The sequence below is a fragment of the Halobacillus sp. HZG1 genome (assembly GCF_035818575.1).
GTDB classification, from domain to species: Bacteria; Bacillota; Bacilli; order Bacillales; family Halobacillaceae; genus Halobacillus; species Halobacillus litoralis.
The window spans coordinates 1-45532 of record NZ_JAYLVQ010000065.1 but is presented as its reverse complement, the minus strand read 5'-3'; the positions used below and the strand labels follow the sequence as shown (position 1 = coordinate 45532).

The following is a 45532-nucleotide window of genomic DNA, read 5'->3' as shown; positions in this document are numbered from 1 at the left end:
CTTCCCACCTAGGCAGGCATAATGGGCTTTGTATCAAGCAATTACTCTTTCTAGACGTCCATTGGATAGAGTGCATATTATCCATTTCCTATAAACATATATGCTGATTTTCTAAGTAGTGGTTTCGAGAATCTTCCTTGGTAAGTGGGCGGAGGGGAATGGCGAGACTCCTGCGGGAAAAGAGTGCTAGGTGAGACCCCGGAAGGCGTCAGCCTGAGGAGGCTCATCGCGCTCCCGCGGAAAGCGAGTTATTCCCCGCAGCCCCCATCCACTCAAAGAACATCTCGAAACTGAGTCTTCAAGAAACCTGCCATATACTTTAATAACCATTAATCACCATCAGTTTACCAGATGACGATGAAAAAGCCGTGCAGATGATATCTGCACGGCTTTATATCTTTTATTAACCGATGGAACCTTCCATTTCAAATTTAATGAGACGGTTCATTTCTACAGCATACTCCATTGGGAGCTCTTTAGTGAACGGCTCAATGAAGCCCATGACGATCATTTCTGTAGCTTCTTCTTCAGAAAGACCACGACTCATCAAGTAGAACAACTGCTCTTCGGAGACTTTAGAAACTTTCGCTTCGTGCTCTAGAGAGATGTTCTCGTTCATGATTTCGTTATAAGGAATCGTATCGGATGTGGACTCATTATCCATGATAAGCGTATCACACTCAACATTGGAACGAGCACCTTCAGCTTTACGTCCGAATTGAACAATTCCGCGATACGTTACTTTACCACCATGTTTAGAGATGGATTTAGAAACGATCGTAGAAGATGTGTTTGGCGCCAGGTGGTGCATTTTAGCACCGGCATCCTGGTGCTGCCCTTTACCAGCGAGAGCGATGGAAAGTGTCATACCACGCGCTCCTTCACCTTTAAGAAGAACAGCAGGATACTTCATCGTCAGTTTGGAACCTAGGTTTCCATCAACCCATTCCATCGTAGCGTTTGACTCGGCAACCGCACGCTTCGTTACAAGGTTATACACGTTGTTCGCCCAGTTTTGGATCGTTGTATAACGGCAATAAGCGTTATCTTTAACGAAGATTTCTACAACGGCACTGTGCAGAGAGCTGGAAGAATAGGTTGGTGCTGTACAGCCTTCTACGTAGTGAACAGAAGATCCTTCGTCAGCAATGATCAACGTACGCTCAAATTGACCCATATTCTCAGAGTTAATACGGAAGTATGCTTGCAAAGGCGTTTCTACTTTCGTATCTTTCGGTACGTAGATGAAGGAACCTCCGGACCAAACTGCAGAGTTCAACGCTGCGAATTTGTTATCAGACGGTGGAATAACTTTACCGAAATACTCTTTGAAAAGATCTTCATTCTCTTTAAGCGCAGAGTCCGTATCCTTGAAAATAACACCCAAATCTTCAAGGTCTTTTTCCATATTGTGATAAACGACCTCGGACTCATACTGAGCGGATACACCTGCAAGGTACTTCTGCTCGGCTTCCGGAATTCCAAGACGGTCGAATGTGTTTTTAATTTCTTCAGGGACTTCATCCCATGAACGCTCTGAACGTTCAGATGGCTTCACATAATAAGTGATATCATCGAAATTAAGCTCAGATAGATCGCCGCCCCACTGAGGCATCGGCATTTTATAGAATTGTTCCAAAGATTTCAAACGGAAATCCAGCATCCATTTCGGTTCTTCTTTATAGTTGGAGATTTGTTCAACGACTTCTTTCGTCAAACCTTTTTGCGTACGGAAAATCGAAACATCTTTTTCGTGGAAACCGTATTGATACTCTCCCACTTCTGGCGCTTTTTTAGCCATGTTATATACCTCCTTTTGGTATAGAAAAGCTTAGTCTTCCTTCTCTGCATCTACACCCTTTTCCATTGCTTTCCAAGCGAGCGTCGCACATTTAATACGCGCAGGGAACTTGGAAACTCCCTGCAGGGCTTCAATATCTCCAAGGTCTAGATTTTCCTCGTCAATATCTTTTCCCTGCATCAAGTCAGAAAAGAGCTCAGACATCTTAAGTGCTTCGTCAACTGGCTTTCCTTTGATTGCCTGTGTCATCATGGAGGCCGAGGATAGACTGATGGAACAGCCTTCACCATCGAACTTTGCATCCTTCACAATGCCATCGTCGACCAGCAATTGCAGCTGAATGCGGTCCCCGCATGTAGGATTGTTCATATCTACAGTCATAGGGTTTCCTTCGATGGAACCACGGTTGCGCGGATTTTTATAATGGTCCATGATGACTTGACGATAAAGTGTATCCAGGTTATTAAAAGACATCGCCAAAATACTCCTTTGTTGTTTTTAATCCTGCAACAAGTTTATCAATATCTTCTTCAGTATTATACAAGTAAAAGCTGGCTCTTGCCGTCGCTGAAACTTCCAGCCAACGCATCAATGGCTGAGCACAATGGTGTCCTGCACGCACAGCGATTCCCTCAGCGTCTAAAACCGTCGCAAGATCGTGAGGATGGACATCCGAAAGGTTGAAAGTAACAAGCCCCGCCCGGTGCTCTGGACCATAAATGGTCATGCCATCGACTTTATTCATTTCCTTTATTGCGTAGGAAGCAAGTTTTTCTTCATGCTCTTTGATTTCATCCAAACCGATATCTGTGAGGAAATCAATGGCTGCACCTAAGCCGACCGCTCCACCGATGATGGGGGTACCGCCTTCAAACTTCCAGGGCAGTTCTTTCCACGTCGAATCATAAAGGTTAACGAAATCAATCATTTCCCCACCAAACTCGACAGGCTCCATTTTTTCAAGAAGCGCCTTTTTACCGTACAGGACTCCGATTCCAGTCGGGCCACACATCTTATGCCCTGAAAACGCATAAAAATCAGCATCCAAATCCTGGACATCAATCTTCATGTGAGGAGCACTTTGAGCACCATCAACAAGCATAACAGCTCCTTGTTTATGAGCTATTTGTGCAATTTCTTTCACCGGATTGATCGTCCCAAGCACATTAGAAACATGCATAACAGCAACAATCTTGGTTTTCGATGTGACTGTCTTTTGCACATCTTCTAAAAGAATCGTGCCATCAGACTGCAATGGAATATACTTCAGAGTAGCTCCTGTTTCCTTAACAATCTGCTGCCATGGAATAATGTTACTGTGGTGTTCCATTGGAGTGATGACGACTTCATCACCTTCACTCAAATTAGCACGGCCGTAGCTTGCCGCAACGGTATTAATAGCCGTTGTTGTCCCACGCGTGAAGATGACTTCCTGGGTACTGGACGCATTAATAAAGCGTCTTACTTTCTCCCGTGCGCCTTCATACTCGTCTGTTGCTTTCGTACCAAGCGTGTGTACACCTCTATGGACATTAGAGTTGTATCCTCGATAGTATTCATCAAGCTTTTCAATCACCTTAATCGGCTTTTGAGATGTCGCTGATGAATCCAAATACACGAGCGGATGTCCATTTACTTCCTGATGCAGAATAGGAAATTCGTCGCGTACCGCTTTTACATCCATTAATATACTTTCCTTTCAATCACTTGCTGCAACTGTCGTTTTACAGCTTCAACAGGCAATTGATTTACTACAGGAGCTAAGAATCCATGGATGATTAAACGCTCAGCTTCAAACTTGGAAATTCCACGGCTCATCAGGTAATACAATTGGATCGGATCTACACGTCCAACGGAAGCAGCGTGTCCCGCTGTTACGTCATCTTCATCAATGAGAAGGATCGGGTTCGCGTCACCGCGTGCGTCGCTGCTCAGCATAAGAACTCGTGATTCCTGTTCGGCATTAGACTTGCTTGCGCCATGTTCAATTTTACCGATTCCGTTGAAAATAGCAGATGCTTTATCCTTCATCACCCCGTGTTGAAGAATGTAACCGTCGGAGCCTTTTCCGAAGTGAGTGATGTTAGCTGTAAAGTTCTGCTTCTGTTTTCCACGTCCAATAGCAACTGTTTTCGCATTGGAGTGTGAATTATCACCAATCAAGTGTGTGATGTTTTCAGAAACCGTGTCGCCTTCGTTCATTTGTCCAAGAGCCCACTCAATGACGGAATCACGGTATGCAACTCCACGGCGATTGGCATAAACAGTTGTGCCTGCTTCAAAGTTGTCCACTGCACCGAAAGATACTTTTGCTCCATCTTTAGCGATGACTTCTGTCACGATGTTCGCGGAAGTTTTCTCTTCTTTATTGTGAGAAATATAGTTCTCTACGTATGTCACAGAACTATTCTCTTCAGCTACTACTAAGATGTGGTTGATCAAGGAAGCTTTTGGATCTTCCTGCCAGAAAATCGCTTGAATCGGATCCTCTATCTGAACGTTTTTTGGAACGTAAAGGAAAATCCCTCCGTTCATGAGAGCGGCGTGAAGAGCAGTCAAACGATGCTCATCCATATGAACCGCATCGTTCATGTAATACTTTTCTACCAATTCACTGTGCTCTCTTAGAGCCGTCCCGATATCTGTGAAAATGACACCTTGATCTTTCAGTTTCTGATCAATCGTTCCGTATGCCACTGTATGGTTACGCTGAATGACCAGGTTTTGCTGTTCTTTTTCTTCATCTAAGAAATCTTTGATTTCACCTGGAAGTTCATCAAGAGAATCAATGCGATCACCGGTTACATGGTGGTCGAACTCTGTGAAGTTCCATTTGGAAATATTCGTTTTATCTGGTTTCGGAAGTGGTAAAGATTCCGATTTCTCCAGGGCGCTAAGACGAAGGTTCTTCATCCATTCAGGCTCGTTCTGCCCTTGGGAGAATTGTGAGATGTACTCTTTGTCATATGGTAGTGAGACTTCTACTGTCATGATTACCCTCCTATCTTAATTACGCGTTAACGGTTTCGTCTTCGATGCCAAGTTCCTGTTTAATCCAGTCATAACCTTCCTCTTCCAGACGCTGGGAAAGTTCTGGCCCACCGGATTTGACAACACGTCCTTGCATCATAACGTGTACTTTATCAGGAGTGATGTAGTTCAATAGACGCTGGTAGTGAGTAATGATCAAGCAGCCGAAAGCGTCGTTGCGCATTTCGTTGATTCCTTTAGCAACTACTTTCAGGGCATCAATATCAAGTCCTGAATCAATTTCATCCAAAATGGCAATTGCCGGTTGGATCATCATCAATTGTAGGATTTCATTACGTTTTTTCTCACCGCCGGAGAAACCTTCATTAAGGTAACGCTGAGCCATGTTTTTATCCATATCAAGTGTGTCCATCTTCGCGTCCATCTCTTTAATAAATTTCATAAGAGAGATTTCGTCGCCTTCTTCACGGTGAGCGTTAACGGAAGAACGAAGGAAATCAGAATTTGTCACACCACTGATTTCACTAGGATATTGCATTGCAAGGAATAGACCTGCTTGAGCTCGCTCGTCCACTTCCATTTCAAGAACGTTTTCGCCGTCAAGCAATACTTCACCTTTTGTCACTTCATATTTAGGGTGACCCATGATTGCGGAAGCCAGCGTGGATTTACCGGTTCCGTTCGGTCCCATAACAGCGTGGAATTCCCCACCGTTGATTGTTAAATTAACACCTTTAAGGATTTCCTGACCTTCAATTTCTACGTGAAGATCTTTGATTTCTAAAGTTGATCCTGCCATAAATGAATACCTCCAGTATCTATTTTTATCGAATGTCCAAGTTAATCGGAAACAAAGAACTATTCTCAATTTATTCTCATTATAATCTTATATCATTTAGTGCTTGTTATCAACTTTTTCCCATTAGCTGAAAACGTGGAAACGGACATATAACAAACAAATTTCTACAATTTTCATGTGTATTATAACATGAAAAAATCAGGTGGCTAAACACACCTGATTTTTTCATCTACTGTCATGAATTATCTATGCAATTGACGGTCGACTTGGGCAATCATTTTCTGACTCTCTTCGAATTCACGTTGGCGTTTCTCTTCTACTTTCAAGCGTGTATCCAACTTCCTGCTGTACTCCGCATAACTCATGTTATGAGACTGGTGCATGGCTTTCTCCATATCAGCAGTGTAATTCAAATTCAGATCGTCATTGATAACGAATCAATCCTTTCAGATTATTTACACAATTTAAAGTACCACAAATAATATACCCAAACAAAGCCCTTTGAAACTCTAAAATACATCAAATCAAACTCTTTTCTCCAATGTAAGCGTTTACTCCGGGCGAGTATTTAGAATACATCCGATTTTCTCGAATTTTCTAATAAGTGGATCAATTGACCGTTGACGTCAAGTCCATGTATGCATCCTGTACAAGGGTTACAGCCTGGCTCAAAGCTGCTCCTCCTCCAAATGCCGCAGCCACACCACAAGCTTCTAATATTTCCTTCTCTGTTGCTCCCTGATCGACACAGCCCTTCGTGTGGTAAATCATGCAATACTCATCCTGTGCAACGATGCTGATTCCTAATGCCATCAATTGCTTATCTTTTTTAGATAATTCCCCTTCTTTAAAGCATTCTTGTGTAAATTCATCGAACTTATGAGAAACTTCCGGCATGTGCTCTCTGAAGGCTCCCATTCCTTCTTTATAATCATGTAAATACGTTTGCGTCCACGTCATATTTTGTTCCTGCATACGAAAACCTCCCAATAAAAATAAGTGACTGCGGTTAGTATAAACCGCAGCCACCCATTTTATCCGTTATTCAGCATCACTTGATACCGGCACAACAGCACCGTCATATTCTTCTTTTATGAAGTTTACGATCTCATCAGAACGAAGAACTTCTACAAGGGTATTCAATGCTTCATTGTCTTTATCTTCACTATTAGCAGCAACAACGTTTACATATGGAGAGTCAGATTCCTCGAGAATAATTGAATCTTCACTTGGAGACAAGTCAGCTTCAATCGCATAATTTGTATTAATAGCTACAAGCACGTTTTCTTCACGTTGATAAACCTGGGGAAGGTTTGCTGCATCTACACCTGTATCAAATTCGATGTTTTTAGGGTTTTCTACAATATCCTGTACCGTAGCTTCTACTTTTTCAACACTTTCATCCAATTTGATCAGCCCCTCTTTTTCTAAGAGAGAAAGAACTCGTCCGTGAGTGGATACGGAACGACTCATGACTAGCGTCGTGCCCTCTTCCACATCTTCCAGGTTTTCATACTTTTGAGAATAAACTCCGATCGGCTCAATGTGGATACCACCGAGGTTTACAAAGTCATATCCTTTCTCTTCTTCTTGAGTCTCCATATAAGGAATCGTTTGGAAATAGTTTGCATCGATTCGACCTTCATCTAAGTCTTGGTTCGGTAAAATATAATCCTGATATTCTTCAATCTCTAATGTGATTCCTTTTTCTTCGAGCATAGGTTTTGCTTTTTCAAGAACTTCAGCGTGAGGAACACTAGTGGCTCCTACCTTAATCTCTTTGGCATCACCTTCACCTTCAGATCCTGATGAAGTTTCCTCCTCATTCGATGACCCGCAAGCTGCGAGCACTAGGATAAACAATACAGCGATTAAACTCGTCCAGATTTTTTTCATTTTTCATTCTCTCCCTTTTCTTTATTTTATCTTTATCTTTTATCCAATTTCCGTGAGATCGCATCTCCGATGAATTGGAATATAAACACAATCAAAATAATTAAAATGGTACAGATAAATACAACATCAAAATTACTTCTTTGGAAGCCGTAGAAATAAGCGAAGTCGCCAAGTCCACCTGATCCAATTGCACCTGCTACTGCAGTGTATCCAATCAATGCGATCGCTGTTACGGTAATCCCTGATATCAGAGCTGGCATCGATTCCGGAAGCAATACTTTGAAAATGATGGTCGAATACTTAGCTCCCATAGATTTTGCGGCTTCCACGACACCTTTATCGACTTCTTTCAAAGCAATTTCCACTAAACGGGCATAGAATGGAGCTCCACCAATAATTAGTGCAGGTAGCGCTGCTTGAGGCCCTCGAATAGTTCCAATCAGAAAATCAGTAAACGGGAACAACAATAAAATGAGAATGATAAAAGGAATCGCTCTAAATATGTTAACGATAGAAGCAGTGATCCAATTCAATGTTTTGTTTGCCCAGAGACCCCCAGGGCCGGTCAAATAAAGAAGTAGTCCCAATAGCAAACCTAAAACAAACGTACCTGCGACAGAAACCAGAGTCATGTAGAGGGTTTCATTTGTAGCTGTAATCATGTCTTCCATTCTTACGTTCGGGAACCATTCATTAAACATGTGGATTCACCTCCACTTCTACAGATGTTGATCCAATATAATCAATGGCACGCTCGACTTCTTTTTGATTTCCATCAAACTGTACAAACATTGTTCCATACGCACCCTTTTGCGTCTGGGTGATTTTCCCATGCAGAATGTTGACATCTACTTCAAACTTCCTGGATAAATCGCTGATGAGTGCTTGATTTGTACTATCTCCGACAAAATGAAGACGGATAATTTCTCCAGATCGGTAATTATCTTTGATCAACTGCAGGGAGGTCTCTTTTTCCGGATCTCCCATCACTTGATCCACAAACTTCTTCGTTACCGGTTTTTTAGGATGGAGAAAGACATCCAACACTTCCCCTTGCTCCACAATCTTCCCTTCTTCCATAACCGCCACCTGATGACAAATTTTGCGTATTACATGCATTTCATGTGTAATCAGAACGATTGTAAGGCCGAGTTTTTCATTAATATCCACAAGGAGATCAAGAATCGAATCAGTGGTCTCTGGGTCCAAGGCGGATGTAGCTTCATCACACAAAAGAACTTTAGGGTTGTTTGCAAGTGCTCTGGCTATCCCCACCCTCTGCTTTTGTCCGCCACTCAATTGAGATGGATAAGAACCTCCACGTCCTTTCAATCCCACCAAATCAATCAATTCATCGACTCGTTTCTGCCTCTCAGCTTTAGGGATACCGGCAATTTCCAATGGAAAAGCGATATTATCATGAACGGTTCGCGACCAAAGCAAGTTGAAATGTTGGAAGATCATTCCAATTTCTTGTCTTGCCAACCTTAATTTTCCTTTACTCAAAGAAGTGAGTTCCTGATCATCGACAAGAATGCTTCCTTCTGTGGGGTCTTCCAACCGGTTCAGTAAACGAATAAATGTACTTTTACCGGCACCGCTATAGCCGATCACCCCATAAATTTCCCCTTTGTTAATGTTAAGACTTAAGTCATCCACAGCTCGTACATCCTGATCTTTCGTGTGGAATATCTTTGATAGTCCTTTAATTGTAATCATGATGATTTCCCTCCACTTCCAAAAAAACGCCGCTCTGTTATGAGAACAGAGCGGCGTTTTTAATCATACCTAAAAATCTGTTCTCTCATCTGTCAAAGTTTTTTACTTTGCAGGAATTGGCACCTGAGCAAAATAGTTCTGCCGGTTGCCGGGCATCATCGGGCCAGTCCCTCCGCCACTCTGGATAAGAGATTTTAGTCTATTAAATTATTATTACTTTAACTCGTTTAAGTAGCACAAAGAGGATTGTAGCACCGTACGAATTTTGTGTCAACTCCAAAACAGATTGTTCAGAAAATAAAGTCGATCAATTATAAACCAAAACAGCAAATATTCACGCGATTTACACAATAAAAAAATCCCTTCTTTAAATAGAAGAGATTGATCGCGTTTACATTTCTCATCTATCAAAGTCAAAGACTTCGCAGGATTTAGCACCGTGCAGTCTACCTGCCGGTTGCCGGGCATCGTCGGGCCAGTCCCTCCGCCACTCTGGATAAGTGAAGATGTCGATATGAAATTAATAATTATGTTAGCATGGGACATAGATTAGCGTCAATCCATAACTTCGCCAGATACAAAGGAGAATGACATTGAGTGAACAAGCCCCTTTATTTGAACTGCCTTATATTAACGATCAATCTTCAATCTATAAACTGGAAGACGAACTAGGGAAAGTTATTGTCTTGACCTTCTGGGCCTCCTGGTGTCCAGATTGCGGGAAAGATTTACCTATGAAAGAACAACTGTTCAAAACGATGGATCATGAAAAAGTAGCGATGCTGACGATCAATGTTTCTGGAAGAGAACGGAAGATAGAGGAAGGTCTCGAATTCACCGAAAAGTTTTTAACGCAGCCTACTCTTTCTGACGAAGGACGTTACGTTTATGACATGTACAATTGTGATGGCGTTCCTTCCACCATCATCATCGATCAACAAGGTAATATCCATGCGAATTTTGGTGATCAGTCCTCCTTCTTAGATATTGTAAGCAAACTAGGAGAAATTGTATGATATTCAAGACTAGAAAAAACAGGGAAGACTCTGGAGAGTCTTCCCTGTTTTTTATTATAGAATAACTTCCAAACCATATTTAATAAGAGAAGTTTTCAATTCTACAGTAGTGGTCATTTCCTGGGAAATACATACACTATTCAACAAAACCAACGACTTTCTCATACATATAGGAGACAGATTGAAAAGCATATATCTTTTCCTCTACCTCCCCATCCCTCGTCACTAGCAGACACGGGACACTTTTAATCTTATAATACTGCATCCATTCAGGGTGCAGAGAAGCATTCATTTCCTTAAAAACTCCCCGATCAAAGACCGCTTCAAGTGTTGTAAGCATTTGACGTGCTAAATGACACGTTGCGCAAAAAGGGCTGTGAACGAAGGTGAGGGTCGTTTGTGGAGCATCAAAGTGCTTCTTTACTTCTGGTGATGTTTTTATTTCCTCCACAGCCATCCTCCTATATTAAATAAATCGATTTTACGTTGAAATGTCTACTAAGTAAGGCTCTTGCTAATTCAGCTTCCGGCGTAGCTGCTACTTCTCTGAAAGCCTTATCTATATAGATATGTTCGGCGTGAGGAAGCTCTTCCGTCAATTGTTTTCTTAATTTGTAGCCAGAGTCATCTTCGTCCACGAGAATATACACGGTCCGATCATCTAAATTGTGATCAAAAATCATTTCTTCCATCCGCTCGATTCCTAAAGTCCCATGGGTGCAGATGATTTCAATATCTTCATCAAGGACCTTGTTCAACTTCTTTTTATCCGTGATTCCTTCAACAATGACGATTCGTTCTCCATCCATCTTCATCACCTACTATATAGAAACAGACCATGCCTCTCAGGCATGGTCTGAACATGATTAAGATCAAACGTGATCATGTCAGACAAGGATTCTTAAAGCCCTGCCTGTCCAATGCACTATCCTTAGTCTTCATCAATCATTGCTTCATATTCTTCCGCAGTCATCAAATCATTGACCTTGGAGTTGTCACTTGGTTCAACAACAACCATCCAGGCTTTATCGTAAGGAGATTCATTAACAAATTCCGGACTGTCTTCCAAGTCTTCATTAACTTCGACAACCTTACCACTAAGAGGAGCATAAAGTTCAGAAACTGTCTTCACAGACTCTACACTGCCAAACGGCTCATCTGCTTCCAGCTCATCCCCGACTTCTGGAAGTTCTACGAATACGATATCTCCAAGTTCTGATTGCGCGAATTCAGTAATACCGACTCTAACTTTTTCCCCTTCTTCTTTCACCCATTCATGTTCTTCAGAATAACGCAGGTCTTTAGGTACGCTCATGTCAATTACCTCCAAAATAATAATTATAGTTCAACAACTAATATAAACATAAAAGCTATAGGCTTCTATTCCCAATAATGTGCTCACTGAGCCCAAACATTTTCAAACTCATCCTGCTTAAACCCTATGGTTGTTTTTTCACCATCAGTTAGGATGGGCCGCTTTATAAGCATTCCATCAGATGCCAACCACTCAATCATCTGTGCTTCATCTGCTTCTTTTAGCTTTTCCTTCATATTCAGTTCTCTATACTTTTTCCCACTAGTGTTAAAGAATTTCTTTGCAGGTTTGTCACTAGTAGAAATAAAGCTCTTCAACTGCTCTTCTGAAGGGGGATGATTGACAATATGTACAGATTCGTAGTCAATCCCTTCCTCATCCAACCACTTTTTAGCTTTTTTACATGTACCGCAATTTGGGTACCAATAGAAGGTTAAAGACATCTTCACACCCTCCTTCATTCTTGTTGTCTAATATTTTATCACAACGAAGGCGAAGATTTCATTTATTTCTAAGATTGTCTTCATATTCATCTCATGCTCTTCCATAATCCTCCCTTTAGTTGAAGACTCAGTTTCGAGGTGTTTGTGTGAGTTTAGGGCTCCGGGAAAAGGTTCGTCTTGCTCCATCGTCCAGACACTCGCGTCATAAGCAGAACAGCAAAGGAATGAAAAGCACATTCCTTTGCTGTTCTGCTTATGACAGTCGTGTCTACCAGGACGATTCCGCATTTGAACACTTTCCATGGGGCGGGCGGTGAGCCTCCTCAGGCTAAGCCTTCCGGGGTCTCACCTGTCCCACACGTCCCATAGGAGTCTCACCGCGCTCCCGCGGAAAGCGAGATATTCCCCTCCGCCCCCATACACTCAACATAAGTCTCGAAACTGAGTCCTCCACAATCCTGCCATATTGTTTAAGATGAATAGAGCAAAACGAAGGCCTGCACCTTCGCGTTTCGAAAGTGCAGGCCCTGTGTGACATTCAACCTTATTTTTTAAACCGTGTACTTTTCAGCTTCAATCAATGCTTTTGCAATCTCACGCTTCTTAGGAATAACATTTGTAGGTGTATGACGTGTCAGTTTACGCATAGCACCTAGCATCATTCTTAAAGAATCCCCGGATTCCGCTGCAATCAATGTTTCTTTCGCATGTCCTTCGATTCGATTGAAGGCTTCCTGCACATACACTTGTGTATAGAGGAGTTTCTGTTTGTTCTTCTCTTCACCTGATTTATTGATTGCTTTCTCCGTACGAAGAACGGCAGATTCCATGTTATAAATCTCGCCTACTATATCCGCGATATTTACAAGAAGTTCTTGCTCATTTTCCAGTTTCTCTCCGTATTTCTGTGCGGCAAGACCAGCAGCAAGGAGACCAATCTTCTTCGCATTTTTCAATAAATATTTCTCTTGTTCCAGAACTTCCACACCCGGTTCTTCCGGCATCATCATCATAATTTCTTCTTGAAGGGCTTGTGCTTGCTGAAGGAGAGGCAACTCGCCTTTCATTGCTTTCTTCAACAGTGTACCTGGGACGATCATACGATTGATTTCGTTCGTACCTTCAAAGATTCTGTTGATTCGGGAATCACGGTACATTCTTTCTACTTCGTATTCAGCCATAAAACCGTATCCACCATGTATTTGTACAGCTTCGTCCACAGCAAAGTCCAGAAGTTCTGTTCCAAACACTTTGTTCAATGAACATTCAATTGCATATTCTGCAATGACTTTAGCAACGGCAGCGCCATCTTTCAGCTCTTCGTCAGACAATTTACCCATGCTTTGTTCGAATAAACCTACCGTACGATACACGGAGCTCTCATTTGCATAGGTGTTGGCTGCTACAGAACCGATCTTTTCCTGAATTAATGGAAAGCTTGCGATCGGAGTCTTGAACTGTTTGCGGTCCTTGGCATACTTGACCGAAAGCTCAATTGCTCGCTTAGAACCACCTACTCCGCCAATCGCCAGTTTGTAGCGACCGACATTTAGAATGTTGAATGCAATGACATGCCCGCGCCCAACTTCTCCAAGAACATTCTCCACAGGGACTTCCGCATCTTCTAATATCAATGTACGAGTGGAAGAACTCTTAATTCCCATCTTTTTCTCTTCTGGACCTGTAGATACGCCTGGATAGTCACGATCCACTATAAACGCCGTGAACTTATCTCCATCGATCTTGGCGTATACGACGAACACATCAGCGAAGGCAGAGTTCGTAATCCACTGCTTTTCTCCATTTAATACATAATGAGTACCAGCATCATTTAACTTTGCTGTCGTTTTTGCTCCAAGAGCATCGGATCCTGAACCTGGCTCTGTTAAAGCATACGCAGCAATTTTCTCCCCTGTAGCAAGCAATGGAAGGTATTTTTGTTTCTGTTCTTCATTACCGAAGAAAACAATCGGTAGAGAGCCTATGCCCACGTGAGCACCATGGGTAACGGAAAAGCCTCCAGCACGGGAAAACTTTTCAGTAATCAATGAAGAGCTGATCTTATCTAACTGAAGTCCACCGTACTCTTCAGGTACATCAGCACCTAACAATCCCAACTCTCCCGCTTGCTTCAAAAGGGCTACGGAATGTTCAAATTCGTGGTTTTCAAGGTTGTCAATTTTTGGAACAACCTCACCAAGAACAAAATCTTCCGCTGTTTTAGCAATCATTAAATGTTCATCTGTAAAATCTTCCGGTGTAATCACATCTTCTGCTGCCAAATCTTCGACAATGAATCCTCCGCCTTTAATCATCTCTTTCAAATCGCTCATCTTTCTGTTCCTCCCCGAGTTAAATTAATTCAAATACTCCAGCGGCTCCCATACCGCCACCAATACACATAGTCACAACACCGAATTGCTCATTTCGTCGTTTCATTTCATGGATCAAACTTAATGTAAGCTTTGTTCCTGTACATCCCAGCGGGTGACCCAAAGCGATCGCCCCACCGTTTACGTTTACTTTATCTTCATCTAATCCAAGTTCACGAATGACGCGAAGGGATTGAGATGCAAAGGCCTCATTCAATTCAAAGAGACCAATGTCGGATAAAGAAAGACCAGCCATCCGCAGAGCCTTCGGTACAGCTTCAATCGGTCCAACTCCCATGATCTCAGGCTCGACTCCGGCTACTGCGAAGGAGCGGAATTTGACTAGAGGTGTAAGACCCTCAGCTTCTGCTTTTTCGCGGTCCATAACCATAACAGCTGCTGCACCGTCACTCATCTGTGAAGAGTTTCCCGCTGTTACAGAACCTGTTGTTGAGAACGCAGGCTTCAACTTGCCAAGTACATCTTGTGTAGTACCTGCGCGAACTCCTTCATCCATAGAGAAGAAGCTTTTTCTTACTTTTACTTTATTGTCTTCTCCAAGCTCACGGTTCGTCACTTCAACTGGAACGATTTCATCCTCAAATTTCCCTTCCTGAATCGCTCTCGCTGCACGTTCATGACTCTGTACCGCAAATGCATCCTGATCTGCTCTTGATATTTCAAAACGATTCGCCACTTCTTCAGCGGTATGCCCCATAGACATATAATACTCAGGAGCATTCTCGACCAATTGAATATTCGGCTTAATCACGTGACCTCCCATAGGGATGAGGCTCATAGACTCCGCACCACCTGCAATGGCTGTGTCACTGTGACCAAGCATGATTTTTTCTGCGGCATAAGCGATACTCTGCAAACCAGAGGAACAATATCGGTTAACTGTAATCGCTGGCACTTTATGATGAAGTCCGGCAAGGCCTGCGATATTCCTCGCCATGTTCATTCCTTGTTCTGCTTCAGGCATCGCACATCCAATGATGACATCATCGATGTTGCCCTCATAATTGTTGGCTCTTTTCAATGTTTCCCTAATTGTCAAAGCGGCCAGATCATCGGGACGCGTATGTGCAAGTGACCCTTTCTTCGCCCGACCGACTGGTGTACGAGCTCCTGATACGATAACTGCTTCTTTCACGGCTCTTCCCCCTCTTTTTATTAACTTAATTACGTAGCGGCTTGCCTTTCATAAGCATGTGCTGCATACGAGCTTGAGACTTCGGCTCCCCTACAAGACTTAAAAAGGCTTCACGTTCCAGATCTAATAGATACTGCTCATCTACGAGCGTTCCCTCTTTCAACTTTCCGCCTGATAGAACAAAAGCTAGTTTTTCTGCAATTTTAAGATCATGTTCACTGGCATATCCACTTAGCGCTAGTGATTTGGCACCTAGAAGCATTGTGGCATAGCCCTGCTCACCAACTACCGGTATTTTCGTACGTTTAGGTGCCTGGTAGCCTGACCTCGCCAGCCCGAGCACTTTTTGTTTCGCATCATGGAGGAGATGGTCGCCGTTGACACTAATGGCATCCTGCTGGTCTAAGAAACCATTCTCTTTCGCTTCCTCTCCTGAAGTAGAGACTTTAGCCATAGCTATTTTTTCAAACACACTGTTGGCAACCTTCTGCAGATCAAAATCAATGCCATTAGGTATGTTTCTTAAGTGCTTCATATAGAGTTCTTTATTTCCACCACCACCAGGAATTAGACCGACACCAGCTTCCACGAGACCCATATAGGTTTCCTGTGAAGCCTGGATAGCATCAGCAGGCAGACAAACTTCCGCTCCCCCGCCAAGAGTCATTCCAAATGGCGCTGCAACAACAGGCTTATCTGAATATTTCATTTTCATCATACTGTCCTGGAAACTCTTTACGACCATTTCGATTTCAAAGAAGTTGTAATCCTGAGCTTCCATGAGAATCATTCCAAGGTTGGCACCAACACAGAAGTTTTTAGCCTGGTTGCCGATGACAAGGCCTTCGAAGTTCTCATCTACATGATCAACCGCAAAATTGATCATCTGAATAATATCAAGTCCAATGGCATTGCTTCTAGAATGAAACTCCAAACCAGCGACCCCATCGCCAAGATCAATTAAACTGGCACCAGCATTTTTCTTTATGACTTCACGCTCTTCTTTCAGGCGTTTAAGGTTGATGACTTTTTCATTAAAGGACTGCTGTTTGTATTCTCCTTCATGATAGAAGTAAACGTTTCCATTTTTCTTCTTATAAAATGTTTCGATTCCATCATCCAGTATCTTCTCTACCCACGTTGGAATCGTCTCTCCTTCTTTCTTCATACGCTCCACAGATGCTTTCAGGCCGATACTGTCCCACATTTCAAATGGACCAAGTTCCCAGCCGAATCCCCAGCGCATAGCTTCATCAATAGACGGTACATCATCAGCAATTTCACCATACAATTCTGCTGAATAGAGAAGGACTGGTTTTACCACGGACCACACTAAGTCGCCAGCACGGTCACCTTCTGCATGTACGAGCGTTTTCAATTTTCGCTGTGGGCCTTTTTCCTGTTTCGCCATTTCAGTGGCTTTGGTCTTCAACTTGCCACGTTTTTCGTATTCAAGGGTTTCAGGGTTAAGCTGCAGGATTTCACTTCCCTTTTCACCTTTCTGCTTAAGGAAGAAACCTTGCCCACTCTTCGATCCCAGCCAACCTTTATCAAGCATTTCTTTCATGAAGGAAGGAATTTCGAAAGCTTTTTTCTCTTTTCCTTCTACTTGGTCGTACACATTGTTGGCTACATGGATGAACGTATCTAAACCAACAACATCAAGCGTGCGGAAGGTTGCGCTTTTTGGCCTTCCTATCATCGGTCCGGTGACTGAATCCACTTCACCGACGGAGTATCCTTTTTCAAGCATTTGCTGAACGGTCACTAATAGACCGTACGTTCCAATTCGGTTAGCAATGAAGTTAGGCGTGTCTTTCGCTTCAACAACACCCTTGCCAAGAACATCTTCTCCAAACTCTTTCATGAATTGAAGCACATCTGGACTTGTATGCTTCGTAGGAATCACTTCTAATAACTTCAAATAACGTGGCGGGTTGAAGAAGTGTGTACCTAGGAAATGAGATTTAAAATCCTCACTGCAATCTTCGGACATGGCTTCAATTGAAATTCCAGAAGTATTGGAACTGACAAACGAGCCTTTCTTACGGTGACGGTCTACGTCAGCTAATACTATTTTCTTGATATCAAGATTCTCCACGACTACTTCAATGACCCAGTCGACTTCTGATAAACGTTCCATATCATCTGTGAAGTTTCCGACTTCAATTAGATTAAGATTTTGTTTACTTGTTAGTGGTGAAGGTTTTTGTTTAAGCAGTGCTTTTTTATTTTCAGCAGCAATCCGGTTTCTCACGGCTGGATCTTCCAGCGTAAGCCCCTTTTTTGCCTCTGCATCAGTTAGTTCGCGAGGGGCGATATCCATCATCAATGTAGGAATACCTACATTCGCTAAATGGGCGGCGATTCCTGCGCCCATTACTCCAGATCCAAGGACGGCTGCCCGCTTGATTTTGTGATTCATTACATTTCCCCCTATCTCATTTGAATGAATGCTCATTCATTTTAAAGCCAAAAAAATAAGTACGGCTAATTCGTATCTATGTATAATATAAAATATTTTCAGACATTTCGCAATCCTTTTCTCCATAATTCTGTAAAATCTTCTCTTGAAATTCATTTGTTCCTGTATTTTATGCACAACCTCATAAAAGGATGCCCGCAAATATGCGGGCATCGAATTACTTTCCAAATACACCTTTTAGTACAAAGGCGACGTTCGCCGGTCTCTCAGCGAGCCTTCTCATAAAATACCCATACCAGTCATTTCCATAAGGAACATACACTCGCATTTTATACCCTTCTTTTACTAACTCTTCCTGTCTTTCCACTCTGATTCCATAGAGCATTTGAAATTCAAATTGTTCTTTTGAGATATCCTTTTCTTCTACAAGCGATTTCGTGTATTCGATCATTCGATCATCATGACTGGCCACAGCTGTGTAGTTCCCGTTCAGCAAATGAATCCGGATGATCTTCTTCAAATTCTCATCTACGTCTTTCTTCTCGGGAAAAGCGACTTTCGGTGACTCTTTATAAGCGCCTTTAACTAGTCGTAGATTCGGATGGTATTTGTCGAGTTCTTTTATATCATCAACGGTTCGGTATAAATATGACTGTAATACGGTTCCTATATGCTCATAATCCTCTCGCAGCTTTTTGAAGATTTCAAGTGTCTTTTCACATCTTTCATAATCCTCCATGTCTATGGTAACAAACACATCTTTTTCTTCAGCGACATCCAGAATCCTGCGCATATTCTCCATCACAAGGTCTTCCGATATATCAAGACCCATAGAAGTTAATTTTAAAGAAAGCTGTGAATCCAACTGATGGTCGGCAATCGCCTCGATTGCTTTTATACAGCCTTCCGCTGCTTCTCGTGCTTCGGATTCACTATCAATAAATTCCCCTAGATGGTCAATGGTTACAGCCATCCCCTTCTCGTTCAATTCTTTGATTGTTTTAACCGCATCCGGTACAGTTTCTCCCGCTACAAACTTCCCTGCCCCAAAGCGAAGTCCATATCTCTTTGCCAACTTGGTAAAAAAGCGGTTTTTTGATAAAAAAAGAAAAAAGTTTCTGAGTATACGTTCCATTCTCCAACCCCCTAAACCTTGTTCCCGTTCACAAAAATACATTCTGATTTTTCTGTCATGTAATCGTTAACATACTACTATTTTATCATTTATTAGATGGAATGGGTAAAAATTATATTTCCTTCGACAAACCCCCGCCTTTTTCCACAAGTTATGACTACTATTGGCTACTGAAATGATTTTTCTTATAGAAATGGCGATGAAGGTCATAATAAAAAATGAAAAAAGAAGGAGGAAACGTGATGCAACAACAAAATCAATCCATGCAGCAGTCCCAGCCCATGTCTCAAGTACCTAATATCGTGAGTACAAAAGATCAGCTTTATCTAGCTGACATGCTGTCCTGGAATTTGAATGCCTGTAAAAAAGCTCATTTCTTTGCACAAAATTGTCAAACACCAGAAATACAGGCCGCTTTAGAAGAGGCTGGCCAAATGCACCAGCGCCATTATGATAAGCTGCTTAATCATTTGAATTCTCAATCCCAAACAACCAACTGAGGAGGTATATCATGAATCAGACTCAAAAGATACAGAACCCTGAAACAAATGTTCCTAAAACTCCACAAATGAATGAGAGAGATTTTGTTAATGATCAGCTGACAACTGAAAAGTATATGACCGCTTCTTATAACATCGCCTTAAACGAAGCTAGCAATCAAAACCTTTATCAGGATCTTGCTACGATTTTCAAGGAAACCCAGGACTGCCAACGCAACTTATACAATCTCATGTTTAAAAATGGGTGGTATGCACTTGAACAGGCAGAGAAGCAGAAAATCGATCAGACGTATCAACAATTCACAGGTTATAAGACCCAATTGCCTTACAATGTCCAATAATTTTTAACGATCACAGAGCTAAAAAAGAAGCCCGTTTCCGGGCTTCTTTTTGTTTATCCTACAGGTTCATACCCTTGAGCCTCTACGGCTTCTTTCATCATTTTCTTACTTACAAAAGCTTCATCGTACGTGATGTTTACATTCCCGCTGTCCAGATCAACTTCTACACCATGTACCCCTTCCAATTCTTGAAGAGCGCCCTTTACGGATTGCTCGCAGTGATTACACGTCATTCCATTTACTTCTAATGTCATTTCCATAGTTTCACAACCTTTCTCAAACTTAGCTCTTGGTTAACTATTCCACAAAAGATTCATTCTTTAACGTTTTTTTATGAAAGAATGATCTTTGCACATTTAAAAACCCGCTTCCTATATATAGGAGCGGGTCATTCTAGTCATTGCAATATTTTTTTAAAGCCTGATGCAGAGAGTTCATAAACGTAATTTCTGATGAAAAATGAATCAACTGGATACGTTTCACCTGCTCCGGGCGAACCCCGGTGATAATGACTTCAGAACCCATATAACATAAAGAAGTCATTAAGTTTTTCAATAATTGAGCTCCATCCCCGTCGATTTGGCCTACTGCCGTAAAATCAAAAAGAATTCTCTCAATATCCCCGTGTTGGGTAGCTTGCAGCAATGGCTCTTCAACTGTGTACATTTTATCAGCTGTAATATGGCCAAAGAGCGGAATTAATGCGGTTTCTTCTGTTAAGCGGATAAACGGAGCGGAAAGTCGGTTTCCATGCTGGATCGCATCTTCCAATTTCTCTTTTTCTTCAAGCAGCTGAAAGTTAGTATCGTTCAAACGGGACCGCAATTGATCCATGGTTTTAGTCACTTTTGATAGCTGTTCATCTTTTGGAATGATCAACACTTCTGCATACAAATCATTTTTCCACTTCACATGCATATCGCATGTGATTGGATTCTGCCCTTCACCTGAAGGTTTAATTGCGATTTCTATTGAGAGTTTATGAACATCAGGGGTGACCCATTTTTTAATCTTAGACAGGCTCCCTTCATCCATAACATCTAAAAGGTTGTCCACTTCGCCGAACATCTCAACAGCTTCATCCGATATGGATTCAACTTTAAAATTTTTATTGATTATGACGTGTGGCAAAGGAAAGCTGCGTTCAACTCGTTTCATTGATCGTTTCTTCCCTTCCTTCATTGAACCAACGTTTCAGATGATCCAGATCCTTAACCACCATCACTTGTTCAGATTCAAATTCTTTCAAGTCGTATTTTTTTACTATTCTGCCGCCAATCATAATCAGCGGATTCCATTCTAATTGAGAAAAACGTTCCAACAACCTCTTGATTGTTTTTAAGCGATAAGGCAATGCCGCTGATATCCCGATGACATCAGGCCGGTACTTTTCTATTTGAGTGAAAGAGTGGTCCAAAGGGAGGTCCGGCCCCAAATAACGCACTCTCCACCCATGGTCTTTAAACGTATCTGCCACCATTTTCAAACCTATATAATGCTGTTCTTCTTCTACACCGAATAACATAGCTTTGAAGTTCTTTTGGTGTCTTCTACTTACAGGACCACTTTCCGAGTCAATTTTCGAGAGCACGAAGTCGCAAATGGCTGTAGCCAGATGTTCGTCCGCAACGGATATTTCATTTCTCTCCCACAGTTCTCCAACATAATACATGGCGGGAGTAATAATATCTTCATACAAATAAGCCCTCGGATGCTTTTCTAATAAAGTTTTTATATAATCTTCTGCCCCTTGTTCATCTCCTTGAAGGAAATAATGAGCTAAAATTTCGTGTTGCACGTCCAAAGTATTCACCTCTTTGAAAGTGTATGCAAATGTTGTAAAGCCTCGTCCAAATATTTGATATAACACTGTTTTTCGTCCTCGTCCACAACTTCCATGTTTTTAAGAAGGCGCACGAGCCGTTCATAATTATCAATAATCAGTGAAGTAGGTACTTCCCTTGATGTAAGCACCGTATTCAGCCATTTCGTGTAATCCATAAAAAAATCGACACTATCCATCTCATAGGCCGCTTGTAAATGATCTAAATGATGGAAGTTATCTTCTTCGGTTCGATCTCTTCCGTTCTGACCGAATTTTTCCCAAAGGTATGGGTAAGCCTCATAAATTTCATCTGCTACTAATTGAACTAAGCGACTCTGCTCAGACTTATTCACGTGGCGACCACCTCATATTTAGATACCTTCGGCACGATCCCTTGAAGTTCCTGATCCGGATATTGCTTCTCTAATTCATGGATTTTCTTGAACTGCTCACTGCGAGCCCATTTGAGATAAGCTTCTTTAGATTCCCATTCCAAGTGCACCGTCAGTTCACCAGGTTTCCTGTCGTTCTGCAGCAGTTGAAAGGAAATAAAACCATCCGCCTGGTCTACAAGACGGGATCGTTTTCTATATATATCAATTAAATCATCTGCTTTATGATCTGGTACCTTCACCATAGAATCTACGACGAACATGTGTCATTCCCCAATCTGATTTATTTTCATTAAATAATATTTTATCATACCTATTTCTTATATGTATAATGTTAAGATTCTCCTTGGATATGAAGAGAGAAAAGGGGAGGTACACCATAAGAGACCCTGTCTCATAAGAAAGTTCTAAGCAGTGAAGCCCGAGACATAAAAAAGGTGCCGGTCTGAAACCAGCACCCTTTCTCATGCTATTGTACAACTTCTTCAAGAACATGCATCTCTTCATGGTCTAGAAGGTTTTTGTTAATCATTTCTTCCGCTTCTTTATTCATATGGTCCTGCAGGTCTTTCAGCTCCTCTTTATCACCCACAAGATAGAAGCGCTCCCAACCGTAATCTTTAGCTAGTTTATCAATCTTAGGAGCTACACTCTTGTACCAACGATAACGGTTGGCTTCGAAACGCTCTTGGAATTGATCTCTCTTGGAAGTTTTGGCTCCACCAGATCCCATGGAAGGCTGAGCACGGTGTGGACCTTGGTGCTGTCTCCAATCTTCCGTATCCAGATCAAGTTCAAACAATTGTGTATCATTCAACGACCCAAGTTGTGCATCAATCAATTTGATTTGGTTTTTCTGGGTTAGAACGATTCCTGTTTTAGGAAACTTGTTCTGCATCTCTTTCAGTTGATCCAGAACAGGGGTTTCTTCCCAGTAAAATTCTGTTTTTACAGGCATTTGGAAACGTTCAGCAAACCATACCGTTTCATCACCGGTAGCGAATAAAACAACACTTTTAGCAAAGTTTTGTTCATTTTCTTCTATGAATTGCTCAACTTTTTCTTTTACTGCCCAATAGTTTCTCTTTTCGTCAGAATCTCCATCCTTCTGAAGATAGGATTCAAAATTATTCAAACCGTTTTTCAAATGGATCTTCCATTCTCCCCCTTGTTGATCAGGGTCGGAAGGGTCGGTGTTTAGATACATCGTAAATACTTTTTGTGGTTTTTCTAAATGTACTGCCTCTAGTTTCTTTATTTCTTTGTTTAAGTCCATAAAACAGCGACTCCTTTCAAGAATTGTAAATCGAATCTATACTGTATGTTTCCTGAAAAAGAAGTGCTTAAACTCATTTCCTTTAGGTCATTGCTTTTTCTCAATGATTTTTTGTCTTAGTTCTTTCAACTCAAGCTCAAATTGCTCTTTTTCATCGGCCGTTAACGTTTGACCGCCATACCGCACTTTTTGATAAAGAACCGTAGACTCTATCGCAAGTCCAATTCTATGAAACCAGTCCTCCAGGGATTCGTTTGAATATCTGCCATATCCATTCCGTTCAGCAAAATGTTCAAATATGCGAAACTGCTTTCTTACCCATCCTTCTGTGCGGGATCTATGAAAAGGAAAGGAAGAGAATGTTTTCTTTTTATCTCCTTCCTTATGCGCATAATACTGATAGTTGAGAGCATCAGAGCTCGTTTCCATATCCATTGCCGCCCTTTTTCGTAAAAAGAAAAAGATGACAATGGCTATAAGAAGGGCAACGACAATCAGGACAATGGATCCTGTTTCAATAGCACCAGCTACTTTTTGAATCGTTTCTTGGTTGCTATCATTCATTCGCTGGAGGTCTTCCTGCCTTTCTTGAGAAGAAGTCTCGATTTCCGGCAGAGAACCTTCCTCCCTAGGCTCTATCTTGGAAACATCAAGACCTATTTTGGCAAGGAGTGTCAAAACCCCGTTGACCCCTACAAGAAAGGTGTAAGAGATTCCACTCCAAAGCACTCCCATCCATGATCGTAGAAAGGGTAAAAGAAGCAGTACAACGGAGGTAGATGAAATCAATGAAAGGAATAGGACAAAGAGACTTTTCCCCGCTCCTTTTCTCTCCGTTTTTTCTACGTTGTAATAGTGGGAAAAAGCATATCCTACCCACGTGACAACATATAAGGTAATCAACGCGTAGACAAGGTCCCAGGACCGGAAGAAAAAAATCATAATAAAAGTAAGAATCGACGTGTACAAAATTAATGAGAGTTCATGATTCAAATCAGGATCAGTTTCGTGGCGGTAATATCTCCAAGCTAGAAATGATCCGACAATGAAACCTAGTAATAAACTTGCTCCCCCCAAATAAGCAATGGCTACCATTGCAGTTATACTAATCAGATAAGGGGAAAAGCCTGCCGACCACTTTCTAATAAGAAAAAACAGAACGATGCTAACAATCACATAGATGCAATAAAGAATATAGGAGAGAGTTACAGGCGTCCACTGAATCAAAGGAAAAAGTAGCACGAAGAAAAGCATGGCTTCGCCAAAAGTCTGATATACAAAAATGATATTCCTTTTACCTTCTACCATATTCAAGCCCCCCTTCCTTGTAATGCAGGGCGTAAATAGGCCGTCGATCCATGCATCTGTACTTGAAGTACTACGGTGCCTTTAGATTTCCAGTCTTTTAACTGATCTATGGCTCCATCTGGCATTTCTCCCACTATGAGAACAACTTTACTACTTAAGCCACGCGGCCCGAACCAATGGAACAATTGGTCCATGGGCAGGAGCCGTTGTTCTTTATCAATCCGTGCCAACATTTCCAGGGATTGACGTAAATGAACGTTACCCTCCCCTTTTTCTTGATAAAAATAAGGATGCCTTTGAGGTTTGCGCATGTTAATGAACATTTCATAGGGGTAACCTCGCTCTGTAGCTGTATAGCACAAGTAGCACGCGTAGGATAATAATGACTCAAGGCGGGTAGACAAGTGTTCATTGCCCAGTCTCGTTTGTTCCACTACGTTGACGATGATCGTCCAACTCGCATCCACCTGACGCTCCAACACTTTCGTCTTCAAAGTTTGTGTTTTCGCACTCGCTTTCCAGTGAATTTTATGAAAGGCATCTCCTTGTTCATAATCACGTGTTCCAACAGGGGTAAGGACATCTTCATAGGGAGAAAAATTGGCACGTTGTTCCCCAATAGAAGGATGAATATATTCGTTGACACCGCGGACAACTTCCGGTGTTGGATAAACGATAAACTCGGTGCGATGCGTTTTTTTATACCACATTTTGATAGGAGTGAAATTCAGTAAGTGGGGAAATCGGAACGATATATTCGTTGCCTTAGTGACCCCGCGTGTTTCAGCTCTCACCGGAATCTGAATGATGGACTCTCCACCACTCATTAAGGAAAAAGGTAATTTATAAGAATAGGAATGATTCAATTCATTCATCTTTCCCCCTCTACTACTTACCATTTTTCCTGTTTCAAAGGACAACGTTCCATTTAACATAGGAATCTTTGAATAATTGTTTACTTGGATCTCCCATTCCGCCTCATCTCCCGGAAACAACCGAACGGAATGTTTAACGTTTTGCAGCTCAAAATTCGAACCACTGTAACGATCGAAGATCTTACTCCCAAGTATAAATATAATGAGAAGCCCTGTAGGGAAATAAAAAATCGGCTGATTGATAATGAAGCCGACCAATCCGGTGAGGATTACCGCTGCCCAAACACCATCATAAAATCTTCTTCCCAACCCTAGTCGTTTTTCCCAATCAATCACTGGACCGAACCTTCTTCTACCGGAACAGGAACCTCCTGGATCACTTCCCGGATCACCTGGCTTTTAGTTTTCCGGATAGCCCCCTCCATGGAGAGAACAACACGATGTTCTAATACATAAGGGGCCAGGAATTTCACATCTTCGGGGCGGACAAAATGATTCCCTAACAGTAACGCCCGGGCCTGACTCGCTCTCATGAAAGCGAGAGCTCCCCTCGTACTGACCCCTAAATCTATATTCTCATTTTCACGGGTCAAACGTACGAGATCCAAAAGGTAATTCAGAGTATCTTCAGCAATAGAGATATCTTTTGCTTGTTCACGTAGTTGTAATATATCTCTTAAACTGATTTGCGGCGTGAGTGTTTCGAACGGTTCATCTTTTTGATAGGTTCTTAATATGTTTTTTTCTTCTTGCTGCGCCGGGTATCCCATATCAATTTTGAACAAGAATCGATCCAATTGGGCCTCTGGAAGAGGAAAAGTCCCATGGTTTCCTTCCACAGGGTTCTGAGTGGCAATAACAAAAAGTGGTGGAGCAATTTTCAACGTTTCTCCATCCACCGTCGTCTGCTTTTCCTCCATGACCTCAAGCAAACTGGACTGAGTCTTCGGAGTCGCTCGGTTAATCTCATCTGCGAGTAGAACATTCGTCATTACCGGACCTTCCCGCAGTTCGAATTCTTGTGTTTTAGGATTGAAAAATTGGATGCCTGTGACATCACTCGGGAGGACATCCGGCGTGAATTGGATCCTTGAAAATCGCCCATCCATCACTTTAGCGAAACTTTTAGCTAACTTCGTTTTCCCAGATCCAGGTACACTTTCGAGAAGTGCGTGTCCATCTGCAATAATAGAGACAAACAATAGTTCCAGAACCTCATCTTTACCGAGGATCACCCGGCCTATCGTTTCCTTCGCTTTTCTTATTTTCTCTATACTCATTATGTAAAGGGCTCCTTTGTACTAAAACTTCAGTTACCCATTATACCAAATTGAATTAGATAATTCTTTCAATTCAGATGATTCCCTTTTCCTCTGTCTTTTCCAACTCGAGGATTGTGTTGCGAGGCTGATTCATGAGTCGCTGATCAATCTGGGTAGCTAAAAAAGCCCCACTCTTAGAGGAGCGGGGCTTTGGTGTATTATTCTTTTGTCCATTCATCGATAACGTCCTGGTGCTCATCAATCCACTTCTGCGCACCTTCCTGGGCATCGCCAGCTTCATTGATGCTGGCCATGAGACTGCCCAGTTCATCATCATTCAACATAAAGTTGTCAAACCACTTGACCACTTGAGGCTGATCCTCTTCCAACCCTTTACGGGCAGCATAAGAGATATTTTCGGAATCCCCATAAACGTTTTTAGGATCTTCCAGGAACTTCAGGTCCATTTCAGAGAATACCCAATGTGGCTTCCATAGAGTCGCAACGATTGGTTCTTCACTCTCAAGAGAACCCTTCAACTCTGTGATCATCGTCGGCTCTGAAGATGCTGCCAGCGTATAATCCAAATCATATTCGTTAATCGCATCTTCTGTTAAAGACATAATACTTGCGCCTGCATCAATCCCTACGATCTGTTTGTCAGGAAATGCATCGGAACCTTTCAAATCTTCAATGGAATTAACATCTTCCATATAACTGGGTACAGCCAGGCCTAATTTTGTACCTTCATACCATGTTTCGCGCCAGTCGATATCTTCTTTATATTTTTCGTAAAACGCCTTGTCTGTGTTCGGGAGCCAGATTTCCATACCGATATCAAGATCTCCACTGGATAAGGCTTCATAAAGGAAACCTTTTTCTACTTGCTCCAGCTCTACAGTGTATCCTTTCTCTTCAAGTACAAGTTTCCACATATTCGATACGGCAACGTTCTCCGCCCAATTGTTCATACCAATTCTTACTGTTCCTTTTTCTTCAGATGTTTCAGCATTTTCTCCTTCGTCACCATTCGATGCCTCTTCACCGGATTCTCCGCCACAAGCAGCTAATGTCAACAGAATTACAAGAAATACAGCTGGTAACCATTTACGCCATTGTTTCAACCAAATGACCTCCTCTAAGTATTTATACATTCAACTATGTGATTCCTGTTTTAAGCACAACTCAGAATTATACCATGTAGTAATTTTAGTTCAAACATTTTAAACTGTACAAAATGTATTTATGCATGAATATTCCACACCAGGTCATCCAAATTATGGATGACCTGGTGTGGCTATTTTTACCTGGCTATTTTTACCAATTATTGTTTTTTGTGAGCTCGGCGGTCTGCAGCTTCTGCTCTTTCTTGAGCGATTTTATCTTCACGATCCGCTAATTCTTCAGAGAACTCTACATCAATGTTCTTCTGATTTTTAGGAGTTTGAGGTAACTTACGCTTTTGTTTCCCTTTGTTCTTACGGTGTTCGTCTCTACCCATGTCATTCCCCTCCTTTTTAGTTGGAACAATGATAGTATTTTTCGAATCGCTAAAAATATTCTCAAGATAAAACCATAGCATCCGAGTATTCGGGTCAAAAAATATTTTTATGGGGGTCACCACACTTTTTACACAAAAAGAACCCAAAGTCCCCAGATTTGTTAAGGAATCGTAAATCATGAACCATTCGTTGGAATCTCACTTTTTTTGGAAACTCTTACAAAATCTCTTTCAACCGCTTCCAATGGCTCTAAAAGAAGGCGAATGGTTCTTACGGCTCATGGGAACGATACCAGTTTTCCTATATTGCCAGTTTTTCACTCTCGGTATACAGTTGATTTGCGCAACCGGTTGACGCGAATATATTCATACGAGGTGAATAACGAAAATGAACAAACCATCCAGAACAATTTCCCGCTTAGTTGCTACAACGGCTCTTGCCGCTACGGTATTGGCAGCACAAGCACCCAACGTACTAGCGGTAACACAACCCCACCCTGATCAAGAGCTGAGCCAGGAAGCTGTTGAAAAACAACTTCAAATAGAAGGTGTGGAACAGCTTGATAATGGAGTGAAGCTCGATTTATCCTCTGATCAAACTGCTTTTATCCGTCTATTTTCCGAGGATATGGCGAAAGTTTCGATATTAAAAGAAGGCGAAGAAGAGTACTTCTCTGAAGCCATCAGTAAAAAAGAATGGGACACTCCTTCCTTTGATGTCACGGATGAAAAAGGAGAAATTACTCTCACCACTGATGAAATTACAATTAAAGTCAAAAAAGAACCTTTTGGAGTCAAATTCCTTGATAAAGAAGGCAACGTAATTAACGAAGATTACATGCAAAACGGTTCTGGTTATGACGGAGAAAAGCCTTACGTTTATAAGAAGACGACAGAAGATGAAGCTTTTTATGGATTTGGCGAACAATCCGGACTGGAAGTGAACCAGCGTGGTGAGAGCATTGGAATGTTCAATACGGACGCTTATGCATATGAAACAGACACAAAATACTTATACACTTCCATTCCTTTCTTCATCGGTTTGAAAGATGAAAAAGCATACGGAATGTTCTTCGATAACACGAACCGCTCTTATTTCGAAATGGCCAGTGAAAGTGACGATTATTATTACTTCTACGCTGATGACGGCACATTAAACTACTACTTCATGTACGGTCCTGAGATTGAAGATGTCCTCGATCGATACACAGAATTGACCGGTAAAATGGACAAACCGGCCAAGTGGACACTTGGTCTGCACCAGTCCAAGTGGGAATATTCTGCTGAAGATATCGAGCGTGTAGCTGAAACGTATCGTGAAAAAGAGATTCCTGTGGACACGATGCATTTCGATATCGACTATATGGATGAATACCGTGTCTTTACTTGGTCTGATAAGTTCGGTGACGAAGCGCTTCACCAAAAACTAGACGATATGAACTTCAAAAAAATCACAATCAACGATCCTGCCGTCAAAAAAGATCCTGGTTACTTCATGTACGATGAAGGTACAGCCAACGACTACTGGGCAAAGAACCCTGATGGAACAAACTTTGTAGGAGAAGTTTGGCCTGGAGACTCTATGTTCCCTGACTTCTCTAAAGAAGAAGTGCGTGACTGGTGGGCCAGCAAGCACGACATTCTCTTTGATAAAGGAATCGACGGGGTATGGAACGATATGAACGAGCCAGCTGTCTTCGATGGTCCTTATCACACAATGCCGTTGGATGTAACATTTGGTGAAGGAGAAAACCAAAGAACGCACGAAGAATATCATAACCTATATGGACATGACGAAGCAGAAGCGACATACAATGCTTTCGAAATGTACAAGCCGAACGAGCGTCCATTTGTATTGACACGTGATATGTACGCAGGTTCTCAACGTTATGCTGCTCTTTGGACAGGGGATAATGTAAGTGAATGGGATCACTTAGCCATGTCTCTACCTATGAATATGAACGTCGGACTGTCTGGTGTTCCATTCGTAGGAAACGACATCGGTGGGTTCGCAGGTCGTCCAGATGCCGAAATGTTTGCACGCTGGATGGAAGTAGGAGCATTCCTGCCATTCTCACGGGTCCACTATGATAGTGATAAGAAAGCAGACGGAAAGAAACAAGCTCAAGAACCTTGGGCTTTCGGGCAAGAAGTGGAAGACATCAGCAGAAAATACATTGAAATGCGCTATCAACTTATGCCCTACTTATACAACGCATTCATCGATGCGGCTGAAGAAGGAACACCTGTCCAGCAACCGCTTGTCTACCAATTCCAGGAAGATGAGAACACCTATGACGTAAGTGATCAGTTCATGTTTGGTAAAGAGATGATGCTCGCACCTGTTGTTAAGCAGGGACAAACGGAACGTGACGTGTACTTACCTGAAGGAGAAACATGGGTGGACTATTGGACGGGTAAAGAGTTTGACGGAGGTCAGACCATCACAACAGAAGCACAACTGGATCACCTTCCGATTTATGTCAAGAAAGATTCTATGATCCCTACACGTGAAGTTCAGCAATATACCGGTGAAAAACCACTAGAAAACCTTGTCCTAGACACGTACTTGGATGAGAAAGCCACTTATTCTTTCTATGAAGATGATGGAGCAACCTTAGACTACAAAGATGGCGAGTACAATGTGACGGACCTGGAAGTAAAACGTAAAGGGAAGCACATTGAATTTAAGAAAAAAGAAAAAGCTACAGGCTATGATACGGACTTAGTATCTTATACACTGAAACTTAATGGTGAAGAAGCACCTGCGCGTGTACGTGCTTCTAAAGCGAAGTACCAGAAGGTCAACTCTGTAGAGGAAGTAAAAGCGACTCAAGAATCCTTCTTCTATGACAATGAAGAACAAGCTCTTTATGTGAATGTACCAGCCGATGAAAAGCATAAAGTGAAAATATTCTTCAATGGTAAAAAGAAGTAAGCAGTCAAGTTTGACTCGTATAAAATGGGCATCTAAGCCTATTCTTTTCATTAGATGATTACACATGCTAAAGCAATATCTTTCAAACCTATTTAATAAATCAACATGGCTAGCAGATGATCTGCTAGCCATTTGTTATAAGGCTGAGCTATTTATGAGAACAAAAATACTGATGACACTATTATTCCTAATGGTCGTTCTCCTCTTCGTCTATCAATCGTTTGATTCCATAGAGGAAAGCACGGAAATTGAACACCTTTCAAAAGACCAGGCGAAGTATCAACCCGACGATGTTGTACACCTCAAAGCTCAACTAAACCATGACTCTTCCACTACTTTTGTTGTGAACTATTACTACAAAGGAACAAAGATTGATCAAATGAAGGTGACACCTGATGCGTCGGTTATGGAGTGGAATTGGAAACCTCCTGAAACCGACCATCAAGGCTATTTAGTCGAAGTTCACTCAAGTTTTAAAGATAAAGAAAGAAAAACGATAGCCGTGGACGTCTCTTCTTCCTGGACGGCTTTTCCTAGATATGGGTTCCTATCTGTTTTTTCGAATATCGAAGAGGATCAGCAACAAGAAGTGATAGATAACTTAGCTCGTTTTCATATCAATGCCATTCAATTCTATGATTGGCACGATGAGCATCACCAACCGTTGAAATTAGTAAATGGAAAACCTTTGGATAGCTGGGCCAACATAGCCAACGAGCCCGTAGGATTGGAAACAGTAAAACAGTATATTGATTTAGCTCATCAAAATGGCATGAAGGCGATCGCTTACAATCTTTTAAATGGAACTCTATCAGGAGCGGAGCACGATGGTGTTCATCCGGAGTGGTATGTGTATAAAGACAAAAACACAACAGAAGTAGATCGCCATCCCCTTCCGGAAAGTTGGAAGAGCGACATCTTCTTAACCGACCCGGGAAATCCAGCATGGCAGGCCTACATTTTCGATAAACATCAGATCGTGTATGATGCTCTTTCTTTTGATGGATGGCATATTGATCAATTAGGGGACCGTGGGGATGTCTTCAAAAATTCAGGAGACCCTCTGTTCATGAAAGAAAGTTATCAATATTTCCTGGAAGCTGTGAAAGAGAGGTTTCCCGATTATGCATTCATTATGAATGCGGTCAATCAATACGGCCAAGAAGAGATTTCCAATGCCGGAGCTCCATTTTTGTACACGGAAGTATGGGACCCCATCACAACCTACGAGCAATTAAAAAACATCCTCATTGAGAACGAACAAAATTGGAATAAAAACACTGTATTGGCTGCGTACATGAACTATGACCTTGCCGATCAAGAAGGCGTGTTTAACCTTCCGGGCATCCTGCTCACAGATGCATTAATATTCGCTCATGGTGGTGCCCATATAGAACTTGGGGAACATATGCTGTCCAAAGAGTATTTTCCAAACAACCATTTGAAGATGACAAAAAAATTAAAAGAGCATCTCGTTCATTACTATGATTTCATGGTCGGGTATCAAAACCTTTTACGAGGAGATGAGCTTTCTCCCTCGAAGCCAGAGATTTCTTCACATAAAGTAAACATCTCCCTTCAACCAAAAAAAGGATCGGTCTATGCGTTCAGCAAGAAAACAATAGACAAAAAAGTGGTTCACCTTCTTAACTTTACCGATGTCGAGCATATGAGGTGGCGCGATTCGAATGGTACACAAAAGAAGCCTGCAGTAAAAAAAGATCTTTCTATTCAAGTAGATGAATCGCGACAAGTGGAGAGAGTCTGGATGGCTTCCCCTGATTGGAAGACAGGAATTCCCGTGCCTGTTGCATTTAATCAGACCGAGAGCAGACTCTCTTTCACCGTCCCTCAGTTGGAATACTGGAACATGATTGTCATGGAATACAAAGGAAAATAAACAAAAATCCCACCGTGTCCGGTGGGATTTTTGTATTATTGCTGCATGGCTTCCTGTTCATATGTTTGTCGCCCACGTGTAATGGAAAAATAGGCGGTGGCCAGTGCGACAAGCACGAAGAATCCTCCAACTGTAGCGTTATGAATAACGGAACTCTGCTCAATGACAATTCCACCGATGGAAGAACCAAAAGCAATTCCGAAATGTAACGCAGAATTGTTCAGGCTTTGCTGAATATCTGATGTTTCAGGCGCAGAGGAAATCAGATAGTTTTGTTGTGCAGGTGTTACTGCCCAGCTCAATGCACTCCAAATCACCATCACCATTAAGAATAAGGGTAAGGAGAAGGTAACATGTGGAATGGTGAAAATAGCGACCGCAAAGACGAGGATAATGCCCAGAATGCTTCTTTCAGATCCAAATTTGTCTGATAAGAAACCTCCGACTCCTCCCCCCATCACCGCAGCAACACCGAAGATGAAGTAAACGATACTCACCCAGGTCCCGTTCATCCCCATTTCTGATTTAAGAAATGGAGTCAGGTAAGCATACAAGGCAAGATGTCCGGTCAAAAATAAGAACGAGGTCAGCTGTGCAGAAAAAATCTTTTTATCTTTCAACGTCCGTAATTGCTCTTTCAAAGAAATGACGGGTTTTGGAGCAATAGTCCCCAGAGAAAACCATACAGCTACAAAGGAGAGCATACTAAGTACACTAATCAGTAGAAAAGGAGCTCTCCAGCCAAAGCTATTGCCTATCGTCAGTCCAATGGGAACTCCAAGTACAAGAGAACCACTGATGCCCATAAAGATGGTGCCAATCGCTCTCCCTCTATACTCTTTAGTCACAATGGCAGAAGCAATCGTCACAGCGAGAACAACAAGCAACGATCCGCTCGCTGCAGTTAAAACCCTGGCTAACATGATTGTGGCATAATTCGGACTCAAGTAGGCAAGCATGTTTCCAAAAAAGAAAATAACCAGTGTGATCAGCATTAATTTTTTCCGGTCAAACCGAGCGGTAGCCGTAAGTAAAATCGGCGACGCTACCCCAAATACCAGAGAAAAAATAGTGATCAGCAGTCCTGCTTGACCAAGGGTAATACCAAGATCATCAGCCACAAGGTCTAAAATCCCACCGATAATTAATTCTACGGTTCCGACAACAAACGCAACAAGTGCTAACAAATAAACTTTTTTATTCATAATTGCATGACCCTTTCTATTAGGTTACCACTATAATGGTAACCATATAAAAGGGATAAAACAAGAGGAAATGTTTACGTTTTTCATTCCTCCATGTATTCTAAATCTAAAGCATCAATAAAATGATTCCATTACACCAAAGCTCCCATTTCTTGAAGACTCAGTTTCGAGTTGTTCGTGTGATTCTAGGGGCTACGGCAAAAGGTTCGCTTTCCATGGGGCGGTGAGTCTCTCGCCCCATGGAAAGCGAGTTATTCCCCTTAACCCCATCCACTCAACAAACGTCTCGAAACTGAGTCTTCAACGATCCTGCCGTTATATTGAATATGGTTATTCTACAACTAATCTAAAATCGTTCACAAAAAGTGAGGTACATGATGTTACAGAAATTCGGATTTACTCAGTATGAAAGCCAAGTTTTTGAAGTCCTTACAGCAAGTGAGGAACCGATGGATGCTACATCCATCGTCAAATACTCGCAAGTCCCTAAATCGAAGATCTATGAAGTCCTTCAGCGCCTTGTAGAAAAAGGGTTGATTCTCACTTCATTTCAAGAAAGGAAAAAACTCTACACGGCCCTCTCACTGGAAACGACGATCGAGAAGCTGACCACTGAATTTCAAGCCAACATCGACGAAATTAGAAATACGAACTTTAAACTTCACGATTCGGATGAACGGGTATGGACCATTCAGAATGATGCTTCCATCAAAGCTTTATTAAAAGAACGGATTCAAACCGCAAAAAAGGAAATACTCGTTACCGGATGGAGCGATGAATTAGCTTCCTTTCTCCCTCTCCTGGAAGAAAAAAAGAAAGAAGGCATCAAAGTAGAACTTCTTTCTGTCGGTGAACTGGATTCAGGAAAACTGCATGCCCATGTCCTTCTTCCTGATGAAAAACACGATGCCCTTGAACGACACAAGCTCATGATCATTGATCACGAGGAAATTTTATTTGCAGGCGTGGAGGGGGATACCTTCCAAGGCATTCATACCTTATCCAAACCATTAGTAAAATTCTTTACGGAATTCTTCTATCATGATGTCGCCTTGACTGAAATTACGAAGAAATACGAGAAAGTACTTATGGCCGATGAGGAAATCAAGGAAATCCTCATGAAACTAAGATACTGATTTTCGAAAATAAAAAGGCGCCCATCCTGGACGCCTTTTTTCTATACCTTTTCTACCACATAGGCTTTCTTTTCACGAAAATACTTCTCTCCGTCTTCAGAGGAATGTTCAAAAAAACCTTCAAATGCATCGACAACTTTATACTCCCTTTCAGGTTCTGTGAACAGTTGTGAATCATTGTTGGAAAGAACAAGTACATCAGTTGTGGATACAAAACTGTCTAACTCTTTGGCTTTATAATTTTTACCGACTTCTACATCACTTAAACGATGTTGGGTCATGATTACATTCCACCTTTCTAGTTCAGGGTTTTCCCAGAAAAATGGATGATCAAACAACAGAACCTTCTAAATCGGCAGCAATCGTTTGCGGTACAAACGGATGATGAACTCTATAAAAAATCTCGGGAATTTTTTCGGTACATAGCGGCGCTGGTAAAAAGTCTCATATGCTTTTTTCAAGTCACGCCAATGCGGACAATCAAACTCCTGCGTGAAGCGGACCACATCAATTACTTTCACTTCACCGTCAGTAGTGAGAAGGATGTTCTTCAAATGGGTATCAGATGGGTTAAAGCCTAAGCGGCAGGCAAATTCCAGCGCCTCATCTACACGTTGGACCATCTCTTCTGTGATAGCCACTCCATTGACGAGGCAGTCATAAAAAGTGATTCCTTCCACGTACTGCATGGTCAAATACCCTTCTCCTTTTTCATAAAAAGCTGGAAAAAACTCATGGTTATTCAGCTTCTCGTATACTTCCCCTTCAATGTGTGCCAGCTCTTCGTAACCAGGATAAAAAATTTTTATCGCTATGTCTGTTCCTTTCAACCGGTAGACCACGGCACTTCTTCCCTGACCAATCCACAGGAACTCTGGGGGAACACCGATGACACGGTCCCCGTCAAACTGCACTTTTCCAACCAAATCTTTGATATTCCCCATAAAGATTCTCCTCTATGAAAAAGCCATTTTATTTATATCATTATACCAAAATTTCAGAAAAAGAAGTGTATTTTTGTTTGACATTGATAATCATTATCAATTATTATTATTTTATCACCTTGAAAGGAGAATGGCTATGGAGAATACCTTAACCGTTCTACAAACGTTCACTTACGAAAAAGGCAATCAAGAATGCACGTGCCACGAAATTATTGAATTCAACCAAGGCGATCACCTTCACATCCTGGAGGATCCCTTTTATGTAGACCATGCAGGCTGGTATATCGCGGTTAAAAAAAATGATGCCGATCCTTTTTACATGTCCATTCCTTTTATCGATGAAAAATATGAAGACCGTTCCCTTTATACAGAAATGGACATGGAATTAGCGATTCTTGTGCATCAACACCAGATTGACCAGTCCCTTATAAATAAAAATAAATCTGCATTCCTAATCCATAAAAAAGAACTTGATCAATTAATGATGATGCATCCAAAACACCTATTAGCCAATAGATAATAACGAGTGTGAAAAAAGAGGCGCTGTTCGGCGCCTCTTACTTTTGATCTTGTTCCATTTGTTGTTGAGCTCTGCGAATCAATTCTTTTACCATACGGCCGCCAATCTGTCCTCCGATTTTACCTGCATCCCTCGTAAATAAATCACCATTGTCACCTTTTTTCAAAGGTATTCCTTGTTCCTCTGCTACTTCATATTTCGTTTGTTCTGGAGAGGATGAGTGTAGGAGATCGGCTTTCAGCTGATCGAGTCCTGCCCTTGCTTCTGGAACAAGCAGTTTATTTCTTCGGGCCATCATCAGTCACGCTTCTTTCCTTTTTTAATACCTTCACCCTTATGGCTGATCAACTGACCATTTTCATCCACTTCATCAATTTTAGCATCATACGTACCTTCTGTGAGCGTGTCGGATACTTGCTCCTGTGTAATGGATAAGCCCTCGGAACTGAAGTCGTCGCTATTTTGATTACGATTACGTTTCATTTGATTTTTCTTCATACCTGAATCCTCCTTTTCGCTTAGCCTTTGCATGTTTGATCAGCCCATTCGTTGTAAGCTTTTGCCTGTTGAAAACATGGATAAAAACCGGGCTTTACTGCAAAATAAGCGTTAGGAGGTGTGCTTATGAGTAAGAAAAGCAATGCATTCAAGCGAAATGCCGGCAACACAGTCAACCCACAGGGACTTTCTGAAGATGTGGCAGATCAGCAACCTCGCTCACAGTTAGAACAAAAAGCAAAAAAAGCGAATGCTAAACGATAAAAAGCTGACATTTATTTGTCAGCTTTTTTTGTTAAGAACGGTTGGATAGTTTCCAGAGCTTTGGCGTCATCATAAAGTTGATAAATGGTTTGCGAAAGCCGTACAGGATCACCGAAGAAGAATCGTTCATACAAGGTTTGCCTTGAACCAAAACTGCTCATCGTCAAATCCCAGGCTAAACGAAAAAGGGAGACACGGTCTTCTCCTTTCACTTCGACCCCTTGCAGATAATGATTAAGCTGCTCTCCGACTTCTCCTTCAAAATCCGCTTTTTGTGGAATGGACATCATGCCGCTGGCCCCAAGAATCTGAAGGATCTCAGCAAACCTTGGATACGATTCTTGAAATTGATTAACAGCCACATATAACGGTTGTTTTGCAGGAACCATAATTCCTGAAGCATCAACGGACGCTTCTTGTTCTGATTTGATGACAAGTGCCTTCATGATTTCTAACCCTTTAACTATTTCCACAACTTTACTTTGAACATGTTGGTAATCCCCAATTTGGATGGTATCAACAATTCCTTGAGCGATTCCTAAAAGAAATTCCGTTTTTATAATTTGCCGTGAAACAATTTGATGTAAGGTAAAAGGAACAAATTTTCCCCGCACATACATACGAGTAGCTGCCCTTATATTATCGTGTATGAAAACACGGTCCCATGGAACGAGAACATCATCAAAAATGACGATGGTATCCATCTCTTCAAAACGTGACGATAAAGGATAATCATAAGATGACCCTTGATTGGCAAACGACTCTCTGCATACAAACTTTAATCCTTTCGTGTTGCTGGGGATGGAAAAGCAGTAGGCGTGTGCATTATCCTGAGCACCAGGGGCGGAAAAGACAATGATCTCATCCGTTATTCCTCCTTGCGTTGCCAGAAGTTTGGCTCCTTTAATGATCAGGCCTTGATCGGTCCGGTCCATGATCCGAGCATTGGTGACATCCTCTTCCAGGAACGCTAATTTCGACCGGTTGCTTTGAGGGTTAACAAAAGTATGGGTGAACGACAGATCCTTCTCTCGAGCATATTCATAAAATTGAAGAAGCCGCTCCGGATGACAATTCTCATCTCCATCCAATACATCTATAGATGCAGCGAAAGCAGCAAGCACCGTGTTCATATAATCCGGGCTTCTTCCCATTACACCTCCTGAGTGAAGGGCCCACCGTTGAATCATTTTCCTTCTTCTTTCCAAATCACCCTTGGTTTTTGGAATTAAGTAAGACAACCCTAATCGGTTCCCTGTCGTTTCAGAGGAAAAAGTCATATCCTTTTGATTATCATATTGAAGATCGTAGAGTTCTGCCTGACTGCGGATAGCCCCTTTGAAAGCGGGATGTTCAGAAATATTGCCCGTCACTTTATTTCCACCCACCCAGACTTCCGCATTCATTGCATCCATTCGTTTTTTATATTCTTTTCCTGAAATCACCGGCATGATATCACTCCTGATTTTCACAATCACTGAAAATAACTGATATCATACCATATTAATTTGGTGGAGAATTGTGATTTATGGACAAAAAAAGAAACCCCCGGAGAGTCACACTCCAGACGTTTCTCCCTAGCATGCACGCTTTTTTTATGAAGGGCTGGCGGTTTCAGAATTGAATTGTTCAGTTTCTGTGGAACCTTTCAATGCCGTGGTGGATGATGTTCCACCTGAAATTACTTGAGCGACTTCATCAAAATATCCTGTTCCCACCTCACGCTGATGTCGTGTTGCTGAATACCCGTGAATTTCACTCGCAAATTCTGCCTGTTGAAGTTCAGAATAGGCTTCCATACCACGATTTTTATATTGACGAGCAAGTTCGAACATGCCGTGATTCAAGGCATGGAACCCTGCCAATGTAACGAATTGGAACTTGTAGCCCATTTCCCCAAGCTCCCGCTGGAAGTTTGCAATGGTCTCATCATCCAACTTCTTTTTCCAGTTGAAAGACGGTGAGCAGTTGTAAGCCAGGAGCTTTCCAGGATATTGCTCATGAATGGCTTCCGCAAAACGACGAGCTTCATCCAGGTTAGGTTCTGATGTTTCACACCAAACAAGATCAGCATATGGCGCATAAGCCAAGCCACGTGCAATCGCCTGATCCAATCCAGATCTTGTTTTGAAGAAACCTTCAGCTGTTCTCTCTCCAGTAATGAATGGCGCGTCGTATGGGTCCACATCACTCGTGATAAGATCGGCTGCATTCGCATCGGTTCTTGCTATGATAATCGTTGGAGTGCCCATCACATCCGCAGCAAACCTTGCGGAAATCAAATTTCGAACCGCCGTCTGTGTCGGCAAAAGGACTTTCCCTCCCAGGTGACCACATTTTTTCTCCGAAGAAAGTTGATCTTCAAAGTGAACCGCTGCAGCACCCGCTTCAATCATCCCTTTCATCAACTCGAACACATTCAGCTGCCCGCCAAAGCCTGCTTCAGCGTCTGCAACTATAGGCGCAAACCAGTCAATGTCCTCTTTTCCTTCCATATGATGAATTTGATCCGCTCTTTGCAAGGCTTGATTAATCCTTTTCACCACTTGAGGTACGCTATTTGCCGGATATAAGCTTTGATCAGGATACATATGTCCTGAGAGATTGGCATCAGCAGCCACTTGCCATCCACTCAAATAGATGGCTTTTAATCCTGCTTTCACCTGCTGCATCGCCTGGTTTCCTGTCAAAGCACCCAGCGCGTGGACATAATCTTCCTCGTTCATTAACTTCCACAGTTTTTCGGCACCTTTCTCCGCTAAGGTATGCTGAATATCCATGGACCCTCTTAACCGAATGACTTCTTCGGCTTCATATGGTCTTTGCACTCCGCTCCATCGACTCTCATCCTGCCACTGGTGATGCAACTTTTCTACACGCTCATTCATGTGAAATCCCCCTTAAGATAAATGGTTATAGGCTTCTAATGTTAAAAATTCAGTAAAATCATCGTTACGGATCAATCGATCGAATAATTGTGCGGCCTCCATATAGGAACCGTTTTCGAAAACACTTTCTCCAACTTCCCAGCGAATCGCTTCGAGCTCTTCTTCTTTCAATGATGCGTAAAGCTCCATCGTAATCTCCCGACCATCTTTTAATATTCCTTTTGGGTGTCTGATCCATTGCCAAACTTGAGCTCTCGAGATTTCCGCTGTAGCTGCATCCTCCATCAAATGATGAATAGGTGCTGCTCCTCTTCCATCCAGCCAAGAGGCGATATACTGGATCCCTACGTTTATGTTTGTTCTTAACCCCTGCTCTGTAATTGATCCATCAGGTACTTCAAGCAATTGCTCTGCACGATAGGAGACAGACGTTTGATCTCTTTGTATCTGATTCTCGTCAGGCATGTGTTTGTTAAAAATCTCCATGGCTGTCTCTACCATGCCCGGGTGGGCGACCCACGTCCCGTCGTGGCCATCTTTCACTTCACGCTCCTTATCTGCACGGACCTTTTCAAAAGCAGCGTCGTTTTTCTCTTTATCGTTTTTTACAGGTATTTGGGCTGCCATTCCTCCCATGGCATGAGCCTTTCGTTTATGACAGGTTTGAATGGTTAACCGCGAATAAGCTCTCATAAATGGAACAGTCATCGTCACATCCGCCCGGTCAGGCAATAAAAAACGTTCATCATGACGGAATTTTTTCAAGTAGCTGAAGATATAATCCCAACGGCCACAATTCAATCCAGCCGAGTGATTTCTTAATTCATAAAGGATTTCATCCATCTCAAAGGCGGCTAAAATCGTTTCTATTAAGACTGTCGCTTTCACCGTTCCTTGTGGAATATCCAAATAATCTTGAGCAAAGATAAATACATCGTTCCACAGCTTCGCCTCTCGATGATTTTCAAGCTTCGGTAAGTAAAAATAAGGTCCTGACCCATGTTCAATGAGTTTTTTAGCATTATGGAAAAAATAGAGCCCAAAGTCTACAAGACTTCCTGAGAGCCGCTCCTGATTGTAAGTCATGTGTTTTTCTTCTAAATGCCATCCACGAGGTCGTACTTTAAGGACAGCCGTCTTTTCATTTAACTGGTAAACCTTCCCGTTTGAATTCTCAAATCGAATGTTCCTTCTCACAGCATCCCTTAAGTTAATCTGCCCATGAATAGTGTTCAGCCATGTCGGAGCGTTCGCATCCTCAAAATCAGCCATGAATACCTTCGCTCCGGAATTGAGACCATTGATGACCATCTTCCGATCTACTGGGCCTGTAATTTCTACCCGACGATCCTTAAGATCGTCAGGTATAGGGGATATCGTCCAATCAGCATTCCTGATGCGCTCCGTCTCTTTCAGGAAATCCGGCCGCTCTCCTTGATCCAGTTTCTTCTGCGTCATTATTCGATCTGAAAGCAACTGTTTTCTTCTATCATTAAATTTTTCATGTAATTCAACAAGGAACGATAAGGCTTCATCTGATAGTATTTCTGCAAATCCTTCGTGCATCGTTCCATGAATTTGTATTCCAGACAATTTGGTTTCCATTGAATAGCCACCCTCTGTTGTATACTAACGACCGTTTAATAAATTTGTTATATAACAGAACCCCCAAAAATTATTCATCTTTTTTGGAAAGGCAACGATCACATTCCATCATGTAATTGTAAGTATGACCTTCGATTTGTGAACCACACTGCGGGCAAGGGACGTTTTGTTGTTTTTTCATACTAGCTCCTCCTTTGTTATAACAGAATTAATTTTGTTTATCTGTTATGGTACAGTTTACTGTGGAGGAAGGGAAATTGCAACCATTTTCTGAAAGTTTTTTAAATTTAGGCGGATGTTGGATACTAAAAAGGCGCTGTTAAAGGGTTCAGCGCCTTTTTTATTTTCCATTTCATTCTATCCCTTAGAAATCCCAACCGTACTGTTCCAATACAGTTCACGCCGTTTTCATCTTCGCTCATATAGTAATTGGATAAACTTTTCCAGCGATGGAGACAGCCACTTCTTTTGATGATGAATAATTTGAATGTATAATGCCAAGTCTTGATGGTTAAAGTCCAAAGCACGAAGACTCCCATTCTCAAGCTCCCCTGCTACCGTCATTTCCGGGAGCATCGCTATTCCCAGCTCGTCAATGACACATTGTTTGATCGCTTCAAGACTTGTAAATGAAATCACTGAGCGGGGTTCGACTGCTCTTTTCTTTAATATCCCCTCCAACATATTCCTATATGAACAATCTTTCTCTGTAAGAATGAGCGTTTCATCCTCTATCCGCCGTATATTAATCTGCTCCTGGCCAACAAGCGGGTGTTCATTAGCAGCAACAATGACCATTTTTTCCTTTCGTAAAAGTAAAGTTTCCAGAAGAGGGTGCTTCACTTCTTCATCGAGAACAACAGCGAGATCATAATGGCTTTCTAGCACACCTTCTTTAAGATTGGGACAGAGTCCGGATTCCAACTGGATTCGAAGGTCAGGATTCTGCTCTTTAAAAGCTTTCAAAGACTTGGATATAAAATAAGCAGCCAAGGATTCAACTGCTCCAATCCTAACAGTTCCCCGCATTTGTACATTTTTCGAAACCTTACTTTCCGCTTCTTCAAGAATATCAATGACCTGGTCAACATAATGCAAAAGCTGTTCGCCAGACTGAGTTAAACGCATCGTCTGTCCAGCACGTTCAACAAGTCTCACCCCATAGTAATCTTCAAGCTTTTTGATTTGTGTTGTCACACTGGACTGAGCATAACCGAGCTCTTCCCCCGTACGGGTATAACTCCCCCACTTGGCCACTTCTTTAAATGTATAAAAATAGGATATGTCCATACGTACACCTCTATCATTTTTTACAATAGTTAGTATCGATAAGTATAGATAACAATGATGAGATGTTCAATGATATACTTTTTGAAGAAGTAAAGGAGGCGGATACAATGAAAATATTGACGATCTTAGGGAGTTCAAGAGAGAACGGTAATTCTGAATACCTCGTCAACCAGGCCCTTGAAGGAATTGAACATAAACAAATACGTCTAAGTGATTATAAAATTAACCCTATCTCTGACAGGCGGCATACAGAAGGCGGGTTTCCCCGTGTCGATGACGATTATGAAACTGTACTGTCTGATTTCTTAACACATGATCTTATCATTTTTGTCACTCCTATCTATTGGTTCGGAATGACTTCTCATATGAAGTTGTTCTTCGACCGCTGGTCCCAATATATGCGTGATGACCGATTTGATTTTAAGAATCAGGTAAAAGGAAAGAGAGCCTATGTCATTACTACAGGTGGAAGCAACCCTTATGTCACGGGCCTGCCACTAATTCAACAGTTCGGCCATATCTTCGATTTTGTAGGGATGTCATTTGAAGATTATGTAATAGGAAATGCCGTCAAACCTGGAGAAATTAAAGAGGATTTGCTTGCCTTGGACAAAATGAGTGCCTGGAATCGCACCTTGAAGAAGTGACGAACAAATGTTCTTGTTTTATTTCTCCTAACAGCTTATAATGATGGTGGATCAAAAAATTTCCAAAAGGAGTGTTTCACGGCTATGAAGCATCAAGCTACCCCTTATTTCACGTTCAACGGTAACGCAGGAGAAGCCCTGGACTATTACAAACAAATCTTTCATGGTGAGATTATCAATTTCCAAACCTTTGGCGAAGCAGATTTTGAAACCCCTGAGGAAATGGACCAGCGAGTCATGCATGCACAATTCAAAAAAGATGCTTTGTTCTTTATGGTTTCTGATTCATTCACCGATCAAAATGTTAAGACCGGGAGCAATATCGCCCTCGTATTAGAATGTGAAAGTACTGATGAAATTCAAACGTATTATGACCGTTTAAAAAATGATGGAAACGTCTTGATGGAACTTCAGGATACCTTTTGGGGTGCTACGTATGCCAAAGTAAAAGACCCTTATGGAATAACCTGGGATCTGAACTACACAAAAGAGCAATAAATAAAGCGGCTCATCCCTGAGCCGCTTCTCTCAATCCAAGTGGATCGTACAATTAAAACGATCACAAAACCATTGTTCCTCTCTAAGATGAACTTCTGATAAAGAAGTATTTTTCATATGTTCATCTCTCACATTGTGACTATCCAGTTCCCTTAATAAGTGACTGATCAGTGCACCGTGACTAACTACGATTACTTTCTTCCCTGCATGTTTCTTTAAAACATCATCCATAAACGCCTTCCCCCTGGAAACAACACTGCGAGGGGTTTCAATATCCAAGTCCAACGACCGCCAATCCTCTCCCCATTTTTCAATTCTTTCTGGTTCTGTCGTTCCTTCGATCTGGCCACCACTGGCTTCTTCTATTCGATTATCAAATTGGATGGCCAATCCTACTTTTTCACTAATGATTTCCGCTGTCTCCTTTGCTCTCTTCAAAGGACTTGAATAAAGAATATCCCATGTTTCTTTATGTAAGCGCTCAGCTAATTTCAGAGCATCTACCTTCCCTTCTTCATCTAACGGAATATCAGAACTTCCCTGCGCTCTTTTTTCTTTATTCCATCGTGTACTTCCATGTCTAATCAATGCAACCTTCGTCATTTCCAACCAACCTCCCTCCTTCTTTTTCTATAAAAAGGTAACCATATCCTTTAATACAATACTTATTACAAATAATGGTAGTTTTCTTGAAGACTCAGTTTCGAGACGTTTGGGGGCTTCGTTTGCCATATTTGGAGTCAGGGGTGGCTGGGAAGCTACTCGCTTTCCTGTGGGGGAGTGCCGAGCTTCCTCGGGCTACGCCCTGCGGGATCTCGCCGATCTCCTTTCTCCCACGGGAGTCTCGCAGC

The 45532-nt window shown here is 41.9% G+C and carries 50 protein-coding genes and 2 riboswitches; of the genes, 10 read left to right on the top strand and 40 right to left on the bottom strand.

Going from position 1 to position 45532, the window contains the following annotated elements; translation table 11 throughout:
• Nucleotides 1-403: 403 nt before the first annotated feature.
• The 10 genes from sufB to VKA52_RS12450 form a co-directional block, all read right to left on the bottom strand.
• Entirely contained in the window at nucleotides 404-1801 is a 1398-nt protein-coding gene (gene sufB / locus VKA52_RS12495) for a Fe-S cluster assembly protein SufB (protein ID WP_146816698.1), read from the bottom strand.
• A 30-nt stretch (nucleotides 1802-1831) separates the two neighbouring features.
• Nucleotides 1832-2275, bottom strand: coding sequence for a Fe-S cluster assembly sulfur transfer protein SufU (gene sufU / locus VKA52_RS12490; protein ID WP_326315869.1), 444 nt, complete (start codon nucleotides 2273-2275; stop codon nucleotides 1832-1834).
• On the bottom strand, nucleotides 2265-3485 hold the full coding sequence (locus VKA52_RS12485; RefSeq protein WP_326315868.1) for a cysteine desulfurase: 1221 nt from the start codon (nucleotides 3483-3485) through the stop codon (nucleotides 2265-2267). The genes sufU and VKA52_RS12485 overlap by 11 nt, the downstream gene beginning before the upstream one ends.
• Nucleotides 3485-4792, bottom strand: coding sequence for a Fe-S cluster assembly protein SufD (sufD, locus tag VKA52_RS12480; protein WP_326315867.1), 1308 nt, complete (start codon nucleotides 4790-4792; stop codon nucleotides 3485-3487). The genes VKA52_RS12485 and sufD overlap by 1 nt, the downstream gene beginning before the upstream one ends.
• A 19-nt stretch (nucleotides 4793-4811) precedes the next feature.
• Nucleotides 4812-5591 carry a Fe-S cluster assembly ATPase SufC gene (gene sufC / locus VKA52_RS12475; protein ID WP_160911670.1) on the bottom strand — a complete coding sequence of 260 codons (780 nt, stop codon included), beginning with the start codon at nucleotides 5589-5591 and terminating at the stop codon, nucleotides 4812-4814.
• Nucleotides 5592-5833: 242 nt separating this feature from the next.
• Entirely contained in the window at nucleotides 5834-6004 is a 171-nt protein-coding gene (locus VKA52_RS12470) for a hypothetical protein (protein WP_202412393.1), read from the bottom strand.
• Nucleotides 6005-6200: 196 nt separating this feature from the next.
• Nucleotides 6201-6566 carry a carboxymuconolactone decarboxylase family protein gene (locus VKA52_RS12465; RefSeq protein ID WP_326315866.1) on the bottom strand — a complete coding sequence of 122 codons (366 nt, stop codon included), beginning with the start codon at nucleotides 6564-6566 and terminating at the stop codon, nucleotides 6201-6203.
• A 66-nt stretch (nucleotides 6567-6632) separates the two neighbouring features.
• Entirely contained in the window at nucleotides 6633-7487 is an 855-nt protein-coding gene (locus VKA52_RS12460) for a MetQ/NlpA family ABC transporter substrate-binding protein (RefSeq protein WP_326315865.1), read from the bottom strand.
• Between the two features lie 32 nt (nucleotides 7488-7519).
• Nucleotides 7520-8188, bottom strand: a complete 669-nt coding sequence (locus tag VKA52_RS12455) for a methionine ABC transporter permease (protein ID WP_206947678.1) — start codon at nucleotides 8186-8188, stop codon at nucleotides 7520-7522.
• Complete coding sequence (locus VKA52_RS12450; protein WP_326315864.1) at nucleotides 8181-9206, bottom strand: methionine ABC transporter ATP-binding protein; 1026 nt, start codon at nucleotides 9204-9206, stop codon at nucleotides 8181-8183. Before VKA52_RS12450 ends, VKA52_RS12455 begins: the two co-directional genes overlap by 8 nt.
• 82 nt (nucleotides 9207-9288) lie before the next feature.
• A riboswitch (SAM riboswitch) is annotated at nucleotides 9289-9397 on the bottom strand.
• A gap of 206 nt (nucleotides 9398-9603) precedes the next feature.
• A riboswitch (SAM riboswitch) is annotated at nucleotides 9604-9709 on the bottom strand.
• A gap of 90 nt (nucleotides 9710-9799) precedes the next feature.
• On the opposite strand from VKA52_RS12450, the gene VKA52_RS12445 reads away from it, so the two are divergent.
• The gene (locus tag VKA52_RS12445) at nucleotides 9800-10222 is read left to right on the top strand and encodes a TlpA family protein disulfide reductase (RefSeq protein WP_326315863.1); all 423 of its coding nucleotides are present in this window, start codon (nucleotides 9800-9802) and stop codon (nucleotides 10220-10222) included.
• Nucleotides 10223-10358: 136 nt separating this feature from the next.
• Here the strand turns inward: VKA52_RS12445 and VKA52_RS12440 are convergent, their stop codons facing one another.
• The 8 genes from VKA52_RS12440 to VKA52_RS12405 form a co-directional block, all read right to left on the bottom strand.
• Nucleotides 10359-10673, bottom strand: coding sequence for a thioredoxin family protein (locus tag VKA52_RS12440; protein WP_237417412.1), 315 nt, complete (start codon nucleotides 10671-10673; stop codon nucleotides 10359-10361).
• 10 nt (nucleotides 10674-10683) lie between these two features.
• Nucleotides 10684-11031, bottom strand: a complete 348-nt coding sequence (locus VKA52_RS12435; RefSeq protein ID WP_160911659.1) for a toprim domain-containing protein — start codon at nucleotides 11029-11031, stop codon at nucleotides 10684-10686.
• Nucleotides 11032-11153: 122 nt separating this feature from the next.
• Entirely contained in the window at nucleotides 11154-11537 is a 384-nt protein-coding gene (gene gcvH / locus VKA52_RS12430; RefSeq protein WP_160911657.1) for a glycine cleavage system protein GcvH, read from the bottom strand.
• A gap of 83 nt (nucleotides 11538-11620) precedes the next feature.
• Nucleotides 11621-11980, bottom strand: a complete 360-nt coding sequence (locus VKA52_RS12425; RefSeq protein ID WP_326315862.1) for an arsenate reductase family protein — start codon at nucleotides 11978-11980, stop codon at nucleotides 11621-11623.
• Nucleotides 11981-12531: 551 nt separating this feature from the next.
• Complete coding sequence (locus tag VKA52_RS12420; protein WP_326315861.1) at nucleotides 12532-14313, bottom strand: acyl-CoA dehydrogenase family protein; 1782 nt, start codon at nucleotides 14311-14313, stop codon at nucleotides 12532-12534.
• Nucleotides 14314-14332: 19 nt separating this feature from the next.
• Nucleotides 14333-15508, bottom strand: a complete 1176-nt coding sequence (locus tag VKA52_RS12415) for an acetyl-CoA C-acetyltransferase (protein ID WP_326315860.1) — start codon at nucleotides 15506-15508, stop codon at nucleotides 14333-14335.
• Between the two features lie 25 nt (nucleotides 15509-15533).
• A complete protein-coding gene (locus tag VKA52_RS12410; RefSeq protein WP_326315859.1) occupies nucleotides 15534-17933 on the bottom strand; it encodes a 3-hydroxyacyl-CoA dehydrogenase/enoyl-CoA hydratase family protein in 2400 nt (799 codons plus the stop codon).
• A gap of 217 nt (nucleotides 17934-18150) precedes the next feature.
• Nucleotides 18151-19068, bottom strand: coding sequence for a proline dehydrogenase (locus tag VKA52_RS12405; RefSeq protein WP_326315858.1), 918 nt, complete (start codon nucleotides 19066-19068; stop codon nucleotides 18151-18153).
• 242 nt (nucleotides 19069-19310) lie between these two features.
• Here VKA52_RS12405 and VKA52_RS12400 point away from each other — a divergent pair, with 242 nt between their 5' ends.
• Nucleotides 19311-19568, top strand: coding sequence for a hypothetical protein (locus VKA52_RS12400; protein ID WP_146816734.1), 258 nt, complete (start codon nucleotides 19311-19313; stop codon nucleotides 19566-19568).
• An 11-nt stretch (nucleotides 19569-19579) separates the two neighbouring features.
• Nucleotides 19580-19909: a spore coat protein gene (locus tag VKA52_RS12395; RefSeq protein WP_146816736.1), complete on the top strand. Its 330-nt coding sequence runs from the start codon at nucleotides 19580-19582 to the stop codon at nucleotides 19907-19909.
• A 53-nt stretch (nucleotides 19910-19962) separates the two neighbouring features.
• Here the strand turns inward: VKA52_RS12395 and copZ are convergent, their stop codons facing one another.
• From copZ to VKA52_RS12340, 11 genes are all read right to left on the bottom strand, one after another.
• On the bottom strand, nucleotides 19963-20169 hold the full coding sequence (copZ, locus tag VKA52_RS12390; protein ID WP_160911647.1) for a copper chaperone CopZ: 207 nt from the start codon (nucleotides 20167-20169) through the stop codon (nucleotides 19963-19965).
• Between the two features lie 133 nt (nucleotides 20170-20302).
• The gene (locus VKA52_RS12385; RefSeq protein WP_326315857.1) at nucleotides 20303-21067 is read right to left on the bottom strand and encodes an STAS domain-containing protein; all 765 of its coding nucleotides are present in this window, start codon (nucleotides 21065-21067) and stop codon (nucleotides 20303-20305) included.
• A complete protein-coding gene (locus VKA52_RS12380; protein ID WP_326315872.1) occupies nucleotides 21054-21707 on the bottom strand; it encodes a cobalamin B12-binding domain-containing protein in 654 nt (217 codons plus the stop codon). The genes VKA52_RS12385 and VKA52_RS12380 overlap by 14 nt, the downstream gene beginning before the upstream one ends.
• An 11-nt stretch (nucleotides 21708-21718) precedes the next feature.
• Complete coding sequence (locus VKA52_RS12375; RefSeq protein ID WP_160911642.1) at nucleotides 21719-22087, bottom strand: hypothetical protein; 369 nt, start codon at nucleotides 22085-22087, stop codon at nucleotides 21719-21721.
• Complete coding sequence (locus VKA52_RS12370; protein WP_160911640.1) at nucleotides 22084-22389, bottom strand: antibiotic biosynthesis monooxygenase family protein; 306 nt, start codon at nucleotides 22387-22389, stop codon at nucleotides 22084-22086. The genes VKA52_RS12375 and VKA52_RS12370 overlap by 4 nt, the downstream gene beginning before the upstream one ends.
• A 206-nt stretch (nucleotides 22390-22595) precedes the next feature.
• Nucleotides 22596-23402 (bottom strand): VLRF1 family aeRF1-type release factor, encoded by an 807-nt coding sequence (locus VKA52_RS12365; protein WP_160911638.1) that lies wholly within the window; start codon nucleotides 23400-23402, stop codon nucleotides 22596-22598.
• Between the two features lie 87 nt (nucleotides 23403-23489).
• Nucleotides 23490-24710, bottom strand: a complete 1221-nt coding sequence (locus VKA52_RS12360; RefSeq protein ID WP_326315856.1) for a hypothetical protein — start codon at nucleotides 24708-24710, stop codon at nucleotides 23490-23492.
• 2 nt (nucleotides 24711-24712) lie between these two features.
• The gene (locus VKA52_RS12355) at nucleotides 24713-25921 is read right to left on the bottom strand and encodes a DUF58 domain-containing protein (RefSeq protein ID WP_326315855.1); all 1209 of its coding nucleotides are present in this window, start codon (nucleotides 25919-25921) and stop codon (nucleotides 24713-24715) included.
• Nucleotides 25918-26865 carry an AAA family ATPase gene (locus tag VKA52_RS12350; protein WP_326315854.1) on the bottom strand — a complete coding sequence of 316 codons (948 nt, stop codon included), beginning with the start codon at nucleotides 26863-26865 and terminating at the stop codon, nucleotides 25918-25920. The genes VKA52_RS12355 and VKA52_RS12350 overlap by 4 nt, the downstream gene beginning before the upstream one ends.
• A 200-nt stretch (nucleotides 26866-27065) precedes the next feature.
• Nucleotides 27066-27971 (bottom strand): glycine betaine ABC transporter substrate-binding protein, encoded by a 906-nt coding sequence (locus VKA52_RS12345; protein WP_326315853.1) that lies wholly within the window; start codon nucleotides 27969-27971, stop codon nucleotides 27066-27068.
• Between the two features lie 200 nt (nucleotides 27972-28171).
• Nucleotides 28172-28348, bottom strand: coding sequence for a YfhD family protein (locus VKA52_RS12340; RefSeq protein WP_160911631.1), 177 nt, complete (start codon nucleotides 28346-28348; stop codon nucleotides 28172-28174).
• A 388-nt stretch (nucleotides 28349-28736) separates the two neighbouring features.
• Here VKA52_RS12340 and VKA52_RS12335 point away from each other — a divergent pair, with 388 nt between their 5' ends.
• A complete protein-coding gene (locus VKA52_RS12335; RefSeq protein WP_326315852.1) occupies nucleotides 28737-31286 on the top strand; it encodes a glycoside hydrolase family 31 protein in 2550 nt (849 codons plus the stop codon).
• A 172-nt stretch (nucleotides 31287-31458) separates the two neighbouring features.
• Nucleotides 31459-33186, top strand: a complete 1728-nt coding sequence (locus tag VKA52_RS12330) for a glycoside hydrolase family 66 protein (RefSeq protein WP_326315851.1) — start codon at nucleotides 31459-31461, stop codon at nucleotides 33184-33186.
• 35 nt (nucleotides 33187-33221) lie between these two features.
• On the opposite strand, the gene VKA52_RS12325 is transcribed toward VKA52_RS12330, so the two are convergent.
• Entirely contained in the window at nucleotides 33222-34391 is a 1170-nt protein-coding gene (locus tag VKA52_RS12325) for an MFS transporter (RefSeq protein ID WP_326315850.1), read from the bottom strand.
• Nucleotides 34392-34768: 377 nt separating this feature from the next.
• Between VKA52_RS12325 and VKA52_RS12320 the strand changes: the two genes are divergently transcribed.
• Nucleotides 34769-35527 (top strand): TrmB family transcriptional regulator, encoded by a 759-nt coding sequence (locus tag VKA52_RS12320; protein WP_326315871.1) that lies wholly within the window; start codon nucleotides 34769-34771, stop codon nucleotides 35525-35527.
• 41 nt (nucleotides 35528-35568) lie between these two features.
• Here VKA52_RS12320 and VKA52_RS12315 read toward each other — a convergent pair whose 3' ends face one another.
• On the bottom strand, nucleotides 35569-35808 hold the full coding sequence (locus VKA52_RS12315) for a hypothetical protein (protein ID WP_089651410.1): 240 nt from the start codon (nucleotides 35806-35808) through the stop codon (nucleotides 35569-35571).
• A 66-nt stretch (nucleotides 35809-35874) separates the two neighbouring features.
• Nucleotides 35875-36471 carry a serine/threonine protein kinase gene (locus VKA52_RS12310; protein WP_326315849.1) on the bottom strand — a complete coding sequence of 199 codons (597 nt, stop codon included), beginning with the start codon at nucleotides 36469-36471 and terminating at the stop codon, nucleotides 35875-35877.
• Nucleotides 36472-36607: 136 nt separating this feature from the next.
• Here VKA52_RS12310 and VKA52_RS12305 point away from each other — a divergent pair, with 136 nt between their 5' ends.
• Nucleotides 36608-36991: a hypothetical protein gene (locus tag VKA52_RS12305; RefSeq protein ID WP_326315848.1), complete on the top strand. Its 384-nt coding sequence runs from the start codon at nucleotides 36608-36610 to the stop codon at nucleotides 36989-36991.
• A 37-nt stretch (nucleotides 36992-37028) separates the two neighbouring features.
• Here VKA52_RS12305 and VKA52_RS12300 read toward each other — a convergent pair whose 3' ends face one another.
• Together VKA52_RS12300 and VKA52_RS12295 are read right to left on the bottom strand one after the other, a co-directional pair.
• Nucleotides 37029-37286: an alpha/beta-type small acid-soluble spore protein gene (locus VKA52_RS12300; protein ID WP_326315847.1), complete on the bottom strand. Its 258-nt coding sequence runs from the start codon at nucleotides 37284-37286 to the stop codon at nucleotides 37029-37031.
• A 2-nt stretch (nucleotides 37287-37288) separates the two neighbouring features.
• Complete coding sequence (locus VKA52_RS12295; RefSeq protein WP_237417411.1) at nucleotides 37289-37489, bottom strand: YozQ family protein; 201 nt, start codon at nucleotides 37487-37489, stop codon at nucleotides 37289-37291.
• Nucleotides 37490-37615: 126 nt separating this feature from the next.
• Here VKA52_RS12295 and VKA52_RS12290 point away from each other — a divergent pair, with 126 nt between their 5' ends.
• Nucleotides 37616-37753, top strand: a complete 138-nt coding sequence (locus VKA52_RS12290) for a hypothetical protein (RefSeq protein WP_167356006.1) — start codon at nucleotides 37616-37618, stop codon at nucleotides 37751-37753.
• 11 nt (nucleotides 37754-37764) lie between these two features.
• On the opposite strand, the gene hpaB is transcribed toward VKA52_RS12290, so the two are convergent.
• The 5 genes from hpaB to VKA52_RS12265 all read right to left on the bottom strand — a co-directional run bounded on the left by hpaB (nucleotide 37765) and on the right by VKA52_RS12265 (nucleotide 43536).
• Entirely contained in the window at nucleotides 37765-39204 is a 1440-nt protein-coding gene (gene hpaB / locus VKA52_RS12285; RefSeq protein ID WP_326315846.1) for a 4-hydroxyphenylacetate 3-monooxygenase, oxygenase component, read from the bottom strand.
• 144 nt (nucleotides 39205-39348) lie between these two features.
• Complete coding sequence (gene aceA, locus VKA52_RS12280; protein ID WP_326315845.1) at nucleotides 39349-40641, bottom strand: isocitrate lyase; 1293 nt, start codon at nucleotides 40639-40641, stop codon at nucleotides 39349-39351.
• A gap of 12 nt (nucleotides 40642-40653) precedes the next feature.
• Complete coding sequence (gene aceB, locus VKA52_RS12275; RefSeq protein WP_326315844.1) at nucleotides 40654-42246, bottom strand: malate synthase A; 1593 nt, start codon at nucleotides 42244-42246, stop codon at nucleotides 40654-40656.
• Nucleotides 42247-42316: 70 nt separating this feature from the next.
• A complete protein-coding gene (locus VKA52_RS12270; RefSeq protein ID WP_160911614.1) occupies nucleotides 42317-42427 on the bottom strand; it encodes a YhfH family protein in 111 nt (36 codons plus the stop codon).
• Nucleotides 42428-42654: 227 nt separating this feature from the next.
• On the bottom strand, nucleotides 42655-43536 hold the full coding sequence (locus VKA52_RS12265) for a LysR family transcriptional regulator (RefSeq protein ID WP_326315843.1): 882 nt from the start codon (nucleotides 43534-43536) through the stop codon (nucleotides 42655-42657).
• A gap of 107 nt (nucleotides 43537-43643) precedes the next feature.
• On the opposite strand from VKA52_RS12265, the gene VKA52_RS12260 reads away from it, so the two are divergent.
• Together VKA52_RS12260 and VKA52_RS12255 are read left to right on the top strand one after the other, a co-directional pair.
• Nucleotides 43644-44183 carry a flavodoxin family protein gene (locus VKA52_RS12260; protein WP_326315842.1) on the top strand — a complete coding sequence of 180 codons (540 nt, stop codon included), beginning with the start codon at nucleotides 43644-43646 and terminating at the stop codon, nucleotides 44181-44183.
• Between the two features lie 84 nt (nucleotides 44184-44267).
• Nucleotides 44268-44681 carry a VOC family protein gene (locus tag VKA52_RS12255; protein WP_326315841.1) on the top strand — a complete coding sequence of 138 codons (414 nt, stop codon included), beginning with the start codon at nucleotides 44268-44270 and terminating at the stop codon, nucleotides 44679-44681.
• Nucleotides 44682-44711: 30 nt separating this feature from the next.
• On the opposite strand, the gene VKA52_RS12250 is transcribed toward VKA52_RS12255, so the two are convergent.
• Nucleotides 44712-45284, bottom strand: a complete 573-nt coding sequence (locus VKA52_RS12250) for a histidine phosphatase family protein (RefSeq protein ID WP_326315870.1) — start codon at nucleotides 45282-45284, stop codon at nucleotides 44712-44714.
• Nucleotides 45285-45532 lie beyond the last annotated feature (248 nt).

Coding starts and splice junctions, on each gene's coding strand:
- VKA52_RS12260 (WP_326315842.1), top strand. CDS start 43,644: ATGAAAATATTGACGATCTTAGGGAGTTCAAGAGAGAACGGTAATTCT.
- VKA52_RS12465 (WP_326315866.1), bottom strand. CDS start 6,566: ATGCAGGAACAAAATATGACGTGGACGCAAACGTATTTACATGATTAT.
- aceA (WP_326315845.1), bottom strand. CDS start 40,641: ATGAATGAGCGTGTAGAAAAGTTGCATCACCAGTGGCAGGATGAGAGT.
- sufC (WP_160911670.1), bottom strand. CDS start 5,591: ATGGCAGGATCAACTTTAGAAATCAAAGATCTTCACGTAGAAATTGAA.
- VKA52_RS12460 (WP_326315865.1), bottom strand. CDS start 7,487: ATGAAAAAAATCTGGACGAGTTTAATCGCTGTATTGTTTATCCTAGTG.
- VKA52_RS12255 (WP_326315841.1), top strand. CDS start 44,268: ATGAAGCATCAAGCTACCCCTTATTTCACGTTCAACGGTAACGCAGGA.
- copZ (WP_160911647.1), bottom strand. CDS start 20,169: ATGGAAATGACATTAGAAGTAAATGGAATGACGTGTAATCACTGCGAG.
- VKA52_RS12350 (WP_326315854.1), bottom strand. CDS start 26,865: ATGAGTATAGAGAAAATAAGAAAAGCGAAGGAAACGATAGGCCGGGTG.
- VKA52_RS12365 (WP_160911638.1), bottom strand. CDS start 23,402: ATGGACTTAAACAAAGAAATAAAGAAACTAGAGGCAGTACATTTAGAA.
- VKA52_RS12400 (WP_146816734.1), top strand. CDS start 19,311: ATGCAACAACAAAATCAATCCATGCAGCAGTCCCAGCCCATGTCTCAA.
- VKA52_RS12295 (WP_237417411.1), bottom strand. CDS start 37,489: ATGAAGAAAAATCAAATGAAACGTAATCGTAATCAAAATAGCGACGAC.
- VKA52_RS12485 (WP_326315868.1), bottom strand. CDS start 3,485: ATGGATGTAAAAGCGGTACGCGACGAATTTCCTATTCTGCATCAGGAA.
- VKA52_RS12310 (WP_326315849.1), bottom strand. CDS start 36,471: ATGGGGAATATCAAAGATTTGGTTGGAAAAGTGCAGTTTGACGGGGAC.
- VKA52_RS12330 (WP_326315851.1), top strand. CDS start 31,459: ATGACACTATTATTCCTAATGGTCGTTCTCCTCTTCGTCTATCAATCG.
- VKA52_RS12335 (WP_326315852.1), top strand. CDS start 28,737: ATGAACAAACCATCCAGAACAATTTCCCGCTTAGTTGCTACAACGGCT.
- VKA52_RS12395 (WP_146816736.1), top strand. CDS start 19,580: ATGAATCAGACTCAAAAGATACAGAACCCTGAAACAAATGTTCCTAAA.
- VKA52_RS12290 (WP_167356006.1), top strand. CDS start 37,616: ATGAGTAAGAAAAGCAATGCATTCAAGCGAAATGCCGGCAACACAGTC.
- VKA52_RS12315 (WP_089651410.1), bottom strand. CDS start 35,808: ATGACCCAACATCGTTTAAGTGATGTAGAAGTCGGTAAAAATTATAAA.
- VKA52_RS12340 (WP_160911631.1), bottom strand. CDS start 28,348: ATGGGTAGAGACGAACACCGTAAGAACAAAGGGAAACAAAAGCGTAAG.
- VKA52_RS12300 (WP_326315847.1), bottom strand. CDS start 37,286: ATGGCCCGAAGAAATAAACTGCTTGTTCCAGAAGCAAGGGCAGGACTC.
- VKA52_RS12435 (WP_160911659.1), bottom strand. CDS start 11,031: ATGGATGGAGAACGAATCGTCATTGTTGAAGGAATCACGGATAAAAAG.
- VKA52_RS12360 (WP_326315856.1), bottom strand. CDS start 24,710: ATGGTAGAAGGTAAAAGGAATATCATTTTTGTATATCAGACTTTTGGC.
- VKA52_RS12455 (WP_206947678.1), bottom strand. CDS start 8,188: ATGTTTAATGAATGGTTCCCGAACGTAAGAATGGAAGACATGATTACA.
- gcvH (WP_160911657.1), bottom strand. CDS start 11,537: ATGAGCGTACCTAAAGACCTGCGTTATTCTGAAGAACATGAATGGGTG.
- aceB (WP_326315844.1), bottom strand. CDS start 42,246: ATGGAAACCAAATTGTCTGGAATACAAATTCATGGAACGATGCACGAA.
- sufU (WP_326315869.1), bottom strand. CDS start 2,275: ATGTCTTTTAATAACCTGGATACACTTTATCGTCAAGTCATCATGGAC.
- VKA52_RS12250 (WP_326315870.1), bottom strand. CDS start 45,284: ATGACGAAGGTTGCATTGATTAGACATGGAAGTACACGATGGAATAAA.
- VKA52_RS12405 (WP_326315858.1), bottom strand. CDS start 19,068: ATGGAACGTATACTCAGAAACTTTTTTCTTTTTTTATCAAAAAACCGC.
- VKA52_RS12450 (WP_326315864.1), bottom strand. CDS start 9,206: ATGATTACAATTAAAGGACTATCAAAGATATTCCACACGAAAGATCAG.
- VKA52_RS12385 (WP_326315857.1), bottom strand. CDS start 21,067: ATGAAACGAGTTGAACGCAGCTTTCCTTTGCCACACGTCATAATCAAT.
- VKA52_RS12270 (WP_160911614.1), bottom strand. CDS start 42,427: ATGAAAAAACAACAAAACGTCCCTTGCCCGCAGTGTGGTTCACAAATC.
- VKA52_RS12425 (WP_326315862.1), bottom strand. CDS start 11,980: ATGTCTTTAACCTTCTATTGGTACCCAAATTGCGGTACATGTAAAAAA.
- VKA52_RS12370 (WP_160911640.1), bottom strand. CDS start 22,389: ATGTTCGTCGTAGATTCTATGGTGAAGGTACCAGATCATAAAGCAGAT.
- hpaB (WP_326315846.1), bottom strand. CDS start 39,204: ATGCCGGTGATTTCAGGAAAAGAATATAAAAAACGAATGGATGCAATG.
- sufD (WP_326315867.1), bottom strand. CDS start 4,792: ATGACAGTAGAAGTCTCACTACCATATGACAAAGAGTACATCTCACAA.
- VKA52_RS12265 (WP_326315843.1), bottom strand. CDS start 43,536: ATGGACATATCCTATTTTTATACATTTAAAGAAGTGGCCAAGTGGGGG.
- VKA52_RS12420 (WP_326315861.1), bottom strand. CDS start 14,313: ATGAGCGATTTGAAAGAGATGATTAAAGGCGGAGGATTCATTGTCGAA.
- VKA52_RS12320 (WP_326315871.1), top strand. CDS start 34,769: ATGTTACAGAAATTCGGATTTACTCAGTATGAAAGCCAAGTTTTTGAA.
- sufB (WP_146816698.1), bottom strand. CDS start 1,801: ATGGCTAAAAAAGCGCCAGAAGTGGGAGAGTATCAATACGGTTTCCAC.
- VKA52_RS12325 (WP_326315850.1), bottom strand. CDS start 34,391: ATGAATAAAAAAGTTTATTTGTTAGCACTTGTTGCGTTTGTTGTCGGA.
- VKA52_RS12410 (WP_326315859.1), bottom strand. CDS start 17,933: ATGAATCACAAAATCAAGCGGGCAGCCGTCCTTGGATCTGGAGTAATG.
- VKA52_RS12305 (WP_326315848.1), top strand. CDS start 36,608: ATGGAGAATACCTTAACCGTTCTACAAACGTTCACTTACGAAAAAGGC.